The sequence below is a fragment of the Cupriavidus sp. CuC1 genome, assembly GCF_044627735.1.
In the GTDB taxonomy this organism is placed as follows: domain Bacteria; phylum Pseudomonadota; class Gammaproteobacteria; order Burkholderiales; family Burkholderiaceae; genus Cupriavidus; species Cupriavidus ulmosensis.
Genome location: NZ_JBIUHC010000065.1, coordinates 1 through 57382 on the forward strand (window position 1 = coordinate 1; position 57382 = coordinate 57382).

The following is a 57382-nucleotide window of genomic DNA, read 5'->3' on the forward strand; positions in this document are numbered from 1 at the left end:
GCGAAGGCCGTTCTCGACTACAAGGACATCATCTACTTCTCGTAGCCCCTAAAAGCGGCTACGTCCCCCACAAAACAAACGGGGCCGGTTCAAAACCGGCCCCGTTTGAGCTTTCAACACTTTTTGTTAACGGCTAGCCACATGGGCGCAGTTTTTCCTTGCTACTGGCGTTTGCTTCACAGCGGCCAGCGGTGCCGCCTGGCTTGGCCTTACTTGGCTGCCGCGGCGGGCATGACGGATTCAATCGCGTCGCGCATCGGCTTCATGGCCGTTTCGTAGGCCGCGATCCAGCTCGGCGCGCTTGCGCCGGCAGCCGGGAACGCGCCGCCGGCGTTCGACATTAGGTTCTGGCCGAACGACGCCATGGCTTCCTGCGTCTGCGCGGCGTAGGTGCTCATCTGGCGCTGGGCTTCCTGCGCGAATTCTGCGCCGGTGCTGGCGAAGATCTCGTTCATGTGGCCGGCGTAGGCGTTCATTTTCTGGGCAAACCCATTCGCCAGTTCCGGCTTGAGGCCGGACATGCCGGCGCCAACCGGCTGCTGGCTGGATTCGCGGACGTAGTTCGTGGTATCCGCCAGGCTGGTCTTGACCGCCTGCATGTTCAGCGCGCTGATTTTTTCCGCGCCGCGGGCCAGGGGGCCGACCAGGGCGAGGAACAGGTCCAGGTTAGCTTGCTGGACGCCGAAGAATTGAGCTTGGGTGGGATGTGCCATGAAATAGTCTCCTGGGGATGATCCAACGCTGCCGAAGAGGGTTTCGTGAGCGGCATCATCGTTTTGCTGCACCGCAGCAATGAGACACATCATAAGCTTATTCCCCGAGGAGTCAAGCGATTCCCGGAAAGACTTTGCCGGGCGCGCCAGATGCATCCCATGCGCCCTATTCCGCCGCTGGCGGGATGCACAGCAGCAGCCTGTGCCTGCCATCGTCCAGCGGTACGCGCACCGCGCCGTCGTGACCGGGCACCGCCAGCCCGTCGAGGACCGCATGCGCGCCGCCCGCGCCAGGCGCCAGCGTCTGCACCCGGATTTCATAGTGGCACGCACCCAGGCACACCGTCGCCTCAAAGCCAGGCCACGCCGCCGGAATGCTCGGCGCGACGATCAGCCAGCTCCCTTCCCGGCGGATCCCCAGGATGCCTTCCACCCCGGCGCGGTACATCCATCCGGCCGCGCCGGTGTACCAGGTCCATCCGCCGCGGCCGATGTGGGGCGCCACCGAATACACATCGGCCGCGACCACGTAAGGCTCCACCTTATAGCGCTGGGCACCCGCGGCCGTGCTGGCGTGGTGGATCGGGTTGAGCATCGAGAACAGGTCTACGGCTTTTGCGCCCGCGCCGAGCCGGGCAAAGGCAAGGACCGACCACATCGCGGCATGGCTGTATTGCCCGCCGTTCTCGCGCACGCCGGGGGGATAGCCTTCGATGTAGCCGGGATCCAGCGAGGCGCCATCGAAGGGCGGCGCGAACAGCAGCGCCAGGCCATCGTCGCGACGCACCAGGTGCTCGGCCATCGATGCCATGGCGGTTGCAGCGCGCACCGGGTCCCCGGCGCCCGACAGCACGGCCCACGACTGGGCAATGGCGTCGATCCGGCAGGCCGGACTGGTCCTTGAACCCAGCCAGCTGCCGTCATCGAAGGTAGCACGGCGATACCACTCGCCATCCCAGCCATCGCGCTCCAATGCCTCGCCCAGCATTACGGCATGGGCGCGCCAGTGCGCTGCGCGGCCGGCATCGCGCACCTCGGCGAGCGGCGCGAAGAGCGTGATCGTGCGCATCAGCAACCAGCCAAGCCACACGCTCTCGCCCTTGCCGCCAGCCCCGACCCGGTTCATGCCGTCGTTCCAGTCGCCGCCGCCGATCAGCGGCAGCCCGTGCTCGCCGGTCAAGGCGAGGCATCGCTCGATGCCGCGCGCGCAGTGCTCGAACAGCGCGGCGGACGTCTCCCCGGTCATTGGCTGGAAGAACGCGTCATGCTCGTCCGCGCCGAGCACCGGCCCGCCGAGGAACGAGACGTTCTCATCCAGCACCGCCGCATCGCCCGAGCCGGCAATGTAGGTCGCCGTGGCGAAGGCCAGCCAGACGCAATCGTCGGAGATGCGCGTGCGCACGCCCTGCCCGGTGTGTGGCAGCCACCAATGCTGGACATCGCCTTCGGCAAATTGCCTGGCCGCCGCGCGCAGCAGGTGCTGGCGCGTGGCCGCCGGCCTGGCGAAGGTGAGCGCCATGGTGTCTTGCAACTGATCGCGAAAGCCATAGGCGCCGCTCGCCTGGTAGAAGGCCGAGCGCGCCCAGATGCGGCAGGCCAGCGTCTGGTACAGCAGCCAGCCATTAAGCATGATGTCCATCGCCCGGTCCGGCGTCCTGACCTGCACGGCGCCAAGCAGGCTAGCCCAGTGCCCTGTCACGGCATCGAGCACGGCGTCGAGATCGGCGGCGCGATAGCGGGAAATCAGCGCCCTCGCCGCCTCGGCTGAGCCGCACTCGCCGAGCAACGCGACGATATCGAGCGTCTCGCCCGCGGCAAGCTCCACGAAGCACTGCACCGCGGCGCACGGATCCAGGCCCGCGCCCACTGCGCCGGACAAGGGCGTGGTGCCAAGCAGGGCCGCCGGCGCCTCGGCGCCGCCGTTGTAGCCGAGGAACTCCGTGCGGTCGGCGGTCCAGGCCGTTTGCCTGCCGCCGAGATCGGCAAAGGCGACCCGGCCGGGGAAGGCGGTGCTCCAGGGATTGCGCGCCAGCACCGCGCCGGTGGCCTCGTCGAGTTCGGTCACGATGAACGGTGCCGATGCGCCCCGCGAAGTGCCGAGTACCCATTCCACGTAAGCGGTGACGGAAAGCCGGCGGCGCACGGCGGACAGGTTGCTCAGCGTCAGCCGTGAAATCTTGAGCGGGTCTTCCAGCGGGACGAACTGCAGCAGCTCAACCGCGATGCCGTTTGCCTGGTGCGCAAAGCGGCTGTAGCCCTGGCCGTGGCGAGCCGTGTAGGTGCCTGCGCCGCGGATGGGCTGCGCGGTCGGGCTCCAGACTTCGAGGCTGTCTTCGTCGCGGATATAGAACGCTTCGCCGGCCGGATCCAGCACCGGGTCGTTGGACCAGGGCGTGAGCTGGTTCTCGCGGCTGCTCTCGGCCCAGGTATAGCCGCTGCCCTGTGCCGAGGCGTGGAAGCCAAAGTTGAGATTGGCGACGACGTTGATCCACGGCGCGGGCGTGGTGGCCGCGCCGTCCAGCACGACCACATACTCCCGCCCGTCCTTGTCGAAGCCACCGAGGCCATTGAAGAATTCAAGGGCCGGCGTGGCGTGCGTTTGCGTGGGCGCCGGCCGCGGGAGCGCGCGGCGGCGTACGGGCGCGGCGCGCGGCGGTGCCTGGGGCAGCCGGCCGAGTTGTTCGGCAATGGCGCCTCTGCGCGCGGACAGCACTACGCGAGCCACGGACAACAGCAACGCGCGGGCGTCGACGTGCATCAAATCGGCGCGCAGCGTATAGACCGAGCCCTGGGCGAGCTCATCGCCAAAGCGAGGCCGCGACTGGCTGCTGCGCACCGCGGTCTCGATGGCAATCTGCAGGTCCTGCGTATAAGACGACGCGCGCTCGTTGACGATGACCAGGTCCACCCCAAGCCGCTTCATGCGCCAGTACTCGTGCGCGCGCAGCAGCTGGCGCACTTGCGCCATATCCTCGATCTCGTCGATGCGCAGCAGCACGATCGGCAAGTCGCCCGAGATGGCGTGCGGCCAGAGCCCGGACTGCGGGCCCGCGCCGCGCGCGATGGCCTCGGAAGCAACCCGGAAGCGCGGATCGGCGTACAGGATCGGCGCGGCCAGGCGCTGGAAATCCGCTGCCTCGTCCGCCTTGACGTCGAGATGGCGCAACTGCACCTGGGCTTGCGTCCAGGCCAGGGTCTTGGCACGCTCGAAGGCGCTGCGGTCGTGATGCTTGTCGATCAGATCCAGCAGCGCGGCGCGCGAGGGCGCCACCAGCGTCCAGAAGGCGACGCGTGCCACGCCGCCAGGTGCGACCCGCACGCGCTGCCTGAGCGAGAAGATGGCGTCGAGCACCGTGCCCGTGGTGTTGGAGAGCGCACGGCCATGCCGCACGCCGTCCGCTATCCTGCCCGTTTGCCCCTCTTCCAGGAAGCGCGCCCGGTCGGTCTCGTATTGCGGATCCGCTACCACGTCGCCTTCGACGATCGCGAAATGGGCGGCCCAAATCGTGGGCTCCGTGGGCGAGCGCGTGCGGCGCGTGGCAACCAGCGCGCCGAACTCGGCCAGGTATTCGGTTTCGACAAACAGCTTGGAGAAGGCCTGATGCGCGATGTCGGCCGCCGGCACGGTCAGCACCAGCTCCGCATACGAGGTCAGCTCGATCTCGCGCGCGCGCCGCCCGCTGTTGGCCAGCGAGACTCGCCGCACTTCCCCGTCATCCTCGCCGGAGACCAGGATGGAGAGCGTGGTGACCAGGCTGCCATCGCGGCGGATGAATTCCGCGTGGTCTTCGGCAAAGACCACTTCGCTGCCCTGCTCGCCATCGTCCGTGTCGCCGCCGGCAAACTGTGCGCCGGCCGGCCAGACGGCGCGGCTGTGCGTATCGCGCAGGAAGATAAAGCTGCCAGCGTCGTCGCGGGTGGCATCCTCCCGCCACCGCGTCACGGCCAGATCGCGCCAGCGGCTGTAGCCAGCGCCAGCCGCGGTCAGCATCACCGCGTAGCGCCCGTTCGACAGCAGATGCGTGACGGGAGCACCGGGCGCGTAGCCCGAAAGCCTGCGCACCGTGGAATCCTCGCTGCCGGGCTCCAGCGTGGAAGCCTTCACCTCTTCGGCGCGGGGATGCGCAATGGCGACGTTGCGCGGCATGCGCTCCTGCAGCAGCAGCTCGGTGGCCTGGATCATCGGCTCGCGGTGAAAGCGCTCCCGCATCTGGCCGCCGTGCAGCGTATTGGCAATCGCCACGATGGTCATGCCCTGGTGGTGGGCCATGTAGCTGCGGATGATGGCGAATTCCTCATCTTCGGGCAGCCGGGACCGGGTGAAATCGATGGCCTCGTAGAAGCCGAAGCGCCCCTTTGCCCCCATCTGCGCGAGACGCGCGAAGTTCTGCTGCGCGCCTTGCGGATCCACCATGGTGGCCAGGCCGCTCGCATAGGGTGCGATCACGACGTTGTCGGAGAGCCCTCGCTTCAGGCCTAGTCCCGGCACGCCGAAGTTGGAGTACTGGTAGGTGAACTCCATGTCGCGCGCGTTGTAGGCGGATTCGGACACGCCCCATGGCACGCCCAGCGCGCGGCCGTAGCCCTGCTGGCGCTCCACCACCAACCGGTTGGTCTGCTCGAGCAGGCTGCCCGCCGGCGCGCGCATGATCAGCGACGGCATCAGGTACTCGAACATCGACCCGGACCACGAGATCAGCGCCGACCCGTTGCCCAGCGGCGTGGCCGTGCGGCCAAGGCGGAACCAGTGGCGCGTGGACACATCGCCCTTGGCGATGGCAAACAGGCTGGCGAGACGGGCCTCCGACGCGAGCAGGTCATAGCAGCTGACATCGAGCCGGTTGTCATCCTGCGAGTAGCCGATCGACAGCAGCTTGCGCTCCTCGTCAAACAGGAACGCGAAGTCCATCGCGAGCGCCATCTCGCGCGCCACGGCGGCGAGCGCTTGCAGGCGCGCGCCGAGCAAGTCCGGCGCTTCGATGCGTTCGACCCGGTCTTGTTCATGCTCGGCCACGGCCTTGCGCAGCGCTTCCACCCAGAACGCCAGGTCGCCAAGGCTGTCGTCGCCGGTGGCGGGCAGGATGTCGCGGGCGATCCCCGCGGCTTTTTCCGTCAGCCGCTTGAGCGCGGGCATCAGCATGGCCATGGCCTGCGCACCGTTGAGCTGGGTTTCGACCTGTTCCAGCAGTTCGCCGAGCTTGCCGGCGCGCTCGCCGCCCGCCAACGCCAGGCCGGCAATGGCCTCGCGCGCCAGCGTGACGGTATCCATCATGCCGAGCCGGAAATCCGGCGTCACCTCGGCATGGATCCATTCTTCACAGGCATTGGCCAGCGCAATCAGGTGCCCGGCCAGGTTACCGCTGTCGACCGATGAGACGTAGGCAGGCGTCAGGGCGCGCAGATCCTGCGTGCCATACCAGTTGTAGAAGTGGCCATGGCAGCGCTGCAGCTTTTGCATGGCGGCGAAGGCTGCCTCAAGCCGCTCGGCCGTCGCCGCCGTGCCGCTCCAGCCAAAGTCGCGCGCAGCGATGGCCGATAGCAGGTACAGGCCGATATTGGTGGGCGAGGTCCGGTGCGCAAGAACCGGTTTCGGGCGCTCCTGGAAATTGTCGGGCGGCAGCATGTTGTCCGCCGGCGTGACCATGGTCTCGAAAAAGCGCCAGGTGCGGCGCGCGGTCAGGCGCAGCTCGCGCGTGTCCGCGTCCGACACCACCAGCCGCCTTGCCACCTTTGGCGCCCGGCTGGCCCACAGCGCCAGCACGGGCGCGGCGAGCCAGAGCAATCCAAGGGGCAGCGCGAGCGGCCAGGAGGCGGGCGCGAAGGCCAGCGTGCCCGCAAGCAGCGCCAGCGTCAGCAATACGCCGCCCGTCATCTGCCGGTAAGAGCCCGCCAGGTCGAGCCGGGGGCTGGTCATGGACTGGGCGGCCGTGGTCCACTCCAGCAGGTGGCGACGCGTAAAGCGCAGCCGCGCCAGCGTGCGCGCGATGGCGTCGCTCATGCGCCAGGCCACGTCGGGCAGGAACGCCAGCGTCAGCAGCACCTGCGCGATGGCCGCGCGCAGGTCGTCCCACAGCATCCCCACGTGGTTGCGCAGCCGGATGCCGGCACGATGGGGAATGACGGAAAACACGCCGGGCAATAAGCCGGGAATCGCCATGGCCGCCAGCAACAGCAGCGTGCCGCGCAAGGCGGCACCGGGCGGCAGCAGCCAGCACGCGCCAAAGCACAGCAGCAGCGACGGCGCGAGCACCGAGCGCCGCAGGTTGTCCAGCATCTTCCAGCGGCCGAGCATCGGCACCGCCTGGCTGCCCTTGCGGCCGCGCAAGATCCAGTCAAGGAGCTGCCAGTCGCCACGTGTCCAGCGATGCTGGCGCTTGGCCGCCACGTCATAGCGCGCGGGGAAATCCTCGACGACTTCGATGTCCGAGGCCAGCCCGGCACGGGCGAACGAGCCCTCGAACAGATCATGGCTGAGCACCGCGTTCTCCGGCACGCGGCCGTGCAGCGCGGCCTCGAAGGCATCCACGTCATAGATGCCCTTGCCGGTATAGGAACCCTCACCGAAGATGTCCTGGTACACGTCCGATGCCGCAGCCGCATAGGGATCGATGCCGCCGGGCGCCGAGAAGATGCGCTGATAGAACGAACCCTCGCTGCCCACCGGCAGGGATGGCGTGACGCGTGGCTGCAGGATGGCGTAGCCGCCAACCACGCGCTGCAGCTTGTCGTCGAACCTTGGCCGGTTCAGCGGGTGGGCCATCTTGCCGATCAGCCGGAGTGCCGCGTCGCGCGGCAAGCGCGTGTCGGCATCGAGCGTGATCACGTAGCGCACATCGGGCGGTACCTGGGGCGGCCGGCCGTAGACAGGCATAAAGCTGGTGTCCGTGGCGCCGCGCAGCAGGCGGTTGAGTTCATGGAGCTTGCCGCGCTTGCGCTCCCATCCCATCCACTTGCCTTCTCCGGCGTTGAATATGCGGTGCCGGTGCAACAGCAGGAAGCGGTCGCCGGCGGGACCCGGCCCGTAGCGGCGATTCAGCTCGCCGATGGCTTCGGCCGCCACCGCCAAAAGGGCCGCGTCGCCCGGCATGGCTTCCTGGTCGGCGTCGGTGCCATCGGTGAGCAGCGCAAAGGTCAGGTCGCCACCGGCGCCGGCGAGGTGGTGCACCTCCAGGCGCTCGATCTGCTCGCGCAGGCTGGCTTCGCCCGATAGCAGCGTGGGCACGGCCACCAGCGTGCGCAACGCTTGCGGCACGCCTGCCGTGAGTTCAAGCCCCGGCAGGATGGATGCGCCAAAGAGCCAGGCGATGCCGCGGTTGACCACCGCCGTTGCCACCTCGCTGGCTGGCACGAAGCCCAGCAAGCCGACCAGCGCGAGCCAGCCGCCGTGGAGCGCCGGCATGGCCGCCGCCGCAAGCAACCAGAGCGAGCCGCCGAGCAGCGCGAGGGTGACCAGCAGGATGGCGCCCATATAGCCGCCAATGCCCAGCGCGATATTGAGACGGGAAAACCGCAGCCGCGCCGGGGCACGGAAGCCGATCACGCGCTCGAAGGCGCGCCGGCCCTCGGCGATCAGGTGATACCCCGGGTCCCCGATGCGCTCCGCCTGCGCTGCATCGGCGGTGCCGGCCGCCGCGGCGCGTGCCGTGGCCAGCGCGAGATCGGCGATCTCCAGCTCCGAGGCCAGTGAGCCGCGTGCAAGCTGCTCAATCGCGCTGCGGTAAAGATTGCGGGTGGGGAAATCCATTTCGGCATAGCCGCTGCCATCGCGCAAACGCGCGTCGACCAGGCTCACGCTCTCGAACAGTTCGGCCCAGTCGATATCGGAAATCAGCCGCATGCTGGTGATGACATTGCGCACTGTCACGTTGGACGCACCCTGGCGCTGCTGGGCATGCCGCACCACACCCTCGATGGACGCGCCCTGCCGCCCGAGCCGCTCTTCCAGCCAGCCCAGGGTGGGCGTGGTCCGTGGGTCCTGGTCCCGCAGGCGCTTGGCCAGTTGCGCGGCAAACAGCTCCGACAAGGGCGCAGCGGCGCGCGAGGCGATATCCGTGTCGAGCGCCGACCGGGCGCAGCCCGACTTGAGCAGCTGCTTCGACAGATCGTCCGCGTCGGCGCGGGCGATGCGCCCGGCGGTTATCTGCTCGGCCAGGCGGCGCAGGTTCTCGATCAGGACGATGCGCAGCGTGATGGCCACCGCCCACAGCTCGCCGATGGTCAGCGGCTGCACACGCTGGTAGGCGGCTATGAAGCGCCGCAGGGTGTCCGGGTCGATATGGCTGTCGGTATGCGCGACAAAGGCCCAGGCAAGGCCAAACACCCGGGGATAGCCCGCGAATGGCCCCTCGCTGAGCTTGGGCAGCTGGCGATAGTAGCCGGGCGGCAGGTCATCGCGGATCTCGCGGATCTGCGCTTCCACCAGGTGGTAGTTGTCCAGCAGCCATTCGGCCGCGGGCACCACGGCCCTGCCGCTCTCCAGTTCCGCCGCGCTGGCCCGGTAGGCCGCGAGCAATACTTCGGCATTGTCATTGAGGCGGCTGCGCAACGTGCGCACGCGCGGCGGCTTCGACGTGACAGGCTGGGCCGCGGCAAGGCTTTGCGCATGCTGCTCCAGCCGCTCGATCCCGAACAGCTCCTCCCGCACTGGCGCCTTGTCATCCCACGGCGAAGGGGTGGATGCGTACTCAAACGTACGGCCTAGCACTGAATACATGGACGCCTTGGTTGCCAACGGGGATCGGGAGGCGGGCTCGCCTCCTTAAAAACGGCTGGCCGGCAAGCCTGAAGCTTGCCGGCCATCACGCGATCGCTTCGCGGACTGTTGCGCCAAGGCGAGTGTGTTCTCGTCTACAGGCGGCCCAGAAGTACCAACACCAGCACCACGACCAGCAGCAGGCCTAGCACGCCGCTGGGCATATAGCCCCAGGAACGGCTGTGCGGCCACGTCGGCATCGCACCGAGCAAGACGAGCACAAGCACGACCAGTAAAACGGTTCCTAACATGGAACGCTCCTTTCCCGACTCCGCGTTATTAGCCAGGCCGCCGCAGATATCTCGCCAGGGGACCGGAATCTTCGAGCCCGATGCGAAGGTAGCCGCGCCATTGGGCATGGACCTGACCGCTATCGTCACGTTGCCATGGATGGAGTGCGGTGTCGGTACGATGACGGACAATTGGCGCCCGTTCCTGGCGTTGAACGGCGCAGGGGTGAAAGGGAGCGGGAAACGCGGGGGCATGACAGCCATGGTGGCCTTGAGGCCAGCGGGAAGGCAGCATGCTTCGGGGAAGAACTGAACCAGGGGCAAGGCCGCAGGCGGAAACTCGTGGGTGCGACTGGGGTCCGGTCCAGACAGCCGGCCGCGCGTATTCGCAGCGCCGCTGTGCGCGCATCTTCGCACACTCCAGCCCTGAACCCTCCTTATATTTCCAGCAGCGGCATTTCTCCGTGCTGCGAGAGTGCCGGATAGCACCTCTGCGCCGGAAATATGCTCAATACGGCGCTTGCGCGACGTATGCCGGTCACCAAGCCCCGCAATTTCTGCGTGCCACCAAGCAGTGCGCCGCGCCCCATCCCCGATCCCTGGCCCGCAAACACGCCGGCCAACGCCCATTTCTTGCGCGTCGCACCATTTCCAGGCAAGCCTCCAGCATCGCCCGGCGGCGTGCCATCCACGCCCATGCAAGACGAGATTTTGTTAGGAATCAAGGCCTTGCACCCCGCACCGCAACAAATCCGGCTGCAAATTGAACACGTGGCCTGAACTTTGCGTAATCGGTATAAGTGCCAACTGTCGACAGCTGACCATCGACCTACAGTGACCTAATCGCCAATCCAAGGAAACACAAACATGGGCAACAACGTCTCTTCCCGCCTGGTTCCCGCCATCTCCGAGGCCGAGCAACGGGTGCGTGAAGATCTCGCCGCCGCATACCGCCTGGTCGCCCTGTATGGCATGGACGACAGCATCTACACCCATATCTCGGCCCGGGTGCCGGGCACCGAGGACCGCTTCCTGATCAACCCGTTCGGGATGTTGTTCCGGGATATCACCGCGTCTTCGCTGGTGTGCATCGACCTGGACGGCAACATCATCAGCGGCCCGCCCGGGCAAGACGTGAACCCCGCTGGCTTCACCATCCATAGCGCCGTGCACGCTGCCCGGCATGACGCCGTCTGCGTGCTGCATACGCATACCGTGGCAGGCGTGGCGGTATCGTCGCTGGCCTGCGGCTTGCAGCCGTCCAACCAGTGGGCGCTGCAATTCCATGACCGGGTGTCGTACCACGACTTCGAGGGCATTGCGCTGGACCATGAGGAGCGCGTGCGCCTGGTGGCCGACCTCGGCCCGGACAAGCGCGCCCTGATCCTGCGCAACCATGGCCTGGTCACGCTGGGCCGCAGCGTGGCCGAGGCGTTCATCCTCATGCACAACCTGGAGCGCGCCTGCCGCGTGCAGGTGGCGATCCAGTCCAGCGGCCAGCTGGTCAATCCGGTGCCCCCAGCCATTTGCGAGAGGACTGCGCGCCAGTACGAGAGTGGCGACACCAACCGCCTGCCCGGCGCGGCCGACCCGTACGCGCGGGAATGGCGCGCCTTGCTGGAGCGGCTGGAGCCGGCCGCTGCCACGTCGTACCGCGACTGAGGCCCTGCCCGCCCCGCCCGCCTTACCCGTTACGTCTTGCCTGTTACGTCTTGCCAGTCATCTATCCCTAGCCCCCAGGAGAGTTCCGCAATGAATCGTCGCCAACTGATCAAAATGGGTGTTGCCACCACCGGGCTGTCGCTCGCCGGCGTGCCGTTCCACGTCCTCGCGGCCGGCAAGAAGGGCGGCGTGATCAACGCGCTCGTCCAGCCTGAGCCTTCCGGCCTGATGATCGGCATTACCCAGAACGGCCCCACCCAGCTGATCTCCGGCAACATCTACGAGGGCTTGCTGCGCTATGACGAGAAGCTGGAACCGCTGCCGGCGCTGGCGACCTCCTGGACGGTGAACCCGGCCGGCACCCTGTACACGTTCAAGCTCAAGCCCAAGGTCACCTGGCATGACGGCAAGCCGTTCACCGCGGCAGACGTGGTGTTCTCCGCCGATGTGTTCCTGCGCAAGACGCACGCCCGGCTGCGCGCCAACCTGGCGGCGGTGGAGAGCATCCGCGCGGTGGACCCGTTGACGGTGGAGTTCAAGCTGAAGTACCCGTTTAGCCCGTTCCTCGGCATCTTCGAAGTGGGCACCATGCCCATGGTGCCCAAGCATATCTACGAAGGCACGGATTTCCTGACCAACCCCGCCAACGCCAAGCCCATCGGCACCGGCCCGCTGAAGTTCAAGGAATGGGTGCGCGGCTCGTACATCCAGCTGGTGCGCAACGATGCGTATCACCAGCCCGACGTGCCGCTGGTCGACAGCGTGTACTTCCACGTGATCCCCGATGCCTCGGCGCGCGCCGCGGCGTTCGAGTCCGGCAAGGTCGACCTGGTGCCCGGCGGCGCGGTGGAGTACTTCGATGTGGCGCGCCTGAGCAAGCTGCCCGGCGTGCAGGTCACCACCAAGGGCTGGGAATTCTTCGCGCCGCACTCGTGGTTGTGGGTCAACAACCGCAAGGCGCCGATGGACAACATCAAGTTCCGCCAGGCGCTGGCCTTTGCCATCGACCGCGACGCGATCGCCAAGGTGGCATGGCAAGGCTATGCCAAGAGCGCCACCGGCCCCTTCAACAGCCACATCAAGTACGCCAGCACCGACGTGGCCAAGTATCCGCGCGACTTGGCCCGCGCCAAGCAGTTGCTCACCGAATCCGGCTACAAGGGCGAAACCGTGCGCCTGCTGCCCCTGCCCTACGGCGAAACCTGGACCCGCTCCGCCGAGATCGTGCGGCAGAACCTGCAACAGGCCGGCGTGAAGATCGAGATGACCCCCACCGACGTGGCGGGCTGGGGCGAGCGGCTGAACAAGTGGGACTACGACCTGGCCTTCACCTACGTCTACCAGTACGGCGACCCGGCGCTGGGCGTGGCGCGCAACTACACCTCGGACAATATCGCGCAGGGCTCGCCGTTCAACAACGTCGAGGGCTATCGCAACGCCAAGGTCGACGAGCTGTTCCAGGCTGGCGCGCGCGAGATCGACCCGGCCAAGCGCGCGGCGATCTACTTTGAGGTGCAGAAGATCCTGGTCAACGAGATGCCGGTGGTGTGGCTGCACGAGCTCAACTTCCCTACGCTGTACCGCGGCCGCATCAACAATCCCATCAGTTCCGGCATTGGCCTGAACGACGGCATCGGCCGCGCCTGGCTGGCGTGATGGCAGTCATCTTCATCTCTGGGGCAAAGCCATGAGTCGTACGCAGCGCATGCTGGGCCGGGTGGTACAGGGCGTGATCGCAATCCTGGTCATCGCGACCGTCAATTTCCTGCTGATCCGGGCCGCGCCGGGAGACCCCGTCTCGGTGATGGCCGGCGAGGCCGGCGCATCCGACCCGCAGTTCGTGGCGCAGTTGCGCACGCAGTTCGGGCTGGACAAGCCGGTGCCGGAGCAGCTTGCCACTTACCTCGGGCATGTGGTGCACCTGGACCTGGGCTACTCGTACCGCCAGCAGCAGCCGGTGCTGGACCTGATCCTGCAGCGCCTGCCCGCCACGCTGATCCTGACCGGCAGCGCCTTCCTGCTCTCGGTGCTGTTCGGCGTGGTGCTGGGGGCGTGGGCGAGCCGGCGCGCGGGGAGCTGGGTGGACAACGCCATCACCCTCTTCGCGCTGGTGTTCTACGCCACGCCGCTGTACTGGCTGGCGATGATGGCGGTGCTGCTGTTCTCGGTCAAGCTCGACTGGCTGCCCGGCTTTGGCTACTTCACCGTGGGGGCGGACCTGCATGGCCTGGCGCTGGTGTTCGACATTGCCACGCACCTGGTGCTGCCCGCGCTCACGCTGGCGCTGTTCTACATGGCGGTGTATGCCCGCATGACGCGCGCCTCGATGCTGGAGGTGGCGCAGATGGATTTCGTCAAGACCGCGCGCGCCAAGGGCGTGCGGCCCGGGCGCATCCAGCGTGCCCACATCCTGCGCAACGCCCTGCTGCCGGTGGTGACGCTGGCCGGCATCCAGGCCGGCGGCATGATCGGCGGCGCGGTGCTGACCGAGACGGTGTTCGCCTGGCCCGGCATTGGCCGCCTGATGTTCGACGCCCTGCTGCAGCGTGACTACAACCTGCTGCTGGGCTGCTTCCTGGTCACCGCGGCCATGGCCGTGTTGTTCAACCTGTTGACCGACTTTGTCTACACGCTGGTCGACCCGCGGATCGAGATGCAATGAAGAACACTTTCTGGCGGCGGTTCTGCCGCAACAAGGCAGCCGTGCTCGGCATGGTGGTACTGGTGGGCTTTGCCGTGCTCGCGCTGTTGGGCCCGTGGATGGCCGGGCACGATCCCTGGGACATGGTGCAGCAGCCGTTCCTGCAGCCGATGCAGGAGCCCGGCTTTGCCATGGGCACCGACACCATGGGGCGCGACATCCTGGCGGGCGTGATCCACGGCGCGCGCATCTCGCTGCTGATCGGCGTGGTGTCCACCGTGGTCTCGCTGCTGATCGGCGTAACGCTGGGCGCTATCTCAGGCTACTTCGGCGGCTGGATCGATGCGGCGCTGATGCGCTTTACCGAGCTGTTCCAGGCGGTGCCGAGCTTTGCGCTGGCGCTGGTGCTGGTGGCGATCTTCGAGCCGTCGATCGGCTCTATCGTGGCTGCCATCGCCATCGTCTCCTGGCCGCCGGTGGCGCGGCTGGTACGCAGCGAGTTCCTCACGCTGCGCCAGCGCGACTTTGTGCAGGCCGCCAAGCTGGCCGGGCAGTCGACGCCACGCATCATCCTGTCGCAGATCCTGCCCAATGCCAGCTCGCCGATCGTGGTGATGGCCTCGCTGATGGTGGCGACCGCCATCCTGCTGGAATCCAGCCTGAGCTTCCTAGGCCTGGGCGACCCCAACCACATGAGCTGGGGCTATATGGTGGGCTCGGCGCGCACGGTGCTGCGCCAGGCCTGGTGGATGGCGGTGTTTCCCGGCACGGCCATCCTGCTGACGGTGCTGGCGCTCAACATGGTGGGCGAAGGCCTGAACGACGCGCTCAACGCGCGCCTTGGCGGGAGTGGACGATGAGCACACCGGTACTAGATATCCAGGACCTGAGCATCCGCCTGCCGGCCGGCGGCGACCGCGCCCTGGCGGTGCAGGGCGCCTCGCTGACGCTTGCGGCCGGCCAGACACTATGCGTGGTGGGCGAGTCGGGCTCGGGCAAGTCCATGATCGCCAATGCGGTGATGGGCCTGCTGCCGCGCCCGCATGTGGAGCCGGTTGCCGGGCGCATCCTGTTTGAGGGCCAGGACCTGCTGCAACTGGATGACGACGCCATGCGCGAGTTGCGCGGGCAGAAGATCGGCATGGTGTTCCAGGAACCCATGACGGCGCTCAACCCGGTGATGCGCATCGGCGACCAGATCGCCGAAGTGTTCGACGCGCACCAGCGGCTGGGCGCGGCCGACAAGCGCAAGCGCATCGTGGCGGCGCTGGCCGATGTCGGCCTGCCCGATCCGGAGCTGCTGTACGACAGCTATCCCTTCCGCCTGTCGGGCGGCCAACGCCAGCGCGTGATGATCGCGTGCGCCATGGCGCTGGAACCGCGCCTGTTGATTGCGGACGAGCCCACCACCGCGCTCGACGTGACCACCCAGGCGCAGATCCTGCAACTGATCCGCGATCTGCAGAAGCGGCGCGGCATGGCCGTGCTGTTCATCACGCACGACTTTGGCGTGGTGTCCGAGATCGCCGACCAGGTGGTGGTGATGCAGACCGGCACCATCGTGGAGGCCGGGCCGGCCGCGCGCGTGCTGACCGATCCGCAGCATGCCTATACGCGCAAGCTGATCAGCGCCATTCCCGGCGGCCATTTGCGCCAGCCTCCCGTGGAGGTCGAGGTCAACCGCGTGCTGCAGGTGCAGGACCTGTGCAAGACCTATCGCACCGGCGGCAGCCTGCTGCGGCGCGGGCGCGAGGTGCAGGCCGCGCGCAACGTGAACTTCGAGCTGCTGCGCGGGCAGACGCTCGGGCTGGTGGGCGAATCGGGCTCCGGCAAATCCACGGTGGGCCGTTGCATCGTCGGCCTGGCGCCGTTCGACAGCGGGCGCATCGTGATCAACGGGCGCAACCTGTCGCAAGGCGGCGGGCTGCTGCAGCGCGCGGGCGGCAAGCTGCAGATGGTGTTCCAGGATCCGTACGCATCGCTCAATCCCCGGCATCGGATCGGTGCGGCCATCGCTGCCGGCCCCATCGCACAGGGCGTGTCGCGCCAGGAGGCACAGGCTCGCACGCTGGAGTTGCTCGGGCTGGTCGGGCTGGGACCGGAGGCGGCCGAGCGCTACCCGCACGAGTTCTCCGGCGGGCAGCGCCAGCGCATCGGCATTGCAAGGGCGCTGGCGATGCAGCCGGAGCTGCTGGTGGCGGACGAGCCCGTCTCCGCGCTGGATGTGTCGGTGCAGGCGCAGGTGCTGGAGCTGTTCGCCAAGGTGCGCGAGCAGTTCAAGCTGGCCATGGTCTTCATCACCCACGACCTGCGCGTGGCGGCGCAGATGTGCGACAAGATCGCCGTCATGCAGCGGGGCGAGGTGGTTGAGTACGGCGAGACGGCCCGCGTGCTGAGCGCGCCCGAGCATCCATACACGCGCAAGCTGATCGAAGCCATTCCGCGCTTGACCCGGGCGCAGGAAGTTGCGGAGGCACCGGAGCCAGGCCGCCTGGAAGCGGTCGGAGGCTACGCATGACCCGTACCGACCCCGACAATCTGGCCGACACATTGGACACGATGGAGACGATGGACACGACGACAAATAAACCACCCTGCGTGGCACTGCTTAGCAGCGTGCTCGACATGAACTACCTCGTCCCAGCCTTCCGCGCGGCAGCGCCCGGGCTGGACCTTCGGGTCGGCCCCGACCTGGGAGCGCTCGACGACATCGATGCCGCGGTCTGCTGGGCGCCCCCGCCTGGCGTGCTGGCGGCCATGCCAAGGCTGCGCCTGGTGCAGTCGCTGGGCGCGGGCATCGACCACCTGCGCAGCGATCCGGACCTGCCGTGCGGGCCAACCGTCTGCCGCATCGTGGATACCGCCATGGCCGGCAGCATGACGGCCTACGTGACGTGGGCCGTGATCCAGCATCAGCGCAGCATGGGCGCGTATCTGGCCAGCGCGGCAGCCGGGCAGTGGCAGGAGCAGCCCATCGTGGCGCCATCACGGCATCGCGTGGGCATCGCAGGGCTTGGCACGCTGGGCATTGCCAGCGCCCGCGCGCTGCAGGCGGTGGGCTATGCGGTGCGCGGCTGGAGCCGCAGCCCCAAGGCGGATCTGCCCGAGGGCGTCGAAGCCTTCCACGGCCAGGACGGGCTGGATGCCTTCCTGGCGGGCTGCGACGCACTGGTCTGCCTGCTGCCGCTCACCGCGCAGACGCAAGGCTTCCTGTGCGCCGACCTGTTCGCCCGCCTGCCGCGCGGCGCGCATCTGATCAACGTGGGCCGCGGCAGCCACCTGGTCGAGGCCGACCTGCTGCGCGCGCTGGACGACGGCACGCTGGGCGCGGCCACGCTGGACGCCTTCCAGCACGAGCCGCTGCCATCCGAGCACCCGTTCTGGCGGCATCCGCGCGTCACAGTCACGCCGCACGTGGCGGCACGCACCGATTCGGCCACGATCGCGCGCCAGACGCTGGATAATCTGGACCAGCTGTGCCGCGGGCAGCGGCCTGCCGTGGCAGTCGACCCGGCACAGGGATATTGATTCGTATGGTTGATCGGCCTTTCATGTTCGCCCACCGTCCGGCAACGCGCCGCTTGACGCCAACTGCTGGTTTGCTCCCCTCTCCCGCTTGCGGGAGAGGGGCGGGGGAGAGGGCGGGCGTTCGTCAAGAACCCGATGCCACACCTGCCTTCCAACGGTCGCAATCGGGATCGGCAACGGCGCAGCACCGTGGCTTAGCCAGCGCCCGCCCTCTCCCCCAACCCCTCTCCCACTTTGTGGGAGAGGGGAGCAACCCAGCGGTGCGACCAAGCGATGCGGAAGTCCGATGAAACTTTGCTTTGCATGCTGCCTGCCCCGCCACCCGATACCTACAACAGGACGTCACTGACATGACCGTCGCCTTGCCCTCGCACGCTGCCCTTGCCGCCGACGATATCGCGGCCCATCTGCATCCCTTTACCAACCTGGCCGCCCACCCCGGCGTCGGCCCGCTCGTCATCACCAAGGGCGACGGCATCTATGTGGAGGACGACCAGGGCAAGCGCTACCTGGAGGGCATGTCGGGCCTGTGGTGCAGCTCGCTCGGGTTCAGCCATGCGCGCGTGATCGAGGCCGGCGTGCAGGCCATGCGCACGCTGCCCTACTATCACACCTTCAACCACCGCTCCAACCCGGCGGCCATCATGCTGGCCGAGAAGCTCGTCGCGATGGCGCCGGTGCCGATGTCCAAGGTGTTTTTCGCCAACTCCGGCTCGGAGGCCAACGACACCGCCGTCAAGCTGGTCTGGTACTACCACAACGCCATCGGCAAGCCGGACAAGAAGAAGATCATCGCGCGCACCAACGCCTATCACGGCGTCACGGTGGCGGCGGCGAGCCTTAGCGGCCTGCAAGCCAATCACCGCGATTTCGACCTGCCGATCGACCGCATCCTGCGCGCCGGGTGCCCGCACCACTACCGCTACGGCGCGCCGGGCGAGAGCGAAGCCGCCTTCGCCAGCCGCCTCGCGCAGGAACTGGAAGCGCTGATCCAGGCCGAGGGCCCGGACACCATCGGTGCCTTCATTGCCGAGCCGGTGATGGGCGCGGGCGGCGTGATTGTGCCGCCGGCCACCTACTTCGCCGAGATCCAGGCCGTGCTGCGCCGCCATGACGTCCTGCTGATCGCCGACGAGGTGATCTGCGGCTTCGGGCGGACCGGTGCGATGTTCGGCTCCACCACCTATGGCATGCAGCCCGACATCCTCACCTGCGCCAAGGCGCTGTCCTCCGGCTACATGCCGATCTCGGCTGTGATGGTGTCGGAGAAGGTGCACGCGGCGATTGCCGCCAACAGCGGCAAGATCGGCACCTTTGGCCATGGCTTCACCTACTCGGGCCATCCGGTCACCACGGCGGTGGCGCTCGAAACGCTGCGCGTCTACGAGGATGACCGCATCCTCGATCACGTGAACGCGGTCACGCCCCGCTTCCAGCAGGCGCTGCGGGCTTACGCAGGGCGCGCGCTGGTGGGCGAGGTGCGCGGGGTCGGCCTGCTGGGCGCGATCGAGCTGGCGGCGGATCCGGCGGCGCGGCGCGCCTTCGACCCGGCGCAGAAGGCTGGCCCGCGCCTGGCGCAGCTGGCGCAGGAGCAAGGCCTGATCGTGCGCGCCATGGGCGACACCATCGCCTTCTGCCCGCCGCTGATCATCACCGAGGCGCAGATCGACGAGTTGTTCGCGCGTTTCGAGCGCGCCATGGTGGCGGCCGAGCGTGAGTTCCCAGCCGGCAGCAATGGCGGCAACAAGGCTGCGGCCTGATGACCGGCCCGGCCAATCCGTCGCTGCGGCCTACCACGGCGAGCGCGCGCCGCGACGGCATCGTGCTGTTCTTCTGCGCGCTGGTGGCGTTCGCCAGCTACGACGCCTTCTGCAAGTGGATGCTGCGCGACCACTCGGCGCCGATGATGAACCTCACCCGCTATGTGTCGGTGAGCGTCATCGCGCTGGTGTGGCTGGTGCGCGCAGGCGACCTGAAGCTGTGGCGCGCGCCCTGCAAGTGGCTGCTGCTGGCGCGCGGGCTGGCCCTTGGCATCGTGGCCAGCTGCTTCATGGCGGCGCTGGTCTACATGCCCTTGGCCGAGGCCACGGCGATCTACTTCACCGCGCCGCTGATCATGGTGGCGCTGTCGCCGGCGGTGCTGGGCGAACGGGTGGGCTCTGCGCAGTGGGCGGCGGTGCTGGCCGGCTTTGGCGGCATGCTGCTGATCGTGCGGCCCGGCGGCGACCTGCCCTTTGTCGGCACGGTGCTGATGATGGTCTCGGCCGTGTGCTACGCGGCCTTCCAGTTGCTGACGCGCCGGCTTGCCGGCGAGGTCGCGGGGCCGGTGCTCTACGCCTGGACCGCGCTGATCTGCCTGGTGGTGACCGGCGTGCCTGCGCTGGCCACGCTGCCCGAGGTCATGCCGTGCGCGCCGGACATCCTGCAGATGATGGCCGGCGGCGCCTGCAGCGGCCTGGCCCAGCTGCTGCTGCTCGCCGCCTTCCGGCGCGTTGCCGCCTCCACGCTCGCGCCGCTCAATTACTTTCAACTGCTGCTCGCCGTGCTGATCAGCACCTTTGTCTTCCAGCGCCCGCCCGATGGCATCGCGCTGGCGGGCATCGTGCTGATCATGCTGTCGGGCGGCTACCTCGCGTTGCGCGCACGGCAAGCGCCGTCGGTGCATCCCGTCGTAGCCCGACCCAAGGACTAAGCCCATGTCTGATTCCGCGTTCGAAGAATCCTCTCCCTTTGCCTCCATCGAGGTCTCCGACCTGGTGGCCGCGGTGGAGGCCCAGCTCACCCAGGCCATCGTCGAAGGCCGGCTGCCACCCGGCAGCCGCATTGTCGAGGCGGACATCGCCCGCCGCATGAATGTCAGCCGCGCGCCGGTGCGCGAGGCGGCGCGGCGGCTGGAGCGCCAAGGCGTGCTGGTCTCGCGCCCGCGCCATGGCTTTGCGGTACGCACGGTGACGGTGCGCGAGATCGATGACCTGTTCCAGGTAAGGCTGAACCTGGAGCTGATGGCGGCATCGCTCGCCTGCGAGCAGGCGCCGGAGGCCGGACTCAAGCAGCTTGTGGCCATGGTCGACCGCATGGTGCAGGAGGCCGAATCATTGCCGCAGATCGAGCGGGTGGCGCGCGACCTGGCGTTCCACACGGCCATCTGCGAGCTGTCCGGCAATGCCTACCTGCACCGCATGTTCTCCATGATGCAAACGGAGATCCGCATGATCGTGGCGCTGATCGACAGCGTGTACCACGACCCGAAGGCCGTGGCCGAGACCCACCGCCCCATCGCCGAGGCGATTGCGCGGCGCGACGAAGCCGCCGCGCAAGCCGCGGTGCGCTTCCATATCGATGACGCCTGGGTCCATGTCCGGGCGGTGTTCATGCAAAAACAAGGCGTTGCCGAGGCGCCCCCGATGGAGTCCGTCCTATGAAAGTCGTCTACAGCGATCTGCATCTCGACCACGATCCGCACGCGTTCATGGTGCGCGGCAGGATGAAGCGCAGCAACGAGCAGCCCGAGCGCGCCCTGCGCCTGCTGGCGGCAGTGCGCGCCGACGGCCACGACGTGATCGCCCCCGCCGATCACGGCCCGGGCCCGCGCGCCGCGATCCACACGCCGGAATACCTGCGTTTCCTGGAAACCGCGTATGACCGCTGGCAACTGCTGCCCGACGCCTCCGAAGAGGTCTTGCCCAACATCCATCCCTTCCCCGGGCAGCCCTGCACCTACCCCGACAGCGTGGTCGGCCAGGCCGGCTTCCATATGGGCGACGCCGCCTGCTCCATCGGGCCCAACACCTGGCGCGCGGCGGCCGGGTCTGCCGACGTGGCCACCCACGCCGCGCAACTGGTCGCCGACGGGGAACGCGCCGCCTACGCGCTGTGCCGCCCGCCCGGCCACCACGCCTATGCGGACCGCGCCAACGGCTTCTGCTACCTGAACAACACCGCCATTGCCGCGCAGCACCTGCGCCGCCACCATGACCGCGTCGCCATCCTCGACATCGACATGCACCACGGCAACGGCACGCAGGGCATCTTCTATCGCCGCAACGATGTGCTGACCGTGTCGCTGCATGGCGACCCGATGCTGTTCACGCCCTTTTTCACCGGCCATGCGCACGAGCGCGGCGAGGCGCAAGGCCTCGGCTACAACATCAACCGCCCGCTGGCACGCGGCACCGGCGACGAGGCCTACCTGGCGGCGCTGCGCGACGTGTGCCAGAGCATCCGCGCCTTCGCGCCCGGCGCGCTGGTGGTGGCGCTGGGGCTGGACGCGCACGAGCGCGATCCGTACCAGGCGCTGGCCGTCACCACGCCCGGCTTCGCCCTCATCACCGCGGAAATCGCGCGGCTGGGCCTGCCGACGGTGCTGGTGCAGGAAGGCGGGTATCTCTCCGACGACCTCGGGCCCAACCTGTCGAGCGCGCTGCGCGGCTTCGCGAGCGCAGCATGAACGGGCCGGCAAGCGCGGCGCTGGCCGCCGCCGATGTGCTTAGCGAAGGCTCGCCCGAAGTCCCTGCGGCGTGGGCAATGGCGCTGCTCACGCAGCACTACGGGCTGGCGGGCCGGCTCTCCCTGCTAAGCGGCGAGCGCGACCGGAACTTCCTGCTGGAGACGCCGGCGGCAAGCTACATGCTCAAGGTCTCCCATCCCGCCGAGCTGCCGCTGGTGGCGGACTTCCAGACCCAGGCGCTGCTGCACATCGCCGCGACCGATCCCGCCCTGCCCGTGCAGCGCATCGTGCCGACCCTGGCGGGCCAGCCGTCGCTGATCGCGCAGCCGCCGGGCGGCGAAGCGCGCGTGGTGCGCCTGTTCAGCTACCTGCCGGGCGAGCCGCTGCCCAAGGCGCAGCGCTCGCAAGCGCAGGCACGGGCGCTGGCGCGCACGCTGGCACGGCTCGACCTGGCGCTGCGCGGCTTGCGCCATCCCGCCGACGAACTGGAGCTGCCATGGGACATCCAGCGCGCCGACCGCGTGCGCGGGCTGCTCGACAGCGTCCCGGACGCGGCGCGCCGCGCGCTGGCAACGCGCGCGCTGGATCGCTTTGCCGCCAACGTGCAACCCCGGCTGGCGCGCCTGCGGGCCCAGCCGATCCACAACGATTTCAATATCTATAACGTGCTGGTCGACCCGCAAGATCATGCGCGCATCGCGGGCGTGCTGGATTTTGGCGACATGGTCCATGCGCCGCTGATCGACGACCTGGCCGTGGCCGCCGCCTATCAGGTCGACCCGACCGGCGACACGATGGCCACGCTGGCGGACTTTGTCGCCGCGTACCACGCGGTGCTGCCCCTGGAGGCGGACGAGATCGACGTGCTGTTCGACCTGGTGCAGGCCCGGCTGGTGATGGTGGTAGCCATCAGCGGCTGGCGCGCCGCGCGGCATCCGGAGAACGCCCCTTACCTGCTGCGCAACAACGCGGTCTCCTGGCAACGGCTGGCGGCCTGTGACGCCATCCCGACGGAGCAAGCGCGCAACGTCCTGCGCCAGGCCTGCGGGCTGGCTTGACCACGACACCAAGGAATCCGATGACCATTGCCGCAGCTATCCCCTGCGTTGCCGAACTGGCCGAGCGGCGCGCTCGCGTGCTCGGGCCCGCGTACCGCCTGTTCTACGACGAGCCGCTGCACATCGTGCGCGGCGAAGGCGTATGGCTTTACGGCGCCAGCGGCGAGCGCTACCTCGATGCGTACAACAACGTGGCGTCCGTCGGCCATTGCCATCCGCATGTAGTGGATGCCATCGCCCGCCAGGCGGCGCAGCTGAACACGCATACGCGCTACCTGCACGAGGGCATCCTGGATTACGCCGAGCGCCTGCTGGCGACCATGCCCGACGCGCTGGGCCATGCCATGCTCACCTGCACCGGCAGCGAGGCCAACGACCTGGCGATGCGCATCGCCCGCGCCCACACCGGCGCGCAAGGGCTGATCATCACGCGCTTTGCCTATCACGGGGTCACCGCGTCCATTGCCGAGGCATCGCCCTCGCTCGGGCGCTACGTGAAGCTTGGCGACAACGTGCGTACCGTGCCCGCGCCGGACAGCTTGCGCGTGCCGGCCGCACAGCTCGGCGCGGCCTTTGCCGAAGGCGTGCGGCACGCCATGGAAGACCTACGCGCGCACGGCATCCGCCCCGCCGCGCTGCTGGTCGATACCGTGTTCTCCAGCGACGGCATCTTCACCGATCCGCCCGGCTTCCTGCGGGAGGCGGTGGCCGCCATCCGCGCGGCCGGCGGCGTGTTCATCGCCGACGAGGTGCAGCCGGGACTGGGGCGCACCGGAGACGCGTTCTGGGGCTTCCAGCGTCATGATGTGGTGCCCGACATCGTCACCATGGGCAAGCCGATGGGCAACGGCCATCCGCTCGCCGGGCTGGCCGTGCGCCCCGAGGTGCTGGAAGCCTTTGGCCGCGAGTGCCGGTATTTCAATACCTTCGGCGGCAACCCGGTTTCCGTCGCCGCCGGCATGGCCGTGCTTGATGTCATCGAGCAGACGCAACTCATGGCACAGGTGCGGCGCGTTGGCGCGTACCTGCGCGAGCGCCTGGCGGGCGTGGCGGCGCGGCACCCGCTGATCGGCGATATCCGCGGCGCGGGGCTCTTCGTGGCGGTCGAGTTTCTCGATAGCGGCGATGCCAGCCGGCCGGCGACGGCGCTGACCGCGCGCATCGTCAACGGGCTGCGCCGCCGCCATGTGCTGGTTGGCGCCACCGGCGAAGCGGCCAACATCCTGAAGATCCGCCCGCCGATGGTGTTCACCGAAGCGCACGCCGACCTGCTGGCCGACACCCTGGACGCGGTGCTGGCCGAGGTGGAGAACGAGCGCCCGGCCTGAAAGGCCCGAAACGCCCGGCTAGCGCGCCGCCAGCTTCGCCGCGATGCCGGCCACGTGCCGGCCCTGGTACTTTGCGATCGCCAGCTCGTTCTCGCTGGGCTGGCGCGAGCCATCGGCCGCCGTCATGGTGGACGCGCCATAAGGCGTGCCGCCGGTGATCTGGCTCATGTCCAGCAGCCGCGCTTCGGCGTAGGGCACGCCCACAATCACCATGCCCTGGTGCAGCAGCGTGGTGTGGAAGCTGGTAATCGTGGTTTCCTGCCCGCCATGCTGGCTGGCGGTGCTGGTAAAGACGCTGCCGACCTTGCCCACCAGGCCGCCGCTCATCCACAGCCCGCCGGTCTGGTCGAGAAAATTGCGCATCTGCGCGCACATATTGCCAAACCGCGTGGGCGTGCCGAACAGGATGGCATCGGCGTCGGCCAGCTTGTCCGGCTCCGCCATCGGCACATGGGCGAAGGCGGCGCGGGCGGCCTTGGCGCCACTCTTTTCCAACACGGCGTCTGGGACCAGCTCCGGCACCTGGAGCAACGTCACTTCGGCGCCATCGACTTCGCGCGCGCCTGCGGCCACGGCTTCCGCCATTTTGTAGACGTGCCCGTACATGCTGTAGAAGACCACCTGGATCTTGCAGGTCATGACCATCCTCCTGTGTGCAATGGAAAATGCAAAATGGGAAATGGGAAATGGGAAATGGGAAATGGAAATCGGGAACTCAGACCGGGACCGGCCATCCGTTGAGTCTAGGCGACGCAAGCGCGCCGCGCAGTGACAGCCGCGCTTCCCTTCGCATCTTCGCCGCCTACAATGAAAGACCCTGGCTCATCCGCGTGCGGCGCGGCGTGGGCCTGCCCTGCCGGGCCAACGTTGGAGTACCGCAATGACAACGGCGTGTGCGCACCTTGCATTGAGCCATCCCGTCACACCCAGCGCAGAAGGCTGCGAGGAATGCCTGCGCAGCGGCGACGAATGGGTGCATCTGCGCTTGTGCCTGTGCTGCGGCCATGTCGGCTGCTGCGACGAGTCGCCCAACAAGCATGCCACCCGGCATTTTCTTGCCACTGCGCATCCGGTGATCCAGTCGTTCGAGCCGGGCGAGACCTGGCGTTGGTGCTATATCGACAAGTTGTTCATTCCCTGAGGGGGGGCACAGCGCACGCGCAAGCCAACCCCCATGCGCCAATCCTGCAAGGAGAATGTCATGCTGTCGACGCCCGTTGAAAAGACCGACCATTTATTGGGGCCTGCATCGGCCCACGTCACCGTGGTGGAGTACGGCGACTTCGAATGCCAGTATTGCCGCCTGGCCTACGGCGGCGTGAAGATCCTGCTCGCCCGCTACCACGACCGCGTGCGCTTTGTGTATCGCCATTTCCCGCTGTCGGCCTGGCACCCGCTGGCGGAGGCCGCCGCGGAGGCGGCCGAGGCGGCAGGGGCACAGCACAAGTTCTGGCCCATGCACCAGCAGATATTCGAGCAGCATCACGGCATCAAGCCGGCGATGCTGCGGGAGTACGCCGCCGCGCTGGAACTGGACCTGGAGCGCTATGACTACGACATGAAGGCCCACACTTACCTGCAGCGCGTGCGCGAGCACCAGCATAGCGGCATCGGCAGCCATGTGCGCGGCACGCCGTCCTTCTTCGTCAATGGCGGGATACAGGACGTGACCTTCGGCATGGAGCATCTGGACCATGCCATTGCCGTGGCGCTGCGTAGCTAGGGGCCGGGGGTCGGCGGGGGCTAGGGGCCGACAGGCGTGGCCGCCTCCGCCGCGCTGTACACGTGGCGTGTGGCGAGCAGTGCGGCGAGGTCGGCGTCGCCCGCAATCACAGCGCGCAGGATCTGCGCGTGCTCGTCCCAGTTCTGCTGCGCGCGCAGCCGGTGCGCCGGCGCAAACACCAGCCCGGTGCGCTCGCGCAGCGAACGCATCATCTCCTGCAGCACGCTGTTGGCGGCGATGTTGCCGAGCACTTCGTGGAAGCGGAAATTCAGCGCGAGCAAGCGCTCGTCCTCCCCCCCGCACGCAGCCGCGCTGCCCTGGCGCAGGACCTCCTGCAACTCGGCGACCAGCCGTGGATCGCGCCGCTGCGCGGCCAGCTTGGCGTTCAGGCCTTCCAGCGTGGCGCGCACCTCCACCATCTCTCTGGCTACATGCTCCGACAGGCATGCCACCGACGCGCCCCGGCGCGGCTCGATGCGCACCAGCCCTTCGGCGGCCAGCGCGCGTAGCGCCTCGCGCACCGGCACGCGCGACACGCCCAGCTCGGCCGACAGCGTATGCTCCACCAGCCGGTCGCCCTGGCGGTACACGCCGCCGACGATGCGCTGGCGCAAGGTATCGGTCACCCGCGAAAACAGCGGCGAATGGCGCGAGCCGAGGCTGTCGCCGGAGGGGCCCGCCGGGTGGGCGGGTGGAACACTGCCGTGGTCGTCGGACATGTTCGTCTTGTGGGCGCGCGGGCCGGCCAGCGCCTTGGCCTCCCCCCGCGCAATGGTTCAGCTGCGTTGGAAGGTGAAGCTGTCGGCGTAGATATGCGCGCCGCTGGCGCCTAGCCCGAGAAACGTCTCGCGGGCGTCGCGGATCATGTCGGGCGAGCCGCACAGGTAGATGGCATGCTCCGACAAGTCCGGCAGGTCGGCGGCAACGGCGTGCTGTACGTGGCCGCGCCGGCCGCTCCATGCGTCGTCGGCACGCGACAACACGGGGATGTACTGGAAATCGTAGAGACGCGCGCCCCACGCCTGGATCTGCTCGTGCAGGTAAAGGTCTGCCTGGGTGCGCATGCCCCAGTACAGCGAAACCGGCGGACAATCCGGATCGTCCATCAGCGATTCGAGGATGCTCTTGATCGGCGCCAGCCCGGTGCCCGTGGCCACCATCACCAACGGGCGATAGTCGTCCTTGCGGAAATAGAAACCGCCCAGCGGCAGCTCCACGTCAAGATGGTCGTCGGAGCGCAGGCCCGCGAGCAGGCGCTCGGTAAAGTAGCCGCCGGGAATGCGGCGCACGTGCAGATCCACCGTGCAATCCTTTGGCACCGACGCCATCGAGAAGCTGCGCGCGATGCCGTCGCCGGTAAAGATCTTGAGGTACTGCCCGGGCCGGTAGTCGAGCGCTTGCGCCTGCGGCAGCTCCAGCGTGAGGTGCACCACATCCGCGCTGAGCGGCGCGATGTTGCGGATCACGGCGGTATGGCGCGCGGGCTCGGCGCACGGCTCGCCCGGGCGGGCCGTGCTGATCACCAGGTCGGTGGTGGGCCGCGCCTGGCAGGCCAGCGCAAAGCCCTCGCCCTCTTCCTCTGGCGTCAGGCCCATCGGATACTCCTCATAGGCCACCGTGCCCTCCACCAGCCTGATGCGGCATGTGCCGCAACCGCCAAAGCGGCAGTCATGCGCCATCGGCACATTGGCGCGCAGGGCGCCATCGAGCACCGATTCGTCGGCACCGACTTCAAACGATTGCTGGGATTCGATGAGATGGATGCGGTAGGACATGGCGGACTCGGAAGACGTGAAGAATGGGGCTAGTGGGCTGCCGCTTGTTACTTGGTCCATGGGACTTCCTATACGAAAGCCCCAAGGACCTACTTCTTGATATCGGCTTCGACCAGGACCTTCAGGTCTTCGCCGCCCAGCAGTTCCTGCAGGGCCTGCAGCGCGGCCACGCCGCATGCGGTGTCCTGCTCGCCATTGCCGCCGCTCAGGCCGATGCCGCCGATGACTTCGCCATTGACCACGATCGGGAAGCCGCCCACGAACACGGCGAACTTGCCCTCGAAGCTCCACTGGATGCCAAAGGCTTCGTTGCCCGGCAGCGCAGGGCCGTTGGGCGCCTGATTGAACAGGTGGGTGGAGCGCTTGTGGCCGGCGGCGGTGAAGGCCTTGTTCCAGGCGATCTGCGGGCCGGTGATGCGCGCGCCGTCCATGCGTTCCAGCGCCAGCGGGTAACCGCCGTCGTCAACCACGCAGATCGATTCCAGCACGCCGATTTCCTCGGACTTGCGGATGGCTGCCGCCACCATGTGACGGGCTTCCTTCAGTTCCAGCTTGATGGCCTTTCTCATGTCCTGCTCCTGCTTGATGCGTTGATGCCGATTGACTATTGACTATTGACTATTGACGCGTGCGCGCTGGCTCAGCAGCCGCGATAGACGGTCTTGATCTGGGTGTAGAACTCCAGCCCTGCCCGGCCCGACTCGCGGAACGTGGAGGTGCTGGATTGCTTCACGCCGCCGAACGGCGCGTTGATCAGGTTGCCCGTGGTGGTGCGGTTGATCTTGACCGTGCCCGACTGGATGTCATGCGCAAAGTCGTGCGCATAGCGCGGGTTGCTGGTCACGATGGCGGCCGACAAGCCGTATTCGGTGTCGTTGGCCTTGGCGATGGCGTCGGCGTAGCTGCTCACCTCGATGATGGCGATTACCGGCCCGAAGATTTCCTCGCGGGCAATGCGCATCTGCTGGGTGACGTCGGTGAAGATGGCCGGCGAGACATAGAAGCCCTTCTCGTATGGTGCACCGCCCAGGCGGTCGCCGCCGCACAGGTGCGTGGCTTCGGCCTTGCCGGCTGCCACGTAGCCGAGCACGGTTTCGAGCTGCTTGCGGGTGGCGAGCGGGCCCACATCCATGCCCGGCGTCATGCCGCTGCCGATCTTCAAGGTCTTGACCTTGGCCAGCAGCTTCTCGGTATAAGCTGCCTTGACCGAAGCCATCACCAGCACGCGGCTGGTGCCGGTGCAGGCCTGGCCGCTCAGCGACAGGCCGCCTTTGATGGTGAGGTCCACCGCGCGGTCCAGGTCGGCGTCTTCCATCACGATCAGCGGGTTCTTGCCGCCGAGCTCCATCTGGGTGCGCGTGCTCAGCGACACGCAGCGATGGATATGCTGGCCAGCGGCCGTGGAACCGGTAAAGGAAATCGCGCGGACTTCCGGGGCTTGCGTAATGGCTGCGCCCACGTCGCCGGCACGGCCGGTGATGAAGTTGAGCACGCCCTTGGGGATGCCGGCTTCCACAAACGCCTGTGCCAGCCGGTAGCCGCTCAGCGGCGCGTCCGACGAGGGCTTGAACACCACCGTGTTGCCCGCGATCAGCGCCGGGGCGATCTTGCGCGCCGGGATCGATACCGGGAAATTCCACGGCGAGATCACGGTCACCACACCCAGCGGCTCACGCTGGCTGTAGACGATCATGTCGGGATCGTCCTGGGGATACGTCTCGCCGGAGAACGACTGCCCTTCCACGGCGTAGAAACGGATGGTCTGCGCCGAGCGCAGCACTTCGTCCTTGCTCAGGTTGAGCGCCTTGCCTTCTTCGCGGGTCAGTTCCTCGGCGATCTGGTCGGCGTTGGCTTCCAGGTAGTCGGCGGCGCCGTTGAGGATCTTCGCGCGCTTGGAGATCGGGGTTTTCTTCCAGGCGTCGAACGCGGCCGCGGCGGCGGCCACGGCGGCCTGCGCGTCTTGCGCCGTGGAGGCCTGGAAGCGGCCCACGATATCGCCGGTATCGGCCGGGTTGACGTTGTCGAAGGTGCGCCCGCTGGCGCCCTTCGACCATTCGCCGTTGATGTAGTTATCGAATTCGTCTGTCTGTGCCACTGCCATGATGTCCAAGCCTCTATCCGGTCAGGCCCCGGGCGGGGCCGTCAATGCCAATGCGATGCTGCTTTTCCGCCCAGGGGCAGGATCAGGCAGCCATGTCCAGTTCCGGCAGGGGGATCTCCTGCGCGACGTAGTCGTGATACAGCGCGGTGGTGTAGAGCAGGCGCATCTGCGCACCGATCTCGCAGATCTTCAGGCAGCGCTGCTGCAACTCGGGCGTGTTGGCGTGTTCCAGCACGATCTGGTAGCCGCGCTCGCCATGGATTTCGTCCGAGACGATATGCAGGTCGAAGAATTCGACTTCTTCGTCGGTGAAACCGTATTTGTCGCGCAGGGTCGGGGTCTGCTTGCGGTAGATCGAAGGCACCTGCGATTCCAGGCCAACCACCAGGCCGGCGACGGCGACGATCGGGTCTTCGCGCATGGCCACCGCATAGCACCAGCTTTGCAGGCCACGGGTGGTGGGCGACATGTTGTCGGGATCGACCACGCGCTCACGGGTGGTGCCGCAGGCTTCGGCAAAGCGGACCAGCAGGTCGGTGTGGCGATCGCCACCGATTTCCTCCTCATACATATTGGCCAGCAGGAAGTCCTTGGCTTCGGTGAAGCGGTCGGGCGTGCGGGCGTAGATGTAGGCGAGGTAGTCGGCGAAGGGGCCGACATAGTGATAGTGGTTCTCGGCCCAGCGGGCGAGGTGGTCGCGGGAGAGCTTGCCGCTGGCCCAGGCCACGCTGAAGGGGGCCTTGTTGGCGCTCTTGCCCTTGATGGCGTTTTCAAGGGCGGCACGGAAATCATCACGGTTCATCAGTTCGGCCATCGGGGGCTCCTGGGGGAACGAGTTCAAGGTGGGGGATAGCGTTGCGTGGTCCGGAGGCTTTATCCGCTCCATCCGGCACCATGATGTAGATTGTATACTATCTGCTGTTTTTGGGAAGACGGTATTCGCAGCTTCGGAAATAAAAAAGCGAGGCACGGATGGCCTCGCTTTTTGTCACTCAATGCGACCGGGTCAGCGCCAGAGGAACATGGCGCAAACGGTGGATACGCACAGCCCGATCAGCACCGGCACCAGCAAGGCGCGCACCGCATCGAGCACCGGCACCCGGGCAAATCCGGCCACCGCGATCAGGGAGGACCAGGCGATCAGCGTGCCGCCGCCCGTCCAGACCGCGCCCATCTGCCCGATTGCCGCCAGCGTGGCGGAATCGAAGCCCACCACCGGGCCCAGCGCGCCGGCCAGCGTGCCGGTCAGCGGCAGGCCGGCAAAGCCCGAGCCATCGATGCCGGTGATCATGCCCACCAGCAGCACGCCAAAGGCAACCAGCACGTGGTTGTCCGGAATCATGTGCTGGTAAGCCTGGATCAGCTCGAACAGCAGGCTGGGCGCCTTGTCGGCGCTGACGCCCAGGATCTGCGCCGCGGTCTCGCCGGCGCCGACAAAGAAGAAGCCGGCGATCGGCAGCACCGAGCCCATTGCCTTGAAGGCGAAAACAAAGCCATCGGTGATGTGCTCGGGGCACACGTCGAGCATCTTGCGCGGACCTTCGGCAGCCAGCGTGGCCAGCATCATCAACAGCGCCGCAACGCCGCCGACCAGCGCGGCGGCATCGCCGCCTTTCAATTCCGGCAGGCCCGAACCCATCTTCGGCAGCACCATCACGGCCACCACCGCCAGGAAGGCAAGCGGCGTCACCACCGCAAAGCACTTCGACCACTTGACGCGGCGCAGCGCCACCATCGCCAGGCTGCGCTCGATATTGGCATCGGTGACGAGCGGCTCGTCGTGTTTGGTGCCGCGCGCGATCTCGGCCTTGTCGAAGGTGCCGGCGTGCTCGATCTTTTCAACGGCGCCGCCCGCGCGCGCTTGCCAATTGGTCAGCAAGGTGCCGCTGGCAGGCACGATGTGCTTGCGCATGGACAGATAAGCGAGGGCCAGCGCGATGGCGCCGGTGATGATCGACAGCACCAGCGCGCGATCGGCTACCACCACCGCGCTGACCGCGGCGCCGGCGGCCTTGGCGCTGATCCCGGGCGCCACGCCAATCACATAGTCGGACGAAAGCGCCATGCCCTGCCCCGCAATCGCAATGGCCATGGCGCCCGCCAGCGGCGGCAGCCCCGCGGCGATCGCTGCCGGCAGCAGGATGGCCGAGACCAGCGGCACCGCGGGCGTAGGCCAGAAGAACAGCGAAATCACGTAGGTAATGCCAGCCAGGATGAAGAACGCGGAATGGCCGTTTTTCATCACCACCCGGAACGGCTCCACCATCCGGATATCCGAGCGCAGCGTCTTCAGCGAATTGAGCAGCGCCGTCATGAAGGCGATGACCAGGAAGATGTTGAACAACTCCTTGGCCGCCACCAGGCTTGCCGAAAAAATGCCTCCCAGCGCCGAGACCGGGCTACCGGTCAGCGCGAACACCACCAGGAACGTACCAAGAATCGACGGTACGACCACATTGGCCCGCAGGATCATGGTCAGGACGATCACCGCCACGCCCAATAAGTAGATCCAGTGTGCCGCGCCAATCACCGCTTCGTGTTGCATGTATTCCCCTTGGATCTGTATCTGTAGAGACCGTCGTCTTTGTCTTGCGGGGCTATAGCTGCCCCATTAACGTATACTATATTCTTGATCTGCATCAAAACAAGCGAAATCTGCCTGAGCTAGGGAATCCACCCAATCTGGTGCAAACCCTTATATTTCCGCGCTCAAACGGGGATTTCAGCACCTTTTGCAAGCCGGTGGTACCTACCCCGTCGGTTCTGGATGCCTTCTCATTGAATTTTATGTAGACTGTATACCAATATGAAGCGCCAGCAGGATGCCACACGACGGGGCGCCGGGCGCAACCCCAGACTTCAATCCAATCCGCCATGACGCTTACCTCCCTTCTTCCCGCCGGCATCAGCGCCTGGCAATTCGGCATGATGGGCGCGCTGATCCTGGTGGGTGCCTGCCTGCAGGGCGTAGGCGGGATCGGCTTCTCCATGGTGTCGGCGCCGGTGGCCGTGCTGTTCTTCCCGCAACTGGCTCCGGGTCCCTTGCTTGCCATGGGCGGGCTGGTCTCGTTGCTGGGTGCGATACGCGAGTTCCGTGCCATTGCCTGGCGCACGGCGGGCAACGCCCTGGTTGGCCGCGCCGCCGGCACGGTGGTGGCGGTAGCGGCGATGACGCAGTTGCCGGCCGGGTTGCTGGCGCTGGTGTTTGCGCTGTCGATCCTGGCCGCGGTGGCGCTTAGCCTGCTGGGCTGGCGGGTGCAGGCATCCGGCCTCAACATGGCCGTGGCGGGCGCGGCGTCCGGCTTCATGGGTACGGTCACCTCGGCCGGCGCCCCGCCCTTTGCCATCGTCATGCAGCACCTGCCACCGCCACAGTTGCGCGCCACCATCGGCTGCATCCTGTGTGCCGGCGCGGCTTTTTCACTGGCGATGCTGGCCGCCGCCGGCCGCTTCGGGCTAGTTGATTTATGGCTCAGCCTGAGCTTGTCGCCCATGCTGCTGATCGGCTTTGCCGTTTCCAATCGCCTCAAGAACCGCTTTTCGGCCAAGGCCGTGCGCAAGCTGCTGCTGGCGCTGTGCACTGCCGGCGCCGTTGGCGTGCTGGTCAAGCTGGCCTTGCCCGCCTGACGCCTCACCTTTAGTTACCCCTCCATTCCCGTCACTCCAGGAAATAATCCATGCTGCATATCACCGACGAGATGATCGACCGCCACGTCAGCCCCGCCGACGCCCAGCAAGTGATGCTGGACGCCTTCCGCAGCTTCGGACTGGGCAAGGCCGCCATGCAGGAGCGCATCCGCACCGAGGCCGGTGGCGTCAAGCTGTCCACGCTGGGCGCGGTGATTCCCGAGCAGCAGGTGGCCGGCGCCAAGGTCTACACCACCATCAAAGGACAGTTTTCCTTTGTCATCCTGATTTTCTCCACCGAGGACGGCCGGCCGCTGGCGTCGTTCGATGCGGGTGCGATCACCCGGCTGCGCACTGCCGCCTGTTCGGTGTTGGCCGCCCGGCACCTGGCGCGGCCGGGAGCCGAAGTGCTCGCGCTGTTCGGCGCCGGCACGCAAGGCGTGCAGCATGCCCGCCAACTCGCCGCCGCCCTGCCGCTCAAGCGCATCCTGCTGTCTGACCCGTATGCCGATGCCGCCATGCCCGAGCGCCTGGCGCAGCAGTGCGGCATCCCCGTCGATTTTGCCGAGCCGGACCAGGCCGTGGCACATGCCGACATCGTGGTCACCGCCTCGCGCTCCACCACGCCGCTGTTTTCCGGCCATTCGCTCAAGCCCGGCGCCTTCGTCGCGGCCATCGGTTCAAGCCTGCCGCATACCCGTGAGCTGGACGACGTGGCGCTCTCCCGCGCGGCCCGGCTGGTGGTGGAGTGGCGCCCGCAATCCATGCGCGAGGCCGGGGACATCGTGCTGGCGGATCCCGCCGTGCTGCCGGTGGGCAAGATCGTCGAGCTGGCCGATGTGGTGACCGGCAGCGTGAAGGCGCGTGGCAATGACACGGACATCCTGATCTACAAGTCGGTGGGTGTGGGGCTGGAGGATGTGGCGCTGGCGGGCTTCGCCTACCGGCAAATCGAAGCCGCGGGTGAAGCCAGGGCCGCGTGAGTGCGGCGCTGCGGGCATAAAGGCTGCACATCAGCAATATCGGCCAAAACCTCTTTCGCAGAATTGTAGATAGTATACAATCTACATCATGGTGTCGGATGGCGCGGATAAAGCCTCCGGACCACGCAACGCTACCCCCCACCTTGAACTCGTTCCCCCAGGAGCCCCCGATGGCCGAACTGATGAACCGTGATGATTTCCGTGCCGCCCTTGAAAACGCCATCAAGGGCAAGAGCGCCAACAAGGCCCCCTTCAGCGTGGCCTGGGCCAGCGGCAAGCTCTCCCGCGACCACCTCGCCCGCTGGGCCGAGAACCACTATCACTATGTCGGCCCCTTCGCCGACTACCTCGCCTACATCTACGCCCGCACGCCCGACCGCTTCACCGAAGCCAAGGACTTCCTGCTGGCCAATATGTATGAGGAGGAAATCGGTGGCGATCGCCACACCGACCTGCTGGTCCGCTTTGCCGAAGCCTGCGGCACCACCCGTGAGCGCGTGGTCGATCCCGACAACATGTCGCCCACCACCCGTGGCCTGCAAAGCTGGTGCTATGCGGTAGCCATGCGCGAAGACCCGATCGTGGCCGTGGCCGGCCTGGTGGTTGGCCTGGAATCGCAGGTGCCTTCGATCTACCGCAAGCAGACCCCGACCCTGCGCGACAAATACGGTTTCACCGACGAAGAAGTCGAATTCTTCGACCTGCATATCGTCTCGGACGAAATCCATGGCGAGCGCGGCTACCAGATCGTGCTGGAACACGCCAACACGCCCGAGCTGCAGCAGCGCTGCCTGAAGATCTGCGAGATCGGCGCCCAGATGCGCCTGCTCTACACCACCGCGCTGTATCACGACTACGTCGCGCAGGAGATCCCCCTGCCTGAGCTGGACATGGCTGCCTGACGCAGCCGCCAGATCCCGCGATTACGCGCGGCCGGTGCGCATCCGCCCGGCCGCCCCTGACAGACCGCTTGCGGAAACGTTGTATGCCTAAAGTCGTATTTCACAAGAATGGCCAGACCTTCGAGGATGAGGTCAAGCCCAGCACCAACCTGGTGGTGCGCGCCGGGATCAAGCAGTTTCCGTATCCGAACCTGCGCTACGAGTGCGGCATGGGCAAGTGCTCCAAGTGCGCGTGCCGCGTGATCGCCGGCGCCGAGCACCTGCCGCCGCCGAACTGGAAGGAAAAGAAGCAGCTTGGAGAGCGGCTGGAACAGGGCTATCGCCTGACCTGCCAGATCTGGCTGGAGCATGACATCGAGCTGATCCAGGACGAGTTGCCGGTAGAGAGCGCGGCCGCCGCCAGCGGCGCGACGAATGCCCTGCAAGCCAGCGCCCCGGGCAACGCTCAGTAATCCATCAGCATCCACCAAGCGCAGTCATGTACGTAATACTCAGCAGCAAGCCGGGGCAGTTTCGCACCGAACTGGTAGAGGGGCTGGTGGCCGTCGAGGCTTACGACTATCTCTTCTACGGCCGCAGGACGGCGCACTTCGTCATCGCCGAGCTGGCGCACCCGGTGAAGGTAAAGGTAGTGGAGGAGTTCAGCGAAGAGGTCGATGCCGCGAGCCGCCCTGCCCCCACCGTCAACTACGTGCCCTCCAAGTTCCTCGAGCAGTTCGACACGCTGCAGGGCGCACGCGACGAGCTCACGCGGCTGGCCACCTTCGGCAGCATGGACATCACGCTGGTCAAGCGTGAATGACATGCGCGTGGCCGACTGAATCCACCGTGTATGACCGGCACAGCGCCGGACAGCCCCCTCATGCCATCGGACCGTTTCCATGATTGAAATCACCTTTGTCAGCAACGACGGCAAGATCGTCAGCGCCCCCGAAAACAGCAACCTGCTGCGCGTTTCCCTGCGCGAGAAAGGCGGCATCCCCTTCAAGTGCGGCGGTGGCCTGTGCGGCACCTGCAAGTGCAAGATCGAGCGCGGGCTCGAGTTCACCGACGCCATCAAGCCGAAAGAGCGCAAGCACCTGTCGGAGGCACAATTTGGCGAGGGCTACCGCATGGCCTGCCAGACCTTCGTCAACGGCGACATCGCCGTGTCCTGGGAAGCCCAGGCGAGCCCGGCCAAGGCCGCCGTTCCGGTCACCGGGTCCGTCGCCGAATAGGTCCGCGCCCCCTACGGGAACTGCAGCGCACTTGCGCGCCGCGCTGCCACGCCAATGATTGCGGCGGCAGCGCCAGGCCAGATACGATGCCGTTTCGGCGCAGACCGGCAGCCCCCGTCCAGCCACGCCGGCACAGGAGACAAGCCCCCATATGGAATCACATATCGCTATCGGCGCAGCCCACTGGGTCTACCTCGCCGGCGTCATCGCCATCGTGCTCACGATGGTATTTCGCGCCAATGTGGTCGTGCCCGCGATCCTCGCGACCTTTCTCGTCACATTGGCCTGGACCCATAGCCCGGTCAGCGCGCTGGCCAGCATCTTCAACGCCAGCTTTGTGGCCGCGCGCGAGCTGTTCAATATCTTCCTGGTGATCGCGCTGATGACGGCGCTGCTCAACGCGCTCAAGTCGCTGCGCTCCGACGTGCGCATGGTGGAGCCCTTTCGCGCCGTGATGAAGAACGGCCATGCCGCCTACTTCATGCTGGCCGCCATCACCTACACCATCTCGCTGTTCTTCTGGCCGACGCCGGCCATTCCGCTGGTGTCCGCCATCCTGCTGCCGGCGGCCATCGCCGCCGGGCTGCCGCCGCTGGCGGGCGCCATGGCGATTGCCATCGCGGGCCAGGGCACGGCGCTGTCGTCGGACTATGTGATCGGGGTGGCGCCAGGCATCAGCGCCAAGGCCGCCGGGGCTGCCGTCAGTGCCGCCATGGTGGCGGACCGCGCGCTGGTGCTGTCGCTGATCACGGGCGGCATCGCGCTGACCATGGCGTACTTCTCCATCCGCGCCCAGATCCGTCCCGCCCATGCCAGCCACCTGGACCGCTGGCAAGGCCGCGCGCCCGACGCAATCCTGGCCAGCGTCGAAGCCGCGGGCAGCTTCGACAAAGCCGAGCTGGCGCGCGGCACCGCGCACCACGAGCCGCTGGGCACCGCTGCCAATATCGCCCGCAGCCTGTCGATGGTGGAGTTGCGCCAGATCAAGTGGTCCAAGGCCTTCGCCGTGCTGACGCCGCTGGCTTTTGCCGCGGTGATTGCCCTGATGGTCGTGCCCAAGCTTGGCCTGGGCATGGCCGAACTCAAGGGCGGCGAGGCGGCCGCCATGGTGGGCGGCATGGCGGCCCTGCTGATGATCTTGTGCACGCTGGCGGCCGAAGGCCCGCGCAAGATGCTGGATGTCAGCGCGGAACACATCACCGACGGCTTTGTCTTCGCCTTCAAGGCGATGGGCTCGGTGCTGCCGATCGCGGGCTTCTTCTTCATCGGCGCGGGCGACACCGCCGGCGCGATCCTGCACCTTGGCGCCGGCCATGCGCCCAGCCTGCTGTTCGAGCTGATCCAGGGCGCCGAGCAGTGGATCCCCAACAACCATGTGCTGGTGGCCTTTGGCGTGCTGCTGGTCGGCATGATCACCGGCATCGACGGCTCCGGCTTTGCCGGCCTGCCGCTCACCGGCACGCTAGCCGGCGCGCTGGGCCCGACGGTTGGCATCGACGCCGCCACGCTGTGCGCCGTGGGCCAGATGGGCGCGGTCTGGACCGGCGGCGGCACGCTGATTGCGTGGTCGTCGCTGGTGGCCATCACCGGCTTTGCGCGCGTGCCGGTGCTCGACGCGGTGCGGGCACTGCTGGTGCCCGTGCTGGCCGGACTGGCGGTATCGACGATGTGCGCGGTGGTGCTGTGGCGCTGAGTTGCCGCTCACGCACGCCATGGCTTCAAACCCGATTGCTTTGATTCTCCTGGAGCGTTACGCATGACAACTCCTGCTTCCGCCAGCCCCGCCGCCACCTCCGCCACCGCTGGCGAAGGCGTGCGCGCGCCGCACTGCATGGTCGCCACCGGCCACCCGCTCGCCGCCGAGGCCGCGCTGCAGGTGCTGCGCGAAGGCGGCAGCGCCATCGACGCGGCGCTCGCGGCCGATGCCATCCTGGGCGTGGTGGAGCCGATGGCAACGGGCATCGGCGGCGACATGCTGGCCATGATCGTCGAGCCCGACGGCCACGCGCTCAGCTACAACGGCACGGGGCGCGCGCCCGCCGCGTTTCCCATGCACGCGCTGGCGGACCTGCCCAGGCAGCGCATCCCCGAGCGCCACGCACTCTCGCTGACCACGCCCGGCGCGGTACGCGGCTGGGAGGACCTGCACCGCCGCTACGGCCGGCTGGAATGGCGGCGCCTGTTCGCGCCCGCCATTGCGCTGGCGCGCGACGGCTTTGCGGTAGCGGCGGTAGCCGCGCGGGAATGGGCGCTGTTCGACCGCGTGCTGCACCAGGACCCGGTCTGCGCCGCGCTCTATCGCGCTGGCCGTCCACCAGCGGCCGGCGAGACCTTCAGCAACCCTGAGCTGGCCGCCACGCTGTCCGCCATCGCCGCCGAGGGGGCCGATGCCTACTACCTCGGCAAGCCCGCCCACGCCGCCGAAACGGCCAGCCGCAACGCCGGCGGCGCGCTGGCTGCGGCGGACTTCGCCGCGCACCGGGGCGATTTCTGCACGCCGGTCTCCACGAACTTTCGCGGCCTGACCGTGCTGGAGTGTCCGCCCAATACGCACGGCGTCGCCATCCTGCACGCGCTGGATGAACTCGGCGAGCTGGATCCGGACATGCTGGGTGAAGACGATCCCGCGGCCGTGCTGCACACGGTGCAGGCCATGGGCCGCGCCATGCAGTACGCCAAGGAAACCGTGGCGGACCCGGCCGGCAACACGGTATGCACCGTGGTGGTGGACCGCAACGGGCTGGCAGTCACGCTGATGACCAGCATCTTCAAGCGCTTCGGCTCGGGCATCGCCGTGCCCGGCTGCGGCTTTGTGCTGCAGAACCGCGGCTTCGGCTTTGCCGGGCCTGGACACATCAACGGCCCCGCCCCCGGCAAACGCCCCTACCACACGGTGGTGCCCGGCGCCGCGCTGCGCCATGGCCGCTTCCACGCGGGCTTCGGCGTGGTCGGCGGCCTGATGCAACCGCAAGGCCAGTTGCAGTTGCTGGTGCGGCTGGCCGCCTGGCAGCAACCGCTGCAAGCCGCGCTCGACGCGCCACGCTGGCGGCTGGAATCCGACACCGCGCTCGCGATCGAAGCCGGCATGCCGCAGGCCATCGTGCAGGCCCTGCGCGACGCGGGCTACGGCGATCCCGCCGGCCTTGGCGAGCTCGGCGGCCGCAGCGATTTCGGCGGCGCGCAGATCGTCATGCGCGATGCCTCCGGCGACCTGCTCGGTGCCTCGGACAAGCGCAAGGACGGCATCGCGCTGGGCGAGTAGTCCCTGCAAGACATCCCCAAACATCCAAACCCAACCCGCTGGAGCCCCACCGGTGACCCTGAAGATCTACGGCATCCCTGCCTCGCGCGCCATCCGCCCCATCTGGGCGGCAGAAGAGCTCGGCCTGCCTTACGAGAACATTGCGCTGCACTACGCCTCGGAAGCGGTCAAGGCGCCCGCCTACCTGGCGATCAATCCTAACGGCACGGTGCCCGCCATCGACGACGACGGCCTGCTCATCTACGAATCGCTCGCCATCACCCTGCATCTGGCGCGCAAGCACGCGGGACTAGGCCTGTGGAATGGCACCGCGGAGCAGGACGCCCACATCCTGCAATGGACGCTGTGGGCCGCCACCATGGTAGAACCGCTCACCACCCAATGGGCGCAGCACACCCGCCTGCTGCCGGCCGAGCAGCGCAACCCGGCGCTGGCCGAGGGCGCGCTGGCGGCTCTGCGCAGGCCGCTGGGCGTGCTGGATGCGCACTGCGCGCGGCATCCCTACCTGCTGGGCGAGGTCTTCACGGTAGCGGACCTGAACGTCGCGTCGGTGTTGCACCGGCTGGCGGATCTTGACGCGGCGGGCTTCACCAGCCTGGGCGAATGGCATCAGCGCTGCGTGACGCGGCCGGCGGCGCTGCGGGCGTTTGCGATGCGGCAGAAGGCGGCCTAGCGAGCGGGTGACCGCGGGCTCCCCTCAGGGGGGGGCTAGGAGCCACTTGAAGCGAAGCCTTCGGTTGTTTCCAGCACGACAGCGTAACGAGCGCCCGCCCTCTCCCCCGGCCCCTCTCCCACTGCGTGGGAGAGGGGAGCAAACCAGCGGCAAAGTCAAAGCACCACTCGGTGTAGCCGTGATTTCCGCCCCCAGGCGGAAATCACCAAAGCGCGATGCGAAGCGAGCCGTGAAGGTTTGAATCTCCCGTTATGGGGCGCCTTCTTTGCCTACTTTCTTGGCGGGCGAGACAAGAAAATAGGTCACCTCCCCGCAGGGGAGGTGAAACTGCCTTTGACTCTAAGCTTTTGACGTTAAGCAGTTGAATTTGCCGTGGGGCAGCGCAGATGGTGAACATGAACCGGCGTTGCGAAACCCTACAACGGAAACCGCTGCATGTAATACGCCTGCCACTCATGGAGATGCTCCTGCATGGCGCGGCTGGCGGCGTCGCCGTCGCGCGCGGCCAGTGCGTCGAGGATCTTGCGGTGTTCGGCCAGCGCCTGCGGAATCAGCTCGGCGCGCATGCGCAGCTGGTTGAGGCCGTGGTGCAGCAGGCGGTAGCGCAGGATGTCCTCGCGCAGGCGCTTGCTGCCGCAGGCGTCTGCGATGGCCAGGTGGAAGTTGTCGTCGAAATCGGCCCAGCGGACCAGCGCCTCGGTGTCGTCGACGCTGGCGGCGGCGCCCGCACCCATGGCGTCGGCAGCGTCGGACAGCGCCTTGAGCGTGACGCGGTCCAGTTGCGCGGCGGCGATGCGGGCCGCCTCGCTCTCCAGCAGCTTGCGCATATCGAACACCTCGCGGATATCTTCGCGCGAGAAGCGCGCCACCACCGGGCGCCGGTTCGCCTCCTGGGTGATGAGCCCATCCTTGACCAGTTCGCGAATCGCCGTGTGCACCGGCGTGCGGCTAACGCCGAGCTCCTGCGCAAGCCGGATCTCGTTGACCACCTCCCCCGGCTTTAGCTGCCCGCTAATGATGGCCGACAACATGGCCTGGTAGACCCGTTGCGAAAGCGGCTGGTCGTCCTGGTCCGGCGGGAGCGCTGGCAATTCCTGTGACATCTCTGCGATCGGCATTTCTGGTGTGAAGAAGGCCCGGCATTGCCGCCCTTTGCGGGCGGTTTGACCAGGCTGGCGAAAGCATTATGCAGCAAAGGCCAATGTCTGCGCATTTTTCGCCAACTGAATGCCAACCCAAATAATTGCATGCATTTCGCTGATTTGGCGTGTAGTATTGCCTGCATACCGAGAGTTGCCGTGCCGAAACAGCAAGTAAAGTGAAGCTAATGACACATTTCACTTGGATACGGCAAACCAGCAAGCGAAAAGGCCGGGCGGAGGAGACGCCATCCCCGATGCCTTCCCCTTGATTCATCACTCCCAGACCCATGCCAACAGTCGTGCTCCCACCGAGGTTCGCCGCCGTGCGCATCGTTGCCGACGATCTTTCCGGCGCGTGCGACAGCGTGGCGGCGTTCGCCGGCCATGGCAGCGGCGAGGTGCGGATGCGCGCGGAAAGTGCGGGTGCCCGTGCAGCTTATGGGGCACGGGAGGGGCGGATCCAGGCGCTCGATGCCCACTCGCGGGCACGCCCCGCCGCCGAGGCCGCGCAGGTGTTCGCCCAGGCCTTTGCCGAAGGGTTCGGTCCGCGCGCGCAAGAAGACGCAGCGGCAACGGACTGCCTGCATTTCCACAAGCTCGATTCCACGCTGCGCGGCCATATCGGCGCCGAGCTGATAGCGGCGCGCAACGTCGTTGGGGCCGCTGGCCCGATCTGGGTCTGCCCGGCGTTTCCGGCGCAGGGCCGGACGCTGCGCGAGGGCCAGGCTTACCTGGATGGCAAACCGCTGTCAGGCACTGCGCTGTGGTCCACGCTAGGCCTCGCCAGCGATCACCTGCCGACGCTGCTCCGTGCTGCCGGCTTGCGGGTCAATGTGCTGGCGCTGCCGGCTTTGCGGGCACTGGTCAATGGCGGTGCTGCCCCGCTTGGCCTGGATAGCGCATGCGACGCACTCGTGTGCGATGCGCAAACCGACGACGACCTCTCTCTGCTGGCCACGCTGATCGCATCCCGGCCCGGGCCCGTGCTGGCCGCTGGCTCCGCCGGCCTCGCGCGGCAACTGGCCGCGCATGTGGCTACGGCGCCCGCAGAATCAAACCGCGACACCACCCACGCAGCCGGGGCGACGGCGTCGGCAACCACTGGCCGGCTCGCGGTCATCGGCAGCATGTCCGCGCTGGCCGCCGAGCAGGTCCAGGCGCTGGCCGCCACCTGCCTGCCGGTGCCCTGCTCGCCGCGCATGCTGGTTGACGGCGCGGCATCCGCCGCCTGGCTCGCGCAGCGCCAGCGAGTCGCTGACGCGCTGGCGCTCGGCCACGATGTGGTGATCCACGTCGAAGGCCCGGCCGACCCGGCATTGGACGGCAGCGCCCTGTGCGCCGCGCTGGCCCGCTTTGCCGCCCCGATGGCGCAGGCGGCGGCGGGGCTGGTGCTGTCCGGTGGCGAAAGCGCGCGCGCCGTGCTGGAGACGCTGGGCGTAAGCCAACTCACCAACGTGCGCGCACTGGTGCCCGGCGTGACCAGCGCCCGCGCGCAGCTGCGCAACGCCGCAGGCCCTGCAGGCTTCGGTCACGACAGCAAGACGGTGCCGGTCTGCATCAAGGCCGGCGCCTTTGGCCAGCGCGACACGCTGCTGGCCTGCATGGCGCACCTGCGCCAGACCACCGCGCCGGCGTCTGCTGCCGATGCCATGCGCGCCAGCCCCACTCATCCGGAGCAGGCCAGCCCTGCCAACACCCGCCTCAGCGAGCTCCCCATGTACCGACCGAGAATTGCCATCACCATGGGCGACGCCGCCGGCGTCGGCCCCGAGATCATCGTCAAGTGCCTGGCCGACGGCACGCTCTATGCGCAATGCCGGCCCTTCGTGGTGGGCGATGCCGCGCGCCTGGAAGACGCCTTGCGCCGCACCCGCACCGCGCTGCGCATCGCACGGGTGACGGATCCCGACGAGGCCACGTTCGAGCCCGGCACCCTTGCCTGCATCGACCTTGCGCTGATCCCTGCCGACACGCCTTACGGCAAGGTCTCTGCCATCTGCGGCGATGCCGCCTACCGCTATATCGCGCGCGCCGTCGAGTTCGTGCAGGCCGGCAAGGTCGATGCGATCTGCACCGCGCCGCTGAACAAGGAAGCCCTGCACCTGGGCGGCCACCGCTACCCCGGCCACACCGAGATGCTGGCCGCGCTCACGGGCACCGAGGAGGTCTCGATGATGCTGCTGGCGCCGAACCTGCGCGTGATCCATGTCACCACGCACATCGGCATCCTGGATGCGGTCGAGAAAATCAACGCCGGACTGGTCGAGCGCACCATCGCGCGCGGCGTGCAGGCCTTGCAAAAGAGCGGCATCGCCCAGCCGCGCGTGGCGGTGTGCGGCATCAACCCGCACGCCGGCGAAAACGGCCTGTTCGGGCGCGGCGAGGAAGCCGAGAAAATCGCCCCCGCCGTGGCTGCCTGCCGTGCGCGCGGATGGCTGGTGGATGGCCCGCTGCCGGCCGACACCCTCTTCTACCGCGCCACCCGCGGCGACTTCGACCTGGTGGTGGCGATGTATCACGACCAGGGCCACGGCCCGGTCAAGGTGCTGGGGCTGGAAGCCGGCGTCAACGTGACCATCGGCTTGCCGGCGGTGCGCACCTCGGTGGACCACGGCACCGCGTTCGACATTGCCGGCAAGGGCGTGGCCGATCCGCGCAGCATGACGGAAGCCATGCTGCAGGCGATTGCGATGGCGCCAAAGCCGGACGCAGGGACAGTGCAAGCAGCCTGATCCAGCTTGCCCGGAAAACAACCAGGAAAACAACCAGAACAACAACCAGAACAACAAAGGAGACAACCATGCTGCGCAAATGGATCACCCTGCTGATGGCCGCGACGCTCACCGCGCTGGCGCTGCCGGCCAGCGCCAGCGCCCCCCCGGCCTGGCCGCAGCGCCCGGTGCGCGTGGTGGTGCCCTATGGGCCGGGTGGTGCCTCCGACGTGCTGGCCCGCCTGCTCGGCAGCAAGCTGCAGGAAGTCTGGAAGCAGCCGGTGGTGGTCGAGAACCGCACCGGAGCCGGCGGCAATATCGGCACCGACAATGTCGCCAAGAGCGCGCCCGATGGCTACACCCTGCTGCTGGGCGACCTGTCCAACTTCGTGATCGCGCCGGTGGCCTACAAGAACCTGCCGTATGACGTGATCAAGGATTTCAGCGCGGTGGTCACGCTGACCTACTCGCCCTACATGTTGCTGGTATCGCCGCAGACCAAGGCGAACTCCCTCAAGGAACTGGTGGACTACGCCCGCGCCCATCCGGGCAAGCTCAACTGGGCCACCACCGGCATCGGCAGTGGCCCCCACCTGGCCGGCCTGCAGTTCGCCCGCAAGCTCGGCATCGACTGGCTCTACCTGCCCAACAAGGGCGGCGCGCAGGCCAATCTGGACGTGATGGGCGGCCAGGCCGACCTGATGTTCAACAGCATGGTGGCCAGCGCCTCGTACGTGCGCGGCGGCAAGCTGCGCGTGCTGGCCTTCACCAGCCGCGAGCGCAACCCCGAGTGGCCCAACGTGCCAACGGTGGCGGAAGCCGTGCCTGGCTTCACCGCCGGCGGCTGGCAAGGCATGCTCGCGCCCGCCGGCACCCCGCCCGAGGTGATCCGCAAGATCAACGCCGACGTGGTGCGCATCCTGCAGCAGCCCGAAATCCGCCAGCGCCTGGCGCAGCTCGGCGCGGAGCCCGTAGGCAATACGCCCGAAGCCACGCAGGCGTTCGTCCGCGACGAGAAAACACGCTGGGCCGACCTGATCCGCGAGAGCGGCCTGAAGCTGGACATGTAAGCACACCAGCACACCAGCACACAGCCGAACCTTCAAACAACCGACCCCTCGGAGACTTTCCATGCAACTTCCCGTCAACGCCTTCAAGCAGGCCATCCTCGCCGACCAGCCGCAGATTGGCCTGTGGTGTTCGCTGTCTTCCTACCAGGTGGTGGAACTGGTGGCGCGCTCGCAGTTCGACTGGCTGCTGCTCGATATGGAGCATGCCCCCAACGACATCTCCACCCTGCACACGCAACTGATGGCCACCGAAGGCACCAAGAGCCATCCCGTGGTGCGCCCGCCCTGGAACGACATGCTGTGGATCAAGCGCTGCCTGGATATCGGCGCGCAATCGCTGCTGCTGCCCTATGTGCAAAACGCCGAGGAAGCCGCCAACGCCGTGGCGTGGAGCCGTTTTCCCAAGGGCGGCATGCGCGGCGTGGCCAGCGGCACGCGTGCCGGCGGCTTTGGCCGCATCAAGGACTTTCTGCATAACGTGCAGGAGCAGACCTGCGTGCTGGTGCAGCTCGAGTCGATGGAGGCGATCCGCAACGTCGACGCGATCTGCGCGCTCGACGGCGTGGACGGCGTGTTTATCGGCCCGAGCGATCTCTCAGCCGACATGAACCACCTGGGCGACATCCAGCACCCCGAGGTGCAGGAAACCATCGCCGCCACGATCCGCCGCATCCGCGCCAACGGCAAGGCCGCGGGCATTCTCACCACCGAAGCGCAGGGCCAGCAGTACATCGACATGGGCGCGCGCTTTGTCGCGGTGGGTACCGACATGACCCTGCTGCGCCTGGCGACCGACGCGCTGGCGGCGCGCTTCAAGCAGCCGCAATAAGAGCCGCTACAAGCCGCAATAAGCCCGCATAGCATCAATTTCTCTCCTGGAAGATTCGAGATGTCTGACTTCAAGATGCAATACCGGCGCCTGGGCGCCAGCAACCTGCAGGTTTCCGCCCTGTGCCTGGGCACCATGATGTTTGGCGACCAGACCGATGAGGCCGAGGCCGGCCGCATCGTCGACAGCGCCCGCGCGCATGGCGTCAATTTCATCGACACCGCCGACATGTACAGCCTGGGCGGCTCGGAAACGATGGTGGGCAAGCTGCTGGCGGGCGACCGCCATGACTGGATCCTGGCCAGCAAGCTGGGCAACCCGATGCAGGCCGCCCCAAACCACTCGCACTACTCGCGCGTGTGGATCGTGCGCGCCGTGGAAGACAGCCTGCGCCGCCTGGCCACCGACTACCTTGACATCCTCTACCTGCACCGCGACTACGCCGGCGAGAACCTCGAAGAAGCGGTGCGCGCCATGGGCGACCTGATCCACGCCGGCAAGATCCGCTACTGGGCCGTGTCGAACTTCCGCGGCTGGCGCATCGCGGAGATCGCGCGCCTGTGCGACTTGCTCAACGTGCCCCGCCCGGCGGTCTGCCAGCCCTACTACAACCTGCTCAACCGCATGCCCGAAGTGGAGATCCTGCCGGCCTGCCAGCATTTCGGGCTGGGCGTGGTGTCGTACAGCCCCATCGCGCGTGGCGTGCTGACCGGCAAGTACCTGCCCGGCCAGCAACCGCCGCAGGACTCGCGCGCCGGCCGCGCGGACCGCCGCATGATGGAGACCGAGTTCCGCGAGGAGTCGCTGGTGATTGCGCAGACGCTGAAGCAGCATGCCGAAGCGCGCGACCTCAAGCTGGGCCAGTTCGCCACCGCCTGGGTGCTCGCCAACCCCATCATCAGCTCGGTGATTGCCGGGCCGCGCACGCTGGCCCAGTTCGAGGACTACTTCGGTGCCGTGGGCGTGGCGATCTCGCCGGAAGAAGAAGCCATGGTCGACGCATTGGTGCGCCCCGGCCATGCGTCCACGCCGGGCTACAGCGATCCCAGCTATCCGCTCACGGGGCGGCCGGTGGCAGCCTTGGAAGGCTGAGTCAATCAGGCACTGGCTAAAGCATAAAGACAGACCTAACCCACCCCGGCAACGGGGGAGGAGACAAGATGATTGCAAGACGATTTCCCGCATTGGCGGTAGCCGCGCTGGCCATGGCCGCGACCGCCCTCGCTTTGGTACCGACCGCTGCCCGCGCCGACGACTACCCCAGCCGCCCGATCAAGCTGATCGTGCCCTTCCCGCCCGGCGGCGGCAACGACAACGTGGCGCGCCCGATTGCGCAGAAGCTATCCGACGCGCTCGGCCAGCAGGTGATCATCGACAACCGCCCCGGCGCCGGCACCATGATCGGTGCCGAAGCGGCGGCCCATTCCGCGCCGGACGGCTATACGCTGTTCCTGGGGTCGATTGCCTCGCACGCGATCAGCCCCAACCTGTATGCGCGAGTGCCCTACGACCCGATCAAGGATTTCGAGCCGGTGTCGCTGCTGGCCTCGGCGCCGACCTTGCTGGTAGTCAACACGCATACGCCCTACAAGACCCTCAAGGATGTGCTGGTGGCGGCCAAGGCCAACCCCGGCAAGCTGACCTACGGCTCCGCCGGCAGCGGCACGCCGCCACACCTGTCAGGCGAGATCTTTCGCAGCCAGGCCAGTATCGACTTGCTTCACGTGCCCTACAAGGGAGGCTCGGGGCTGTTGCCTGATGTGATGGCCGGCCGGGTGGACATGATCTTCGACACGGCCGCGTCCTCCATGCCCCACGTGCGCAGCGGCAGCCTGCGCGCTATCGCCATAGCCCGCGCCACGCGCCAGCCGGACCTGCCGGATGTGCCCACCTTTGCCGAACAAGGCTTTCCCAAGTTCCAGACCTCGGGCTGGTACGGCATCCTGGCGCCCGCCAAGACGCCCAAGCCAGTGATCGACAAACTCTACGCCGCGCTGCAGAAGGCCATGGTGCAGCCGGAGGTGACCAGCCGGCTGAAGACGCTCGGGGTGGATCCCATCGTCAGTACCCCGCAGGAGTTCGGGACCTTTATCCGTGCGGAGCTGGAGAAATACAAGCAGGTTATCCGGCAGGCGGATATCAGGGAATGACGGCGTGATCGCATAAAGCGAAAGACATGCGAGCGAAGGCTGCCTAAGCGGCAGCCTTTTGCACTTCCATTCTCCCGTCCTTACGCCCTGCCTTGCGTCCTTCCTTGCGCCGCCCATACCACCCGCCGATCACCAGCAACAGCGCCACGGCCACGATATCGCCGCCCAGCGCGATCGGCCGCGGCGGCCGGCCGCCGGCAATGCCGTAGGTAAAGCCCTCGATCACCACCGACACCACCGCGCCAAAGACAAAGCAGAACAAGCTATGGCGGCCAATCTGCACCACCGGCCCCATCACCGACGCCAGCCGCGCCACCCAGCCCGCGCGCACGGCCAGATAGCAAAGCCAGGCCAGCCCGAGGAAGCTCACGATGCGCAGCGCCGCCAGGCTCTTCTTGGGCAGCGGGAAGACCATGGTCGGCAGCCAGGCGGGCAGCCATGGCTCGTACATATGCGGACGCATCCACAGGTAAGCCAGCAGCACGCCCGCCAGCGTCACCGCCACGGCGAGCACCGTCACCACCCAGCGCACCAGGGCCTGGCGCGGCAGGATCATATCGGGCCGCAGGCGCGTCACAAGGCCCAGCCCGAACAGCAATTGCCACGCGAAGGGGTTGAAGCTCCAGCCATTGCCATCGCTGCTGGGCAGCAGCGGCGTGAGCATCGGCGCCATCAGCCACAGCAGCCCGCTGGCGCCGACAAACGTCAGAGGCACCGCGCGCGCCATGCGGATCGCCAGCGGCGCAAACAGGATGAAGACCGCGTACATCGGCAACACGTCCGACACAAAGGGCTGCCGCGCCACGCTGAACACCTCGATCAGCGTGCTGAACGGATGCGCCATGAAGATCGGCGCCTCCGTGGAGCGGATCGCCGGCGCCGGCACCCTCGCCAGCGCCAGCAGCAGGCCGAACACCAGCATCAGCACGCCCGTCAGCACGAACGCCTTGTAGATCTCCCAGCTACGGCGGATCAGGCGGTTCTGCGCGGCGCTGGCGCCATGCCGGGCCTCCATGGCCACGTAGGCCGCGCCGGCAGAGTAACCGGCCAGGAACACAAAGATCTCCGCCGCATCGAAGAACGCGAAATTGCGGATGGTGTAATCGGCCAGCACGCTGCCGTTCACGTGGTCAACCACAATGAAGATCAGCGCGATGCCGCGAATCAGGTCAACCTCAGTTCTGCGCTGGGTTTCGGTTGTAGACAAAAGCAACTCCTGCAATTCCCGCTAATCCGGCTGCCCCGACAAAGCGCCCGGATGTCTCCGAAGCCACGTATAAGTGGCCTCTGCATTATTCAATGTGTGTAATTCCGCACCCAGGGGCGGGCGAGCTGGCGCCCGGCATGCAGCCGGCGCACCTTGGCTTTGTCCCGGATTTCCTGAAAAAGTGCAATGAGGCACACTCGCGGGCCGAAAACGGCAAAACGCCCGGCGGCGCGACGCCCCGGGCGTGATGATACGGCATATTGGGGATTACCCTAGGGCAAGGTTCCAGGGACTGGAAAGGAAGAAGCAAGCGGGCCGCATTGCGCGGCCCGGGTCAGCCAACGCTTGGCGACGGGTCAAATATCGCGACCTGCGCATCCCCTCACCCAATCACCTCCCCCGCCAACTCCATCTCCAGCCAGGCCCGGAAGCGTTCCACCCCGGGCCGCACCACGCTGGAAGCCACAATCTGGTAAGTCGGCCCCTGCGCCACATGCTCCGGCAGCACCACCTGCAACTGCCCGCTCTTGAGCATCGGCAGCACCATGGGCGTGCGCCCGATCGCAATGCCCGCCTGCTGCGCGGCGGCATTGAGCACGTGCGCGTACTGCGAGAAGTAAAGGCAAGGCTGCTTGGACGAGCGCATCAGCCCAAGACGCTGATACCACTGTGTCCATGACATCCAGTCAAAGCGGGCGCCGGGATCATGGAACACCAGCAGCGGCGTATCGAGTATCTGCCGGGCTTCTGTAATGCGCGCAGCCACGGCCGGCGCGGCGACCAGCATCAGACGTTCCTGCAGCAGCGGGCGGGGATCGTCGGGGCCCACCGGGTGCGTGCTGAGCCGGATGGCGATGTCGATGCCGTCGCGCTCCAGGTTGACCATGGGCTCGGACGCGTCGATGCGCACGTCGATGCCTGGCTCGGCGGCCTGGAAGCGCGCGAGCTTGGGCACCAGCCAGAGCGATGCGAAGGATGGCGTGGTGGTGACGGCGATGGAGATCCGGTCAACGGCGAGCAGGCTGTCGATCGCGGCACCGAGCTGGCCGATCGACAGGCGCGCCGCCTCATAGAGCTGGCGGCCTTCCGGGGTCAGGCTCAGGCCTTTGCCGCCGCGCCGGAAGAGCGCGGCGCCGAGCACGTCTTCCAGGCTCTTGACCTGCTTGCTCACCGCGGACTGGGTGATGCAGAGTTCTTCGGCGGCGGTGGTGAAGCTGAGGTGGCGCGCGGCGGATTCGAAGCCGCGCAGGGCTTCGAGCGACATGGCGCGCAGCGCATTGGTGGAGGCTCGGCTCAGGATCGACATGACGGCCAGGCATACCCTTCATGAAAAAGCTTCCGGGCGGCGCTGGCTGTTCCCGGCAAGAATGCAAGCACCGTTGCAGAGATTGGCGGGCTAGCCAGGAGGCTATCGTGAGCACAAGACAAGGCAACTGGATCCTCGGCCCGGATCCGCTGCGGATCCCGCTCGGATTGGGATCTTACCTGATCTGCGTAGAGGGCATCGTGTGGCTCACGCAGCAGTCGGCAGCGCTGGATGCGGCTAGCCGCGACACGGTGCTGGCGAGCGGCGAACGCTTTTGCGCCCGGCAGGAGGCCGTGGTCTTTGTCTCCAGTTTTCGCGGCCGCTCGGCGCGCATCGCCGTTCGGGCAGTCGACTGACCGCACCGGCCAACCATGGAAACAAATCAGGACAACCAGGACCCGCTGAAGATGACCAACCTATCCGACATGACTAACGCAGACGACTTGGTGCAATACGAAGGACTCGGCCAGCACGCGCTGCTGGTGCTGAACCGCCCCGACAAGCTGAACGCCCTGAGCTACGCGTTGATCGACGCGCTGATGGCCAGGCTTGATGCCATCGAGGCAGATCCCGCCGTGCGCTGCGTGATCCTGACCGGCCGCGGCACGCGGGCCTTCAGCGCGGGCGCCGACATTGCCGGCTTCGCGCCTGACATCGCGGCTTCCCCGGAGCAGGCGCAGCGCCGCTTCCTGCTGCGGGGACAAGCCATGACGCGACGCATCGAGACGTTTCCAAAGCCGGTCATCGCAGCGGTCAATGGCCTGGCCTTCGGCGGTGGCTGCGAGATCGTGGAGGCCTGCAGCCTGGCCATCGCGGCCGGGCATGCGGCCTTTGCCAAGCCCGAGATCAAGCTGGGCTTCCCGCCCACGTTTGGCGGCACGCAACGCCTGCCGCGCCATGTAGGCCGCAAGCGGGCAAACGAAATGATCCTCACCGGCGAGCCGATCGATGCCGACAGCGCGTTGCGGTTCGGCCTGGTCAACGAGGTTGTGAGCGCCGCCGACCTGCTGCCCGCCTGCCTGCGGCTGGGCGACCGGATCGCGCGGCATTCCGCGATCGCGGTCACCGCCTCGCTGCGCGCCGTCACCCGCGGCATCAACCTGCCCATCGATGAGGGGCTGGCGGTGGAGGCGATGCAGTTCATGATCGCCGCAGCCTCGCAAGACGCGCGGGAAGGCAGCAGCGCTTTTGTGGAAAAGCGCCCGGCCGTGTTTCGCGGCGTGTGAGTATCGGGCGAGGCGCCGGGGGCGTGTGCCAGGCGGCTCGCGCCTCGCCCATGCGGGGCTGGCGTTGGCGGCTTGCAAGACATATATTGACCAGCACAAGCGCGGCCGCGCACGGGCTAGCCGACCTTTCACGAAAGGCTGCGAATAGCCGGGACGGCGTGCCGAAGGAGACTGGCGATGCAAGCGGAACTGGCAGGCGCGGCAGTGCCTGGATCCTCAAGACTGGGCGCCGTCCTGCGCGTTACCAGCGGCAACTTCCTCGAACAGTTCGACTTCTTCCTGTTCGGTTTCTACGCCACCTACATCGCCCACACCTTCTTTCCGGCAAACAGCGAGTTCGCCTCGCTGATGCTGACCTTCGCCGTGTTCGGCGCGGGCTTCCTGATGCGCCCGCTCGGCGCGATCTTGCTGGGTGCCTACATCGACGAGGTGGGACGCCGCAAGGGCCTGATCGTAACGCTTTCGCTCATGGCCTGCGGAACCATCCTGATCGCCCTGGTGCCGGGCTATGCCAGCATCGGCATGGCGGCGCCGCTGCTGGTGCTGATCGGCCGGCTGCTGCAGGGCTTCTCGGCGGGCGCGGAGCTGGGCGGGGTGTCGGTCTACCTGGCCGAAATGGCCACGCCGGGCCATAAGGGCTTCTATACCGCCTGGCAGTCTGCCAGCCAGCAGATCGCCATCGTGGTAGCGGCCGGGCTCGGCTTTGGGCTGAACCGCTGGCTGACGGCCGACGAACTGGGCGCTTGGGGCTGGCGCATCCCGTTCTTTATCGGCTGCCTGATCGTGCCGTTCCTGTTCGTGCTGCGCCGTTCGCTGCGGGAGACCGAGGAGTTCCGTGCCCGCCGGCACCATCCGAGCACGCGCGAGGTATTCGACTCCATGCTGAGCAACTGGCGCACGGTGCTGGCCGGCATGCTGCTGGTGGCAATGACCACCACCACCTTCTACCTCATCACCGTCTACACCCCCACGTTCGGCAAGACGGTGCTCAAGCTCAGCACGACCAACAGCCTGGCCGTCACGCTATGCGTAGGCGTTTCCAACTTTATCTGGCTGCCCATTGGCGGCGCCCTGTCCGACCGCATTGGCCGCCGTCCCATCTTGCTGGCGATATCCGCCATCGCGCTGGTCACCGCCTATCCCGCCCTGTCGTGGCTGGCGGGCGCGCCCAGCTTCGAGCGCATGCTGATCGTGCTGCTGTGGCTGTCCTACCTCTTCGGCATGTACAACGGGGCCATGGTGGTGTCCCTGACCGAGGTGATGCCGGTGGAGGTGCGCGTGGCCGGCTTCTCGCTGGCCTACAGCCTTGCCACCGCGGTGTTTGGCGGCTTTACGCCAGCGGTCTCGACCTACCTGATCGAAGTGACCGGCGACAAGGCCGCGCCGGGCTACTGGATGAGCTTTGCCGCGGCATGCGGGTTGCTGGCCACCCTCATCCTGTATCGCAAGGCGCGTCCCGTGGCATCAGCATTTTGAGGTGCTCAAATAACCTATTACAGAGCATAGCGCCGCAAACATCACAAAATCACCTGCTTTGCCCTACAGATCTGCTTCACGTGTTCGGGCCATTTTGTGCGCCGCAACAACGATTCCCGGCAAGCCCCTCTTCCAAAAAGCCAAATTGTCGAACCCGGCACAAGGCGCGACACTCTCTGCGAGCGGCGGCAGTCAAGCCAGCGAGCCATGAGACACGCAAGCACATCCCCGAGAGCCGCAACGGCAGCCCTATGTCACAGACAAGCACTGACTTCACCCCCCTCGCCGCCCTCGTGGATGCACAAGCCGCGCTGCGGCCCCGGCATCCGGCCGTGGTACTGGACGAACGCAGCGTCGATTTCGCCAGCCTGAACCGGCTTGCCGACCGCGTTGCCGCCGCGCTGCAGCGCGACGGTGTGCCGGCGCAAGGCGCCGTCGCCATCTGTGCGGCCACCTCGATCGAATACGTCGCCGCCTTCCTCGGCAGCCTGCGGGCCGGCGTGGCGGTGGCGCCGCTGTCACCCTCGCTCAACCCGGAAACGCTGCGCGGCATGGTGCAGGACTCGGGGGCGCGCCGGTTGTTTATCGATGCCACCACGCGCCAGGCCCTGCAGGGGCTGGAAGCCGAACTCGGCATTCCCTGCATCGCGCTGGACGACAGCCATGCAGGCGTTCCCTTCAGCCCGTGGCTGGCCCCCGAAAATACCCGGCCGGCTGCGGTCGACGTGCAGCCAGACTGGGCCTTCAACCTGATCTATTCATCCGGCACCACCGGCGTGCCCAAGGGCATCATCCAGCCGTTCGGCATGCGCGCGTCGCACGTGCAGCGCGCCACCCAGGGCGGCTATGGCCCGGACAGCGTGGCGCTGCTATCCACGCCGCTGTACTCCAACACCACGCTGGTCAGCCTGTTCCCCACCTTGTCGCTGGGCGGCACCGTGGTGCTGATGCGCAAGTTCGATGCCGGCCAGTACCTGGCGCTGGCCGCACGGCACCGCGTCACCCACACCATGCTGGTGCCCGTGCAATACCAGCGCATCCTGGCCCACCCAGACTTTGCCAGCACCGATCTGTCGTCGTTCCGCTATAAATTCTGCACCAGCGCGCCGTTTGCCGCCGCGCTCAAGGCGCAGGTGCTGGCGCGCTGGCCCGGCGCGCTGATCGAGTACTACGGCATGACCGAGGGCGGCGGGCGCTGCGAGCTGCGCGCGCACGAGCATCCGGACAAGCTGCACACAGTCGGGCGCCCCTCGCCGGACACCGATATGCGGCTGCTGGACGATCACGGGCGCGAGCTCCCGGCCGATGCACCGCGCGACACCCCGGGCGAGATCGTCGGGCATTCCCCCGCGATGATGTCCGGCTACCACAATCATCCCGAGAAGACCGCCGAGGCCGAGTGGTTCGACGCCACCGGCAAGCGCTTCATCCGCACCGGCGACGTTGGCTATTTCGATATCGACGGCTTCCTGATCCTGATGGACCGCAAGAAGGACATGGTCATCTCGGGCGGCTTCAACATCTACCCGAGCGACATCGAAGCAGTGCTGCTCGGGCATCCCGACATCGCCGACGCGGCGGTGGTCGGCGTGCCCTCGGAGCGCTGGGGCGAAACGCCGGTCGCCTTCGTGGTGCTGCGGCCCGGCGCCACGACCGAAGCCACCGCGCTGCTGGACTGGGTCAACGGCCGGCTCGAGAAAATGCAGCGCCTGGCCGCGCTGGAGCTGTCGCAGGAACTACCGCGCAACGCCATCGGCAAGGTGCTCAAGCGGGACTTGCGCGACCAGTACGGACGCGCCGGCTGACGCTAGCGGCAACAAGCAAGAACGCAAGACATCGGTTATATCCATACTGGCTATATCCATAGGCATCACAGCACACCAAAGTACCCGGGACAACTAGGGAGACCCATGAGCATCAACGGCAAGGCATACATCGTCGGGGCCTACGAGCACCCGACCCGCAAGGCACCAGACAAGACCGTCGCGCAACTGCACGCCGAGTCCGCCAAAGGCGCGCTGGAAGACGCAGGCCTAACCCTGCAGGACGTGGACGGCTACTTTTGCGCGGGCGACGCGCCCGGCCTCGGCGCGCTCAATATGGTCGACTACCTCGGCCTGAAGGTGCGCCACGTCGACTCCACCGACACCGGCGGCTCGGCGTATATCGTCCACGTGTCGCACGCCGCACAGGCCATCGCCGCCGGCAAGTGCAATGTGGCACTGATCACGCTGGCGGGCCGGCCGCGTTCGGAAGGCTCGAGCGGCACGCAGGCGCGCAACTGGGGCGCCAACCTGCCCGACCAGCCGTTCGAAGCGCCGTTCAGCCCGGTGACCGTGAACCTGTACGCGATGGTGGCGATGCGCCATATGTTCCAGTACGGCACCACCGCCGAGCAGCTTGCCTGGATCAAGGTAGCGGCCTCGCATCATGCACAGCACAATCCCCACGCCATGCTGCGCGAAGTGGTGACGGTGGAAGACGTATTGAATTCGCCGATGATCTCGGATCCGCTGCGCAAGCTCGACTGCTGCGTGGTGTCCGACGGCGGCGGCGCGCTGATCGTGGCACGCCCCGAAATCGCCGCCAAGCTCAAGCGCCCCAAGGTGAAAATCCTCGGCGCCGGCGAAGCCGTCAAGGGCCAGCTCGGCGGCATGGTCGACCTGAGCTGGTCGGGCGCCGCCATCTCCGGCCCGATCGCGTTTGAAGAGGCCGGCATCCGCCCCTCGGATATCAAGTACGCCTCGATCTACGACAGCTTCACCATCACCGTGCTGATGCAGCTGGAAGACCTGGGCTTCTGCAAGAAGGGCGAAGGCGGCAAGTTCGTGGCCGACGGCAACCTGATCTCCGGCGTGGGCAAGCTGCCTTTCAACACCGACGGCGGTGGCCTGTGCAACAACCACCCGGCCAATCGCGGCGGCATCACCAAGGTGATCGAAGCCGTGCGCCAGCTGCGCGGCGAAGCCCATCCCGCCGTGCAGGTCAAGAACTGCGACCTGGCCCTGGCCCAGGGCACCGGCGGCTACCTCGGCTCGCGCCACGGCAGCGCCACTGTCATCCTGGAACGGGAGTAATAAGATGAGCACACCTTACACAGCCACTCCCCTCAAAGCCCCGCAGGTTGCGCCAGACAACATCGAGTTCTGGGAAGCCGCGCGCGCAGGCCGCCTGCTGGTCAAGCACTGCAAATCCTGCGGCAAGCCGCACTGGTATCCGCGCACGCTATGCCCGTTCTGCATGGGCGAGACCGAATGGAAGCAGGGCTCGGGACGGGGCACCATCTACTCGTTCAGCGTCACCCGCCGTGCGGGCCCCACGCCGTTTTGCATCGCCTATGTGGCGTTGGAAGAAGGCGTGACCATGATGACCAACATCGTGGATTGCGACCTGGATACCGTGCGTATCGGGCAGGCAGTGAAGCTGACCTTCACGCCGACCGAGGATGGGCCGCCGGTGCCGACCTTTACGCCGGTTAGCGCAGGCTAAGGCCGACGGGAGCGCGATGCATATCGCCTCTGCGAGCGCCCGCCCTCTCCCCCGGCCCCTCTCCCACAAGAGTGCTGAGGTTTGCCCACAAATCGGCGTCCTCGATAAGGCAGTGCTACTTGTAAACACAATCTGACGGTGTTAACTTCAGTCG

At 67.1% G+C, this 57382-nt stretch carries 47 protein-coding genes; 34 read left to right on the top strand and 13 right to left on the bottom strand.

Annotated features, from left to right (window positions below; all coding sequences use genetic code 11):
* Positions 1-209: 209 nt before the first annotated feature.
* The 3 genes from ACGLHR_RS25770 to ACGLHR_RS25780 form a co-directional block, all read right to left on the bottom strand.
* Positions 210-869, bottom strand: coding sequence for a phasin family protein (locus ACGLHR_RS25770; RefSeq protein WP_400096909.1), 660 nt, complete (start codon positions 867-869; stop codon positions 210-212).
* 10 nt (positions 870-879) lie between these two features.
* Positions 880-9426, bottom strand: coding sequence for a GH36-type glycosyl hydrolase domain-containing protein (locus ACGLHR_RS25775; RefSeq protein ID WP_400096910.1), 8547 nt, complete (start codon positions 9424-9426; stop codon positions 880-882).
* Positions 9427-9560: 134 nt separating this feature from the next.
* Entirely contained in the window at positions 9561-9716 is a 156-nt protein-coding gene (locus tag ACGLHR_RS25780; RefSeq protein WP_318235559.1) for a DUF3309 family protein, read from the bottom strand.
* Positions 9717-10562: 846 nt separating this feature from the next.
* On the opposite strand from ACGLHR_RS25780, the gene ACGLHR_RS25785 reads away from it, so the two are divergent.
* From ACGLHR_RS25785 to ACGLHR_RS25840, 12 genes are all read left to right on the top strand, one after another.
* On the top strand, positions 10563-11357 hold the full coding sequence (locus tag ACGLHR_RS25785; protein ID WP_400096911.1) for a class II aldolase/adducin family protein: 795 nt from the start codon (positions 10563-10565) through the stop codon (positions 11355-11357).
* Between the two features lie 90 nt (positions 11358-11447).
* Positions 11448-13013: an ABC transporter substrate-binding protein gene (locus ACGLHR_RS25790; protein ID WP_400096912.1), complete on the top strand. Its 1566-nt coding sequence runs from the start codon at positions 11448-11450 to the stop codon at positions 13011-13013.
* Between the two features lie 31 nt (positions 13014-13044).
* A complete protein-coding gene (locus tag ACGLHR_RS25795) occupies positions 13045-14019 on the top strand; it encodes an ABC transporter permease (RefSeq protein ID WP_043354633.1) in 975 nt (324 codons plus the stop codon).
* Complete coding sequence (locus ACGLHR_RS25800; protein ID WP_400096913.1) at positions 14016-14858, top strand: ABC transporter permease; 843 nt, start codon at positions 14016-14018, stop codon at positions 14856-14858. Before ACGLHR_RS25795 ends, ACGLHR_RS25800 begins: the two co-directional genes overlap by 4 nt.
* Positions 14855-16516: a dipeptide ABC transporter ATP-binding protein gene (locus ACGLHR_RS25805; RefSeq protein ID WP_400096914.1), complete on the top strand. Its 1662-nt coding sequence runs from the start codon at positions 14855-14857 to the stop codon at positions 16514-16516. The genes ACGLHR_RS25800 and ACGLHR_RS25805 overlap by 4 nt, the downstream gene beginning before the upstream one ends.
* Positions 16513-17526, top strand: coding sequence for a 2-hydroxyacid dehydrogenase (locus ACGLHR_RS25810; protein ID WP_400096915.1), 1014 nt, complete (start codon positions 16513-16515; stop codon positions 17524-17526). The genes ACGLHR_RS25805 and ACGLHR_RS25810 overlap by 4 nt, the downstream gene beginning before the upstream one ends.
* Positions 17527-17876: 350 nt before the next feature.
* The gene (locus tag ACGLHR_RS25815; RefSeq protein ID WP_400096916.1) at positions 17877-19286 is read left to right on the top strand and encodes an aspartate aminotransferase family protein; all 1410 of its coding nucleotides are present in this window, start codon (positions 17877-17879) and stop codon (positions 19284-19286) included.
* Positions 19286-20218 (top strand): DMT family transporter, encoded by a 933-nt coding sequence (locus ACGLHR_RS25820; RefSeq protein WP_400096917.1) that lies wholly within the window; start codon positions 19286-19288, stop codon positions 20216-20218. The genes ACGLHR_RS25815 and ACGLHR_RS25820 overlap by 1 nt, the downstream gene beginning before the upstream one ends.
* A 4-nt stretch (positions 20219-20222) precedes the next feature.
* Positions 20223-20948, top strand: coding sequence for a GntR family transcriptional regulator (locus ACGLHR_RS25825; protein WP_400096918.1), 726 nt, complete (start codon positions 20223-20225; stop codon positions 20946-20948).
* The gene (locus ACGLHR_RS25830; RefSeq protein ID WP_400096919.1) at positions 20945-21973 is read left to right on the top strand and encodes a histone deacetylase family protein; all 1029 of its coding nucleotides are present in this window, start codon (positions 20945-20947) and stop codon (positions 21971-21973) included. The genes ACGLHR_RS25825 and ACGLHR_RS25830 overlap by 4 nt, the downstream gene beginning before the upstream one ends.
* Positions 21970-23031 (top strand): phosphotransferase, encoded by a 1062-nt coding sequence (locus tag ACGLHR_RS25835; RefSeq protein ID WP_400096920.1) that lies wholly within the window; start codon positions 21970-21972, stop codon positions 23029-23031. Before ACGLHR_RS25830 ends, ACGLHR_RS25835 begins: the two co-directional genes overlap by 4 nt.
* A gap of 20 nt (positions 23032-23051) precedes the next feature.
* The gene (locus ACGLHR_RS25840) at positions 23052-24359 is read left to right on the top strand and encodes an aspartate aminotransferase family protein (protein WP_400096921.1); all 1308 of its coding nucleotides are present in this window, start codon (positions 23052-23054) and stop codon (positions 24357-24359) included.
* Between the two features lie 18 nt (positions 24360-24377).
* Here ACGLHR_RS25840 and wrbA read toward each other — a convergent pair whose 3' ends face one another.
* Positions 24378-24998: an NAD(P)H:quinone oxidoreductase gene (gene wrbA / locus ACGLHR_RS25845; RefSeq protein ID WP_400096922.1), complete on the bottom strand. Its 621-nt coding sequence runs from the start codon at positions 24996-24998 to the stop codon at positions 24378-24380.
* 241 nt (positions 24999-25239) lie between these two features.
* Here wrbA and ACGLHR_RS25850 point away from each other — a divergent pair, with 241 nt between their 5' ends.
* Positions 25240-25500, top strand: coding sequence for a UBP-type zinc finger domain-containing protein (locus tag ACGLHR_RS25850; protein WP_318238236.1), 261 nt, complete (start codon positions 25240-25242; stop codon positions 25498-25500).
* Between the two features lie 60 nt (positions 25501-25560).
* Positions 25561-26082: a thioredoxin domain-containing protein gene (locus ACGLHR_RS25855; protein WP_318238237.1), complete on the top strand. Its 522-nt coding sequence runs from the start codon at positions 25561-25563 to the stop codon at positions 26080-26082.
* A gap of 20 nt (positions 26083-26102) precedes the next feature.
* On the opposite strand, the gene ACGLHR_RS25860 is transcribed toward ACGLHR_RS25855, so the two are convergent.
* The 6 genes from ACGLHR_RS25860 to ACGLHR_RS25885 all read right to left on the bottom strand — a co-directional run bounded on the left by ACGLHR_RS25860 (position 26103) and on the right by ACGLHR_RS25885 (position 32503).
* Positions 26103-26801: a GntR family transcriptional regulator gene (locus ACGLHR_RS25860; protein ID WP_400096923.1), complete on the bottom strand. Its 699-nt coding sequence runs from the start codon at positions 26799-26801 to the stop codon at positions 26103-26105.
* A 57-nt stretch (positions 26802-26858) separates the two neighbouring features.
* The gene (locus ACGLHR_RS25865) at positions 26859-27857 is read right to left on the bottom strand and encodes a 2Fe-2S iron-sulfur cluster-binding protein (protein ID WP_400096940.1); all 999 of its coding nucleotides are present in this window, start codon (positions 27855-27857) and stop codon (positions 26859-26861) included.
* An 89-nt stretch (positions 27858-27946) separates the two neighbouring features.
* Positions 27947-28426, bottom strand: a complete 480-nt coding sequence (locus tag ACGLHR_RS25870; protein ID WP_400096924.1) for a heme-binding protein — start codon at positions 28424-28426, stop codon at positions 27947-27949.
* Positions 28427-28497: 71 nt separating this feature from the next.
* On the bottom strand, positions 28498-29958 hold the full coding sequence (locus tag ACGLHR_RS25875) for an aldehyde dehydrogenase family protein (RefSeq protein ID WP_400096941.1): 1461 nt from the start codon (positions 29956-29958) through the stop codon (positions 28498-28500).
* 82 nt (positions 29959-30040) lie between these two features.
* Complete coding sequence (locus ACGLHR_RS25880) at positions 30041-30772, bottom strand: iron-containing redox enzyme family protein (RefSeq protein ID WP_318238700.1); 732 nt, start codon at positions 30770-30772, stop codon at positions 30041-30043.
* A 192-nt stretch (positions 30773-30964) separates the two neighbouring features.
* Positions 30965-32503 carry a hypothetical protein gene (locus ACGLHR_RS25885; protein ID WP_318238617.1) on the bottom strand — a complete coding sequence of 513 codons (1539 nt, stop codon included), beginning with the start codon at positions 32501-32503 and terminating at the stop codon, positions 30965-30967.
* Positions 32504-32832: 329 nt separating this feature from the next.
* Between ACGLHR_RS25885 and ACGLHR_RS25890 the strand changes: the two genes are divergently transcribed.
* The 9 genes from ACGLHR_RS25890 (at position 32833) to ACGLHR_RS25930 (ending at position 40622) form a co-directional block, all read left to right on the top strand.
* Complete coding sequence (locus ACGLHR_RS25890; RefSeq protein WP_318238618.1) at positions 32833-33585, top strand: sulfite exporter TauE/SafE family protein; 753 nt, start codon at positions 32833-32835, stop codon at positions 33583-33585.
* A gap of 50 nt (positions 33586-33635) precedes the next feature.
* Entirely contained in the window at positions 33636-34568 is a 933-nt protein-coding gene (locus ACGLHR_RS25895) for an ornithine cyclodeaminase family protein (protein ID WP_400096925.1), read from the top strand.
* A gap of 170 nt (positions 34569-34738) precedes the next feature.
* Entirely contained in the window at positions 34739-35470 is a 732-nt protein-coding gene (locus ACGLHR_RS25900; protein WP_318238700.1) for an iron-containing redox enzyme family protein, read from the top strand.
* A gap of 83 nt (positions 35471-35553) precedes the next feature.
* A complete protein-coding gene (locus tag ACGLHR_RS25905) occupies positions 35554-35922 on the top strand; it encodes a 2Fe-2S iron-sulfur cluster-binding protein (protein WP_318236555.1) in 369 nt (122 codons plus the stop codon).
* Between the two features lie 26 nt (positions 35923-35948).
* Complete coding sequence (locus ACGLHR_RS25910) at positions 35949-36272, top strand: ferredoxin (RefSeq protein WP_318236556.1); 324 nt, start codon at positions 35949-35951, stop codon at positions 36270-36272.
* 79 nt (positions 36273-36351) lie between these two features.
* Positions 36352-36687: a 2Fe-2S iron-sulfur cluster binding domain-containing protein gene (locus tag ACGLHR_RS25915; RefSeq protein ID WP_318236557.1), complete on the top strand. Its 336-nt coding sequence runs from the start codon at positions 36352-36354 to the stop codon at positions 36685-36687.
* Positions 36688-36838: 151 nt separating this feature from the next.
* Positions 36839-38380: a hypothetical protein gene (locus tag ACGLHR_RS25920; RefSeq protein ID WP_400096926.1), complete on the top strand. Its 1542-nt coding sequence runs from the start codon at positions 36839-36841 to the stop codon at positions 38378-38380.
* A 63-nt stretch (positions 38381-38443) separates the two neighbouring features.
* Positions 38444-39949, top strand: coding sequence for a gamma-glutamyltransferase family protein (locus ACGLHR_RS25925; RefSeq protein ID WP_400096927.1), 1506 nt, complete (start codon positions 38444-38446; stop codon positions 39947-39949).
* 52 nt (positions 39950-40001) lie between these two features.
* Positions 40002-40622, top strand: a complete 621-nt coding sequence (locus ACGLHR_RS25930; protein WP_400096928.1) for a glutathione S-transferase family protein — start codon at positions 40002-40004, stop codon at positions 40620-40622.
* 416 nt (positions 40623-41038) lie between these two features.
* Here the strand turns inward: ACGLHR_RS25930 and ACGLHR_RS25935 are convergent, their stop codons facing one another.
* Entirely contained in the window at positions 41039-41725 is a 687-nt protein-coding gene (locus tag ACGLHR_RS25935) for a GntR family transcriptional regulator (RefSeq protein ID WP_318236561.1), read from the bottom strand.
* Positions 41726-42051: 326 nt separating this feature from the next.
* Between ACGLHR_RS25935 and pdxA the strand changes: the two genes are divergently transcribed.
* The 5 genes from pdxA to ACGLHR_RS25960 all read left to right on the top strand — a co-directional run bounded on the left by pdxA (position 42052) and on the right by ACGLHR_RS25960 (position 48524).
* Positions 42052-44496, top strand: a complete 2445-nt coding sequence (pdxA, locus tag ACGLHR_RS25940) for a 4-hydroxythreonine-4-phosphate dehydrogenase PdxA (protein WP_400096929.1) — start codon at positions 42052-42054, stop codon at positions 44494-44496.
* Between the two features lie 68 nt (positions 44497-44564).
* Positions 44565-45545 (top strand): Bug family tripartite tricarboxylate transporter substrate binding protein, encoded by a 981-nt coding sequence (locus tag ACGLHR_RS25945; protein ID WP_400096930.1) that lies wholly within the window; start codon positions 44565-44567, stop codon positions 45543-45545.
* 61 nt (positions 45546-45606) lie between these two features.
* Entirely contained in the window at positions 45607-46374 is a 768-nt protein-coding gene (locus ACGLHR_RS25950; protein ID WP_318236564.1) for an HpcH/HpaI aldolase/citrate lyase family protein, read from the top strand.
* A 60-nt stretch (positions 46375-46434) separates the two neighbouring features.
* Complete coding sequence (locus tag ACGLHR_RS25955) at positions 46435-47466, top strand: aldo/keto reductase (RefSeq protein WP_400096931.1); 1032 nt, start codon at positions 46435-46437, stop codon at positions 47464-47466.
* Between the two features lie 68 nt (positions 47467-47534).
* On the top strand, positions 47535-48524 hold the full coding sequence (locus tag ACGLHR_RS25960) for a Bug family tripartite tricarboxylate transporter substrate binding protein (protein WP_400096932.1): 990 nt from the start codon (positions 47535-47537) through the stop codon (positions 48522-48524).
* A 43-nt stretch (positions 48525-48567) separates the two neighbouring features.
* On the opposite strand, the gene ACGLHR_RS25965 is transcribed toward ACGLHR_RS25960, so the two are convergent.
* On the bottom strand, positions 48568-49731 hold the full coding sequence (locus tag ACGLHR_RS25965; RefSeq protein WP_400096933.1) for an OpgC domain-containing protein: 1164 nt from the start codon (positions 49729-49731) through the stop codon (positions 48568-48570).
* A gap of 382 nt (positions 49732-50113) precedes the next feature.
* The gene (locus tag ACGLHR_RS25970) at positions 50114-51037 is read right to left on the bottom strand and encodes a LysR substrate-binding domain-containing protein (protein WP_400096934.1); all 924 of its coding nucleotides are present in this window, start codon (positions 51035-51037) and stop codon (positions 50114-50116) included.
* Between the two features lie 107 nt (positions 51038-51144).
* Here ACGLHR_RS25970 and ACGLHR_RS25975 point away from each other — a divergent pair, with 107 nt between their 5' ends.
* From ACGLHR_RS25975 to ACGLHR_RS26000, 6 genes are all read left to right on the top strand, one after another.
* On the top strand, positions 51145-51393 hold the full coding sequence (locus ACGLHR_RS25975) for a DUF2917 domain-containing protein (RefSeq protein WP_400096935.1): 249 nt from the start codon (positions 51145-51147) through the stop codon (positions 51391-51393).
* Between the two features lie 15 nt (positions 51394-51408).
* Entirely contained in the window at positions 51409-52263 is an 855-nt protein-coding gene (locus tag ACGLHR_RS25980; protein ID WP_400096936.1) for a crotonase/enoyl-CoA hydratase family protein, read from the top strand.
* 177 nt (positions 52264-52440) lie between these two features.
* Positions 52441-53739, top strand: coding sequence for an MFS transporter (locus tag ACGLHR_RS25985; protein ID WP_400096937.1), 1299 nt, complete (start codon positions 52441-52443; stop codon positions 53737-53739).
* A gap of 251 nt (positions 53740-53990) precedes the next feature.
* Positions 53991-55544 carry a class I adenylate-forming enzyme family protein gene (locus ACGLHR_RS25990; RefSeq protein WP_400096938.1) on the top strand — a complete coding sequence of 518 codons (1554 nt, stop codon included), beginning with the start codon at positions 53991-53993 and terminating at the stop codon, positions 55542-55544.
* A gap of 105 nt (positions 55545-55649) precedes the next feature.
* Positions 55650-56816, top strand: a complete 1167-nt coding sequence (locus ACGLHR_RS25995) for a thiolase domain-containing protein (RefSeq protein WP_318236573.1) — start codon at positions 55650-55652, stop codon at positions 56814-56816.
* A 4-nt stretch (positions 56817-56820) separates the two neighbouring features.
* On the top strand, positions 56821-57228 hold the full coding sequence (locus ACGLHR_RS26000) for a Zn-ribbon domain-containing OB-fold protein (RefSeq protein ID WP_400096939.1): 408 nt from the start codon (positions 56821-56823) through the stop codon (positions 57226-57228).
* Positions 57229-57382 lie beyond the last annotated feature (154 nt).

Bases quoted from the DNA above. Each gene is read 5' to 3' on its own strand.
- ACGLHR_RS25770 (WP_400096909.1), bottom strand. From the start codon at position 869: ATGCATCTGGCGCGCCCGGCAAAGTCTTTCCGGGAATCGCTTGACTCC.
- ACGLHR_RS25775 (WP_400096910.1), bottom strand. From the start codon at position 9,426: ATGTATTCAGTGCTAGGCCGTACGTTTGAGTACGCATCCACCCCTTCG.
- ACGLHR_RS25780 (WP_318235559.1), bottom strand. From the start codon at position 9,716: ATGTTAGGAACCGTTTTACTGGTCGTGCTTGTGCTCGTCTTGCTCGGT.
- ACGLHR_RS25785 (WP_400096911.1), top strand. From the start codon at position 10,563: ATGGGCAACAACGTCTCTTCCCGCCTGGTTCCCGCCATCTCCGAGGCC.
- ACGLHR_RS25790 (WP_400096912.1), top strand. From the start codon at position 11,448: ATGAATCGTCGCCAACTGATCAAAATGGGTGTTGCCACCACCGGGCTG.
- ACGLHR_RS25795 (WP_043354633.1), top strand. From the start codon at position 13,045: ATGAGTCGTACGCAGCGCATGCTGGGCCGGGTGGTACAGGGCGTGATC.
- ACGLHR_RS25800 (WP_400096913.1), top strand. From the start codon at position 14,016: ATGAAGAACACTTTCTGGCGGCGGTTCTGCCGCAACAAGGCAGCCGTG.
- ACGLHR_RS25805 (WP_400096914.1), top strand. From the start codon at position 14,855: ATGAGCACACCGGTACTAGATATCCAGGACCTGAGCATCCGCCTGCCG.
- ACGLHR_RS25810 (WP_400096915.1), top strand. From the start codon at position 16,513: ATGACCCGTACCGACCCCGACAATCTGGCCGACACATTGGACACGATG.
- ACGLHR_RS25815 (WP_400096916.1), top strand. From the start codon at position 17,877: ATGACCGTCGCCTTGCCCTCGCACGCTGCCCTTGCCGCCGACGATATC.
- ACGLHR_RS25820 (WP_400096917.1), top strand. From the start codon at position 19,286: ATGACCGGCCCGGCCAATCCGTCGCTGCGGCCTACCACGGCGAGCGCG.
- ACGLHR_RS25825 (WP_400096918.1), top strand. From the start codon at position 20,223: ATGTCTGATTCCGCGTTCGAAGAATCCTCTCCCTTTGCCTCCATCGAG.
- ACGLHR_RS25830 (WP_400096919.1), top strand. From the start codon at position 20,945: ATGAAAGTCGTCTACAGCGATCTGCATCTCGACCACGATCCGCACGCG.
- ACGLHR_RS25835 (WP_400096920.1), top strand. From the start codon at position 21,970: ATGAACGGGCCGGCAAGCGCGGCGCTGGCCGCCGCCGATGTGCTTAGC.
- ACGLHR_RS25840 (WP_400096921.1), top strand. From the start codon at position 23,052: ATGACCATTGCCGCAGCTATCCCCTGCGTTGCCGAACTGGCCGAGCGG.
- wrbA (WP_400096922.1), bottom strand. From the start codon at position 24,998: ATGACCTGCAAGATCCAGGTGGTCTTCTACAGCATGTACGGGCACGTC.
- ACGLHR_RS25850 (WP_318238236.1), top strand. From the start codon at position 25,240: ATGACAACGGCGTGTGCGCACCTTGCATTGAGCCATCCCGTCACACCC.
- ACGLHR_RS25855 (WP_318238237.1), top strand. From the start codon at position 25,561: ATGCTGTCGACGCCCGTTGAAAAGACCGACCATTTATTGGGGCCTGCA.
- ACGLHR_RS25860 (WP_400096923.1), bottom strand. From the start codon at position 26,801: ATGTCCGACGACCACGGCAGTGTTCCACCCGCCCACCCGGCGGGCCCC.
- ACGLHR_RS25865 (WP_400096940.1), bottom strand. From the start codon at position 27,857: ATGTCCTACCGCATCCATCTCATCGAATCCCAGCAATCGTTTGAAGTC.
- ACGLHR_RS25870 (WP_400096924.1), bottom strand. From the start codon at position 28,426: ATGAGAAAGGCCATCAAGCTGGAACTGAAGGAAGCCCGTCACATGGTG.
- ACGLHR_RS25875 (WP_400096941.1), bottom strand. From the start codon at position 29,958: ATGGCAGTGGCACAGACAGACGAATTCGATAACTACATCAACGGCGAA.
- ACGLHR_RS25880 (WP_318238700.1), bottom strand. From the start codon at position 30,772: ATGGCCGAACTGATGAACCGTGATGATTTCCGTGCCGCCCTTGAAAAC.
- ACGLHR_RS25885 (WP_318238617.1), bottom strand. From the start codon at position 32,503: ATGCAACACGAAGCGGTGATTGGCGCGGCACACTGGATCTACTTATTG.
- ACGLHR_RS25890 (WP_318238618.1), top strand. From the start codon at position 32,833: ATGACGCTTACCTCCCTTCTTCCCGCCGGCATCAGCGCCTGGCAATTC.
- ACGLHR_RS25895 (WP_400096925.1), top strand. From the start codon at position 33,636: ATGCTGCATATCACCGACGAGATGATCGACCGCCACGTCAGCCCCGCC.
- ACGLHR_RS25900 (WP_318238700.1), top strand. From the start codon at position 34,739: ATGGCCGAACTGATGAACCGTGATGATTTCCGTGCCGCCCTTGAAAAC.
- ACGLHR_RS25905 (WP_318236555.1), top strand. From the start codon at position 35,554: ATGCCTAAAGTCGTATTTCACAAGAATGGCCAGACCTTCGAGGATGAG.
- ACGLHR_RS25910 (WP_318236556.1), top strand. From the start codon at position 35,949: ATGTACGTAATACTCAGCAGCAAGCCGGGGCAGTTTCGCACCGAACTG.
- ACGLHR_RS25915 (WP_318236557.1), top strand. From the start codon at position 36,352: ATGATTGAAATCACCTTTGTCAGCAACGACGGCAAGATCGTCAGCGCC.
- ACGLHR_RS25920 (WP_400096926.1), top strand. From the start codon at position 36,839: ATGGAATCACATATCGCTATCGGCGCAGCCCACTGGGTCTACCTCGCC.
- ACGLHR_RS25925 (WP_400096927.1), top strand. From the start codon at position 38,444: ATGACAACTCCTGCTTCCGCCAGCCCCGCCGCCACCTCCGCCACCGCT.
- ACGLHR_RS25935 (WP_318236561.1), bottom strand. From the start codon at position 41,725: ATGTCACAGGAATTGCCAGCGCTCCCGCCGGACCAGGACGACCAGCCG.
- pdxA (WP_400096929.1), top strand. From the start codon at position 42,052: ATGCCAACAGTCGTGCTCCCACCGAGGTTCGCCGCCGTGCGCATCGTT.
- ACGLHR_RS25945 (WP_400096930.1), top strand. From the start codon at position 44,565: ATGCTGCGCAAATGGATCACCCTGCTGATGGCCGCGACGCTCACCGCG.
- ACGLHR_RS25950 (WP_318236564.1), top strand. From the start codon at position 45,607: ATGCAACTTCCCGTCAACGCCTTCAAGCAGGCCATCCTCGCCGACCAG.
- ACGLHR_RS25955 (WP_400096931.1), top strand. From the start codon at position 46,435: ATGTCTGACTTCAAGATGCAATACCGGCGCCTGGGCGCCAGCAACCTG.
- ACGLHR_RS25960 (WP_400096932.1), top strand. From the start codon at position 47,535: ATGATTGCAAGACGATTTCCCGCATTGGCGGTAGCCGCGCTGGCCATG.
- ACGLHR_RS25970 (WP_400096934.1), bottom strand. From the start codon at position 51,037: ATGTCGATCCTGAGCCGAGCCTCCACCAATGCGCTGCGCGCCATGTCG.
- ACGLHR_RS25980 (WP_400096936.1), top strand. From the start codon at position 51,409: ATGGAAACAAATCAGGACAACCAGGACCCGCTGAAGATGACCAACCTA.
- ACGLHR_RS25985 (WP_400096937.1), top strand. From the start codon at position 52,441: ATGCAAGCGGAACTGGCAGGCGCGGCAGTGCCTGGATCCTCAAGACTG.
- ACGLHR_RS25990 (WP_400096938.1), top strand. From the start codon at position 53,991: ATGTCACAGACAAGCACTGACTTCACCCCCCTCGCCGCCCTCGTGGAT.
- ACGLHR_RS25995 (WP_318236573.1), top strand. From the start codon at position 55,650: ATGAGCATCAACGGCAAGGCATACATCGTCGGGGCCTACGAGCACCCG.
- ACGLHR_RS26000 (WP_400096939.1), top strand. From the start codon at position 56,821: ATGAGCACACCTTACACAGCCACTCCCCTCAAAGCCCCGCAGGTTGCG.